Source organism: Clostridioides sp. ES-S-0190-01 (assembly GCF_020658275.1).
In the GTDB taxonomy this organism is placed as follows: domain Bacteria; phylum Bacillota; class Clostridia; order Peptostreptococcales; family Peptostreptococcaceae; genus Clostridioides.
The window spans coordinates 288,357-346,027 of the sequence record NZ_JACVWA010000027.1 but is presented as its reverse complement, the minus strand read 5'-3'; the positions used below and the strand labels follow the sequence as shown (position 1 = coordinate 346,027).

Sequence of the window (57,671 nt, the reverse complement as noted above, 5' to 3'; positions counted from 1 at the left end):
TGAAATAATCTGAATCTACTAATGTGTCATTTTCATCATAGTGAATTTCCTCCCATGGAGAATACTTAACTTTAGTAAATACATTCTTTACTATAGAACATTTTGATGATATACCTTTAGCTTTTTCAATCTTCACAACCCTAAGAATTGAATCATAATAAATAACTTCTGATGCAGTTAATATATTATCTAGATATTTTTGTTGTTCATATTCAGAAGTTGATGAAAAATATGGCTTAAACTGCTTTATAGGTTTTCCCTTATTGTTGTACACTACTCTTCCGGACACTTGCCAACGTTCATCCACATACCCAGTTGATACTTCTCCTAACTTGTTATATATAAGATTTCCTTTGTTATATAAGATTGCTTTTCCTGAATCAACTTTAGTTTTTTGTTCTATATTTCTACCAAAACCATCTGAAAAACCTATATTAATTTGAACCTTATCTTCTTCCTTAGTTTGAATCTCACTTAAATAATTCTCTCTTACAAGTTGAATAAAGCAAGCTGGTTTTTTATTATCACTCCATTCCCACAAATCATAAAAGAAAAATTCAGATGCCATTTGTAAATATTTTTGATTATTTTTTATAACCTCTTTAAACGTAGCATTCTCTAAATATTTATATATATCTAAATCTCCGTTTCCCTGAAAACTTTCGTCAACAATACCATAGTTAGATTTTGCAATTACCATTGCTAATGGATCAAAAATAACTTGATATATATTACCATTTATATCTTTCAATTGTTTTGGTAAAGTAGTTATATAGTCAATTATAAACTCTGATTCATTTGATATTTGCTCAGACAAATATTCTCCTATTTTAATTGGAAATAATCTATATTCATCATACTCAATATATTTTTTACAATATAATTTTGAATCTTTTTCTATAAATAAATTTTCATTTGATATAGGCATAAAAAATCCATTTTCTTCTCTAGTAAAATAACTTTGAACAAGCCCTCTATTCCACCAATAATTTTCTTTTTTGATATAACCACAATCTTGAACTAATATATTATCATTTATCCTATCCGCAAATATATCATTTACTAAAGTTTCTGGCATAACAGCAAATTCCTGATGATGAAGTAACGCTTTATCAGTTATCTTTCCTAAATCCAGTAAATTATCCTGATGCTCATTCCAAAAATATTTTCTATCACAAGAAATACATCTAGCTTGTACTCTTCCTTTTTTGAAACTTTCATTGTAATTTACTACATTACAAAAAGATTCATTTGTTATTGTTTTGATTTCATCATATGAAAAATAGATTTTTCCATTTAATGATACTTCTCCTATCTCAAATAAACTATGTTCATATGCAATTCCAATTAAATTAAAATCTTCAGTTTCATTTATAAATTTTGTACATTCTGCTGTTATATTAAGGTTGTATTGTTTACTATAAACACTATTTTGGTTTATTATTTTAAACCTTCTTGGGTAATATACTTCACAAGATTTTTCTATATTACCAAACTTATCTACATCTAATATAAATTTGTGTGCTATACGTGGGTCTTTTACTAATCTTTCATAATTGTATGTTATACACTCAGTTGGATGAGAATAAAACACACCAAAATTATTTTCTATTTTATCTTGAAGCTTTACTATCTTAAAGTTAGTTTCAGACACAGTATATGGTATATCTGAAATTTCTATATCACTATCTAATCCATAAGTTTCTTCACGCAAAATTTTTCCAGCTAAAGAGATATATGCCTCTCTCAGTTCTTCTGAATCTTTTTTGTTAATAGAACTATCTAATATAATATCTGGTAGTACATAGGCATCCAAATCTTCAGAAAAAAAGTCTTCTTCATTAAGTTTAGATATATTTTCTAATTGATCACAACACCCTGTATGATACCATTTTTTTATATAAGTAGTAGGTACTATGAGTGGATTTTCTAGACTTGAATTAATCTTTTCTGAGTTCCAATTTTCAACAAACCCAAATCCTCTAAACTTTCGTTCCACATAATCATAATAACCAGAATGATATTTGTAATATTCTGTAAATTTAGATTCTGAAATCTCATCAATAAACTCTATCTTTTCCACTACATGTAGTGGAAATGGTAACTTTGTCTGCCATTCTTTACCTAAAGCCCTATCTTCAAGATAAAACTTTACAGAACTAGAATAAGTTATATTTGTCAACATACCTAAAGAATTATCTATATTAGTTAATAAATATGGCTTTGAGTTATTTGTAAAATCATAAACATAGTGCTTTATTATTTCTCCTACCTTTGTAAATATCATACAAGAAGCTCCATTTCCATTTACATCTTCAAAGTTTATTTGGTCAAACTTTGAGTAATTCTCTGGTAATGGTATTGATATTGCATCACTAAATCTATTGCCACTTAAATTTAGATATATATCTACTCTATCTAAATATACATAACACATATCCATAGTTCCCGAACCATCAATATCTGCAAAATGAATTCTTGATATATCCAAATCTTCATCAAACTTTGGTGCATTTCTCAACAATATTTTTTCTCCAAAATTACCATGACCACAATTTGGCCAACATTCAAAACATCCATTTCGGACTCTAATTCTATGATAAAGACCGTCTCCAAGTACATTACCAAATCCAATAAATTCATTTATGTTTTCACTATTCTTATATGGAAATTCTCCTGAACTTATTCTATTTCCAAAATCAATTCTATTTGCTCTACTAAAACCACTTTTTTTAATAGATGAATACACATTTAGGTAATCATCTCCAAATATAGCAATATCTATTAGTCCTCTTCCATTTATATCAACCATTTCTTTTCTACTGCTTCTTGTAAATTCCATAGGAAAATATTCAAAATCCATATATTGTTTCCAATCTCCATTACTTTCACACTCATAAAATCCTGCTCTTTCTGTTTTTGAAACAATAAAGTTCAATTTGCCATTACCTTCAAGACTCATTAAAAAATAATTAGAGGAAGTTAAATCTTTTTCAATAGGAAACTTAATTGGTTTTTCTAAAAATCCATATTTTCCATCTCCTTCTGCTCTCCAAAAAAATGTAGACTCTTCATTGCTCATTAAAATTCCTGGTAAACCATCACCATAAATATCTATAAAATTAAACTCAGTTTTTTGTAAATATCCTTGTAAATTAGAATCATCTTTTGTTTTTAATAAATTGAATTTTTTATTATTTGGATTAAAACTAGAATATCCTAACTTTATTGGAGGCATAGATTTTAAAAAATAACTATTATCTTTATTCCTTCTGTATCCTTTCAGTTGAACTTCTGATAGCATAGACATTTGCAGTGTTTCTTCATATTTTAAGTTAGTTACATTTACAAGGCATGGTATCTCTCCAAGTTCATTTTCAAATTTATGAAACATTAATATATTTCTACAAAGCCTACAAATTCTTATTTCAAATCCACTTCTATATGACGAAAAAGAATCTTTTCTCACTTTCCACATATTTGTATATACATATGGATTCGACTGACTCGTTTTTAATAAAGTATCTTCTAATTCATATTCACCATAATCAAAGACCACTTCAAAGGCCCATTTTTCTTTTTTTTGTTTATCAAAATAGTTCCCATATCTTATTTTATGTATATATTTATATGAATCAAATCTTCTATCTACATAATTAGATTTATCTATTATATTTTCATTATTTTCTTGTTTATAAATATACTCAATTTTATTTCCTTTTGAATCAAAACTTTCTTCAATAAGCCACATAAATATTTGACTGTCATTGTTTGGATTTGCAACTTTTGAATTTAAAGACTTGCCATAGATTGATGTAATGTTATCTTTTGTAGTAATTTTCCAATAAGAACTCTCTTTACTCTTCCAATATTCTATTCTTGAAAAGTCTCCTTCTACTCTAGGTAAATATGAAGTCACTTCCCATGAGGAATTTAAATTTTTTGATTTCTTCATTTGTTTTCTATTATCACATGTTTTTACAAGTTCTGATGAATTAGATAATATAAACTTATCCAAAATATCCTCATATGTAGGCACACCCTTCTCCGTATTTCTAGATATATAAGGCAATGAAATAGAAAAACCTAATCCAAATGGACCATTCCCAGCACCAGAGTTATAATTTAAAGAAATATCTGGTTCAAAACCTCGACCTTTTGAAGTTTTTATTGGTATAGAAAAATTTCCAACTCCTGTAAATGGATTTGAACTAAAAGTCTCACCCATACCTTTTATTGCGCCACCACCTTTAGGCATAGATACTTCACCTATAGAAATTGTTCCATTGTTAAACACACCTTTATTATTACTTTCCATATGATTAACACCGCCTATAATTTCATTAGATTTTCTTTTTATATCCTTTTTTCTAAATTTTCTGATAAATTATACTATAAAGTATATAGATATTTAAAAGAATATTCAACAATTTATGCGTAACTGGTCGTCTAAAATGTACATTTGGTCAAAACAATTATTTTATAAAAAAAAGTTATATAGTTAATACCTGCCACAAAGCTCACGTTAAAAAACATAAGTATTTTTGTCATCAACTACATTATAATGGTGAGTATTATAAAGAAATTATTTATACATATTTTACATACTCAAAATTAAAAATAGCCAATATAAAAATCATATTATATTAATTCAAAATCTTATAACTAAATAATTTAGATTCTAAAGAATATGATTACATTATATTGGCTATTTTAACTACTTTTTCTTAAACATATCTTCTATTTTCTGTCCGAATGTTTTTTTCTTTTCGTGGACGTTCGACCCGCACTCCTTCGCAAATTCTCTTAACAGATCTTTTTGCTTATCATTTAATTTTTTAGGAATCTCGACTACAACTTTGACATATTGGTCTCCTCTTGAATTACCTCTAATTCTAGGAATTCCTTTTTCTTTAAGTCTAAATACAGTTCCAGTTTGTGTTCCTTCTGGCACACTATACTTAACTTTTCCATCCAAAGTAGGTACTTCTATTTCATCACCTAAAGTTGCTTGAACAAATGTAATTGGCATCTCAAAGTAAATATCATTTCCATCTCTAGTAAACAATGGATGAGATTTTACATTAACTACAATGTATAAGTCTCCTCTTGGAGCACCTTTTTCTCCCACTTCACCTTGACCAGCAAGTTTTATCATTTGACCATCATCTATACCTGCAGGTATATCTACTTCTATAGTCTTAACTTTTCTTGTGTTTCCAGTTCCATTACATTTGCTACAAGGAGATTCAATTACTTCTCCAGTTCCATTACAAGTACTACAAGGTCTTGAGCTTGCTATATTTCCAAATGGAGTTCTTTGAACAGTTCTAACTTGGCCAGTTCCATTACAAGTTGAACAAGTTTTCTTTGATGTTCCTGGTTTTGCTCCAGTTCCATCACACTCATCACATTCTTCACTTCTATTTAGCTTTATAGACATTTTTTTACCAAATGCAGCTTCTTCAAAAGATATAGTAACATTTTGTCTTATATCTGCACCACGTTGTGGACCTCTTCTTCTTTGTCTTCCACCTCCGAAGCCCCCTCCAAACATGTCACCAAATATATCTCCAAACATATCTTCAAATCCACCAAAGCCTTGGCCATTAAATCCACCTTGGCCTCCAAAGCCTCCTTGACCATTTAGCCCATCATGTCCAAATTGGTCATAAGTCTTTCTCTTTGTATCATCTGAAAGTACTTCATAAGCTTCATTTATTTCTTTAAACTTTTCTTCAGCCTCTTCATCACCAGGGTTTCTATCTGGATGGTACTTCATTGCTAACTTTCTGTAAGCTTTTTTTATCTCTTGAGCTTCTGCACCTTTACTGATACCTAAGACTTCATAATAATCCCTTTTTGTACTCAAAAATTGACACCACCTTCATTTTACAAAACGATAGCTTGTAGAATAATAAACTACAAGCTATCATTAATTCTTATATTCTACTTTAAGTTATATAATCTATGATATATTATATTCTTTATGATGTATATTGTCCATATATCTTTAATATCTATATGATTTTCATAAATAATCTATTCTTCAATTATCATTTGATGTTATATTATATAGCTTATTTATCTTCATCTACTTCTTTAAAGTCAGCATCTACTACATTGTCATCTTTAGGTCCATTATCTTGAGCTTGCTCTGCACCTTGTGCTGCTTGTTGTTCTTGAGCTGCCTTTTGGTACATTTCTTGAGATACTTTTTGGAACTTAGTCATTACTTCTTCTGTAGCTTTCTTAAGTTCTTCTGCTGTAGCATCTTGATTATCTTTTACAACTTTTAAGTCTGCTATTGCTTTTTCTATATCTTCTTTATCACTTGCACTTATTTTATCTCCAAGTTCATTTAAAGTTTTTTCAGTTTGATATATAGTAGATTCAGCTTGGTTAAATGCTTCTATTTTCTCTTTTTTCTGTTTGTCAGCTTCAGCATTCATCTCAGCTTCTTTTATTTTTTGTTCTATATCTGCTTCTGATAAATTAGTATTTGATGTTATAGTTATTTTTTGTTCTTTTCCTGTACCTAAATCTTTAGCTGAAACATTAACTATACCATTTGCATCTATATCAAATGTAACTTCTATTTGAGGTATTCCCCTTTGTGCTGGTGGTATATCAGTTAATTGGAATCTTCCTAAAGTTGTATTGTCATAAGCCATACTTCTTTCACCTTGAAGTACATGTATATCAACAGCTGTTTGGTTATCAGCAGCAGTTGAGAATACTTGAGATTTCTTAGTTGGTATTGTAGTGTTTCTTTCTATTATCTTAGTCATTACATTACCCATAGTTTCTATACCAAGAGATAATGGAGTAACGTCTAGTAATAATAAGTCTTTAACATCTCCTGCTAAAACTCCTGCTTGTATAGAAGCTCCTGCTGCAACACATTCATCTGGGTTTATACCTTTATGAGGATCTTTTCCTATAAATTTCTTAACAGCATCTTGAACTGCTGGTATTCTTGTAGAACCACCAACTAGTAATACATCATCTATTTCACTTGTAGAAAGTCCTGCATCTTGTAAAGCTCTCTTAGTTGGTTCCATAGTTTTTTCAACTAAACCTCTAGTTAATTCTTCAAATTTAGCTCTTGATAAATCTATATTTAAATGCTTTGGACCTTCTGCTGTAGCAGTTATGAAAGGTAAGTTTATGTTTGAATTCATTGTTGATGATAATTCTTTCTTAGCCTTTTCTGCTGCTTCTTTCAATCTTTGAAGAGCCATTTTATCATTTCTTAAATCTACACCTTCAGCTTTTTTGAATTCATCTGCTAAATAGTCTATTACTATTTGGTCGAAGTCATCTCCACCTAATCTATTGTTACCAGCTGTAGCTAAAACTTCAAAAGTACCATCACCTATTTCAAGTATAGATACGTCAAAAGTTCCTCCACCTAAGTCAAATACTAATATTTTCTTTTCTTGGTCTAATTTATCCATACCATAAGCAAGAGCTGCTGCTGTTGGCTCGTTTATTATTCTCTTAACATCTAGCCCTGCTATTCTACCAGCATCTTTAGTAGCTTGTCTTTGAGCATCTGTAAAGTACGCTGGAACTGTTATAACTGCTTCTGTTACTGTTTGTCCTAAGTAACTTTCTGCATCTGATTTTAATTTTTGTAATATTATTGCTGATATTTCTTGTGGAGTATATGATTTTCCATCTATATTCACTTTGTAATCAGTTCCCATGTGAGTTTTTATTGAAGTTATTGTTTTATCTGCATTTGTAACTGCTTGTCTTTTTGCAGGTTCTCCAACTATTCTTTCACCATCTTTTGTAAATGCCACTACTGATGGAGTAGTTCTCATACCTTCATTATTTGCTATTATTTGTGCTTCTCCACCTTCTAATACTGCAACACATGAATTTGTTGTTCCTAAATCTATTCCTATTATTTTTCCCATGACTAAAAATCCTCCTTGAGTAATTGTATAATTAAATTTTACTTATTTGTGTATTTTATATTAGGCTAAATATTTTAACCTTAATTTATATACTTAGCAAGAAACTTTAACCATTGAAGGTCTTATAACTTTAGTTCCTAGCTTATATCCTTTTTGAAGTACCATCACTATTTGATTTGCTTCTACTCCATCTACACTCTCTTGCATAACTGCTAGATGTAAGTTTGGGTCAAATTCCTTAGATTCTGCTTCTATTTCTTCTACTCCAAATTTTACTAGAGTATCTATTAATTGTTTATGTACAAGGCTTATACCCTTATACATAGTATCTTCCTTATCTTCACATGCATCTAAGGCTCTTTCCATACTATCTATAACTGGTATTAACTCAGTTATTATTTTCTCATTTGCAAACACACCAATTGTTTCTTTTTCTTGTTGAGTTCTTCTTCTATAGTTTGCATATTCGGCTTGAAGTCTTTGATATTTGTCATTTAATTCATCTACTTCATCTTTTAATTTTTTTTCTGCTAATTTAGAATTTATATCTGTTACATTTTCATCATCAGCTTTTTCTTCATCAGTTTTTTCGCTTGACTCTTCACATTCTTCATTAACAACTTCATCTTCTAACTCTACTTGAGTTTCAGATTCTTGGTTAATAGAAGTATCATTTACTTCTTTTACTTCTTGTTGCTCATTTTTTTTATCCAAGACTTTACACCCCTCAATTTAAAATTTCTTTACTTTCTATTAATTAATAAACTCATATAATTTATTATAGAGTAAATTCTAGCGTAATCCATTCTTGTAGGTCCTATGAAGCTTATTCGCCCAACTAAGTCTCTGTCTACATTATAAGTTGCTGTAACTATACTACAATCCTGTGCCAATTTACAATCATTATCACTACCAATTATTATATTTAGATTTTCTTTTTGTATTCCCTTTGATTTAATTATGTCAGCTATTGTTTCCTTTCTTTCTAACATATTTAAAAATGACTTTGCTTTTAACACATCATTGAATTCTGGATAACTAAATATATTAGTGGCTCCATTTAATGATAGAGAAAAATCTTCTTCTTCCATATTTGAGTTTAGGGCATTTAAAAGTTCATCTATAAACCCTGAGTACTCACTTATTTCATATTTAATAAAAGCAATCAGATTATCATCTAAATCTGTTATACTTTTTCCTAAGAGCTTCTTTGTAAGATTATCAGAAATCAAATTTAACTTAGATTGATCTAAATATACATTAGTTGTAAGGTTAGCTTTTTTTAAGTCCCCTTTATCTGTTACAACTATAAGTAAAATATTATTGTCATGCATAGCAACTAACTGTATATGCTTTATGACGCTTTGATTTATTAAACTCTTAGTAACTGCTACAGTTGTGTAGTTAGTTAATTGAGATAATAGCTTAGACGTTTCATGAATTAATTCTTTTATATGATTTATGTTATGATTCATACATTGTTCAATAAGAATCTTATCATTATCATCTAATTCACTTTTACTCATAAGAGAGTTTACATATAACTTATAGCCTTTTTCAGATGGAACTCTACCCGCAGAAGTATGTGGCTGAATTAAATATCCTAATTCTTCAAGGTCAGCCATTTCATTTCTTATGGTGGCAGCACTAACACCTAAATCATGCCTTTTAGATATTGTTCTAGAACCTATAGCTTCAGCTGTTTCTATATAATCTTTAACTATAGCTTTGAGGATATTTAATTTTCTTTCATTTAATTCCATATTATTATACCTCCTAGCTGTTAGCACTCACTAAGTTCGAGTGCTAAAAAGATTATATATATTATATACCATTATAAATTTATTTTGTCAACACCCTAAAAATCATTCCATAAATTCTATAAATATACTATTAGATATTTCTCTTCCCTTTTGAGTTAATTGTATTCCCTCAAAGCTTTGGTTTATAAGGTCTCTAGCTAGTAACATTTCTATCTGCTTACTGTATTTTTTTCTAAAATCTATTCCAAAATTTTTTTCAAAATCTTTAAATTTTATTCCCTTATTCATTCTAAGGCCCATAAATATCTTTTCTTCTATCATATCTTTTATAGAAAGATTTTCACTATCTTGTATTGGCTTCTCTCCTTTAATCAGACTTAAATGATAATCCTCTAAAGATTCTAAATTATTATATCTATTATTATCAATATAACCAGAAGCTCCTGCTCCAAGACCTATATAGTGTTCACATTCCCAATATAAAATATTATGTTTACAATTATAGCCTTCTTGTGAGTAATTTGATATTTCATATTGATTGTATCCTTTTGATTTTAAATAGTTTATTGTATACTCATACATTTCTATATCTATATTTTCATCTATAAGGTCAAATTGATTATTTTCATACATATTATACAGTTCAGTACCTTCTTCTAATATAAGAGAATATGCTGATATATGTGCTGGATTTAAATCTGTAACTTTTTCAAGAGTTTCCTTCCAATCACATAGTGTTTGATTGGGAAGACTATACATTAAGTCTATGTTAATATTTTTAAATCCTACACTCAATGCGTCCATATAGTTTTTCTCAAATTCTTTATAACTATGTATTCTTCCTATAAAGTTCAAATGCTTTTCTTGGACAGCTTGTAACCCTATGCTAAGTCTATTGATACCAACTTCTTTCATAGTTTCTAATTTTTCTAGTGTCAGTGTGCCAGGATTGCATTCTATGGTTATTTCTGCGTTTTTGTCTATATTGAATTTTTCTTTTACACTTACAAATACTTCTCTTATTTCTTCAGATGTCAAAATACTAGGTGTTCCTCCACCTATAAATATACTTGTTATTATATCGTTTTTGTCTATATTGAAATCTTCTTTATTTTTGTATTTATCATCTCTATTTAATTTATTACTGTATAACTCCATTTCTATTTTCAAATCTTCTATATATCTTTTTTTTGAATCTAGGTCCATTTTATAAGAATTAAAATCACAATACTTACATTTTTTCACACAAAATGGGATATGTATATAAAGTCCTAACATTTTATATTCCTCATTTCTTAAAATTATCTTAAAGCATCAGTTATTAAATTATAAATCAAACAAAATAACTCATCAAATAACATATAAAGCATCTTCACTATGTAATATCATAAAAAATTTGGATAAAAGTAGATTTTTACTTTTATCCAAATTTTTCAACTTAAAATAAATGACTATTTTTTCTTCATATAATAATAAACTGGTAATCCAAGTAGGGTTATAAATATACCACCTAAAGATACTGCTGTTGAAGTCAGTATTTGATTTATTATTACAAATAATCCACCTAATATAGCTATAATTGGTATTATTGGATATAAAGGAACTTTATACGGTCTGTGTAAATCTGGTTGTTCTCTTCTAAGCCTTATAACTCCAACAAAAGTCAATACGTAAAATACCCATATTGAAAATATAGTTAAATCTGTCAAAAGATTAAATTGACCAGATAAAGCATATATACATGCTAATACAGTTATGAGCAGTATTGAATTTACAGGAGACCCACCAGAATTTACTTTTAATAAAACCTTAGAAGCAGGCAAAGTTCCTTTTTCAGCTAATGTATATGGTATTCTTGACCCTGTTAATAAATATCCATTTAATGTACCAAACACTGATATTAATATACCCACAGTTATTACTTTTCCACCTAAATTTCCAAATAATTTTTTTGCAACTAATGTTGCTGGTGAAGTAACAGTTGCTAATTCACTTGCTGGCACAACCCAAAGATATGCTACATTTATTATAATATATATTGCCATAACTAATGATAGCCCACCAACTATTGCTCTTGGTAAATCTTTTTCTGGAGATTTCATCTCTCCTGAGATAGCACCGACATTTATCCATCCATCATATGCAAACAACGTTGCTATTAATACTTGTCCAAGTGCGCTTGATACACTAACTCCATCACCTACAAATGGATTTAATATCTCACTACTTTGGCCTTTAATAAATCCAAATATTATTATTAGAGCTAATGGTATCATTTTTCCAATAGTAGCTACTGTCTGAACTTTTCCTCCCAATGATGAACCTATTATATTAAGTAATGATAAAAACAGTATTACTCCAATTGCTATTGGAAGCACAACTGACATATTGTTTGGACTCATATTTAAAAGTTCAGATGCTTGTTGAGCAAATATTACCCCTAATGCTGCTGACGTACCTGGAAAAAATAATACAGTTTGCATCCATCCAGTTAAAAATCCTAATTTTTCTCCATATATTTCTTCAATATAAATCATCATACCACCAGTTTTTGGGATAGCAGCTGATATTTCTGTAGCTGTAAGTCCAGCTGTTATTGTTATAAATCCACCTAAAAGCCATGCTATAATACCTAGTCCTGGAGCTCCATTAGTTGTGGTATATATTGCCTGTGGCTTAAAAAAAACTCCTGAACCTATAACCATACCTACAACAGTAGAAAGAGCTGCTGAAAGACCAATCGTCTTTTGTAGTTGAGTACGCATGATGTCCCTCCTTACTGTTTTATAAGTGCATAAAATATTAATTTTATAAATTTATGGTTTTAGTATTCCCAAAGTTTTTTTTTATATTAACTTACTAACTTTATATTAATTTGCTATACATTTAAAATTATAGAATACCAACCTTCATAATTTCAACCTTATAAAGACTGTCTATTTTTTTAATGTAAATTATATTTACTATCTTAAATTAATTAAATTAAAGTTTAATCTTTTAACTTAAAATGTGTATATATCTAATACTTTTCCTTTTAAAATTTCTTTTTCATTTAGTTCTGGATTATTGATAACAATTTCAAGCATCTTATTTAATAGATACCCTATATCTTTACCTGGTTTAACACCTATAGACATTAAATCGTTTCCATTAATAGCTAAGTCTTTAATATGAAAGCATTCATTTTGACTTATTATATGTTTAAATTCCTTTTCACTCTCAATAAGGTTTAATATTTTCTGTTTTGCATATTTTGGGTTTTTAGCAAGTGTGTCAGCCCAATTAACCTTTATTAAATCTTCAAATAGTTCAACATCTCCAAGTTTATTTAATAACTTTTTAATAATTTTTCTTTTTGGTTCTATTCTATAATCATGATATTGTATTAATATTAAAACTTTATTAATAGTATAATTATCATACTTAAGTCTCTTCAAAATTTGCTTTGCTATTTTGACAGACTCCCTACTGTGACTATAAAAATGGTCAATTCCATTTTTATCTGTCGTTTTAGTAATTTTTTTACCCAAATCATGAAATAACATTGTAAGCTTTAGATATAATTCATCTTCAATTACTTCAGTAGCTATCAATGTATGTTTTCCAACATTATAAATATGATATGGATTATTTTGAATAACATCTTCTAAGTCACATATTTCAGGAATTATAAATTTTAATAATCCTGTTGAAATTAATAAATTTAACTTAGATGAATCAGATATTAGCATTTTATTGAATTCTACTTGAATTCTTTCCATAGACACACATTTTATTAAATCTGCGTTTCTGTAGATACTTTGTTTAGTATCTTCAGCTATTTTAAAATTAAGCTGTGCAGAAAATCTAATCGCTCTAAGCATTCTAAGTGCATCTTCTTCAAATCTATCTACTGGATTTCCAACGCAACGAATACACTTATTTTGTATATCCTCACAACCATTAAATGGGTCAACTAATCCAGTCTTTGAATTGTATGCAATTGCATTAACAGTAAAATCTCTTCTTGACAAATCCTTAACTATATCATTTGTAAATTCTATTGAATCTGGATGTCTACCATCACTATAACTTCCATCTATTCTATATGTTGTCACTTCAAATAGCTCATGTTCAATCATGACTGTTACAGTACCATGTTGTATACCAGTTGGAATAGTCCTTTCAAATATCTCTACCACTTTTTCAGGTCTTGCACTAGTTGTTATATCCCAGTCATTTGGAATTTTTTCTAATAAACAATCCCTCACACATCCTCCAACTACATATGCCTCATAACCATTCTTTTCTAATTCTTTAATTATATAATCCACTTTTTTAGGAATTTCTATATTAGTCATAAATATCACCTTTTTTTATTTTTTCTTTAATATACTCTTACTTATATTCTCTATGTGTTTAATTAAAATATACCACAAAAAAACTAGATTAATTTAGAAATAATTCTAAAATCACTCTAGCTTTTAAGTATATTTATCTAAATTTATAAAAATTTAATAAATTATTCATCCAACTTAAGTACAGACATAAATGCTTTTTGAGGAACTTCAACAGAGCCAATTTGTCTCATACGCTTCTTACCTTCTTTTTGTTTTTCAAGAAGTTTCTTCTTACGAGATATATCTCCACCATAACATTTAGCAAGTACATCTTTTCTTAAAGCACTTATTGTCTCTCTTGCAATAACCTTATTACCAACAGCAGCTTGTATAGGTATAGCAAATTGATGTCTTGGAATTTCTCCTTTTAATTTCTCACACATTGCCTTTCCTCTAGGGAAAGCACGAGTTTCATGTACAATAAAACTAAGTGCATCAACTTGCTCTTTATTAATTAAAACATCAAGTTTTACAAGAGTAGATGCAACATATCCCTTAATCTCATAATCAAGAGAACCATATCCTCTAGTTCTTGATTTTAAGGCATCAAAGAAATCATAAACAACTTCATTAAGAGGAAGGTCGTAATGAAGCATTACTCTTCTCTCATCTATATATTCCATGTTTAACATATTTCCACGTCTTTCCTGGCAAAGTTCCATAACAACACCTACATAATCTTTAGGAACTATTATATCACCTTTTACTATAGGTTCTTCTATCATTCTTATCTCAGCTACTTCTGGCAAATTTGCAGGATTTTGTATCATTACAACTTCTCCATCAGTTTTTGTAACTCTGTATATAACAGATGGTGCTGTAGTTATTATATCAAGATTAAATTCTCTCTCAAGTCTTTCTTGCATTATTTCCATATGTAAAAGACCTAAAAATCCACATCTAAACCCAAACCCTAGTGCTGCTGAAGTTTCAGCCTCATATTCAAGGGCAGCATCATTTACTTGTAATTTTTCAAGAGCATCTCTTACATTTTCATATTTTTCACCTTCTCCTGGATATATACCACAATATACCATTGGAGTAGCTTTTTTATATCCTGGTAAAGGTTCTTCTGTAGGATTATTTGAATCTGTTATTGTATCCCCTACACGACAGCTTCTTATGTCTTTTATACTAGCAGCAATATAACCAACATCACCTGCTGATAATTCACTAAGTTCAGTTTGCCCTGGAGCCATAACACCAACTTCAGTTACTTCAAACTTTTTCTTAGTATTCATCATTTTTATTGTCATACCTTTTTTAACAGTTCCTTCAAACACTCTAACATAGGCTACAACACCTTTATAAGCATCGTAATAAGAGTCAAATATTAACGCCTTTAATGGTGCTTCATTATCTCCTTTAGGTGCAGGGACATTTTTTACAATATCTTCTAAAACATCTTCTATATTTAAACCTGTTTTAGCTGAAATAAGAGGTGCTTCACTTGCATCAAGCCCTATTATATCTTCAATTTCATGTTTTACTTCATCTGGTCTTGCACTTGGTAAATCTATTTTATTTATTATTGGTAATATTTCTAAATCTTGGTCTATTGCAAGATACACATTAGCTAAAGTCTGTGCCTCAACACCTTGTGCTGCATCGACTACCAATAATGCTCCCTCACATGCTACTAAACTTCTTGATACCTCGTAATTGAAGTCTACATGTCCTGGTGTATCTATAAGATTTAAATAATATTCATTTCCATCCTTCGCCTTATACATTAATCTTATATTTTGAAGCTTTATAGTGATTCCTCTTTCTCTTTCAAGATCCATGTTATCAAGTAATTGACTCTTCATGTCTCTTTCACTGACAAGCCCCGTTTGTTGTATTAATCTATCAGCTAAGGTAGACTTTCCATGGTCTATATGTGCAATTATACTAAAATTTCTAGTTCTACTTTGTTTATTGTCCACCTTAAATTCCCTCCTCTTGATTATTCTTATAGTTATCATTTTATATTATATAAAAACTTTTTATATATCAAATTTTAAATTTTTGAATATAAACTAATTGGCATTAAACAAAATTATCCACATTATATGTGGATTATCAAGTCTAACACTAAATATTATATAATATCATAAACTTAAAGTAAATCCTATAAAATATAGTTAATGTGTTTTTATTTTATACAATTAAAAATACATAACTAAAATAAGGCTTATTTTAATCAATAAACCTTATTCACTTATTTCCTACTTATTAAATTTTTCAACGATTTTGTGTATATCAAAATCTGGTATGTCAATCTTTGGTATATCAAACTTTGTAATATCAAATTTAATACTTGAGAAATAATTATGTTGTTTTATTCCCAACATACTTTTAGCATTACTATCAACTATAAATACACAAATGGATGTACCTATAATCATAATAACTAAAAATATAATTCTCATAATATACTTATATTTTCTTTGTTTACTTTTACCTTCTATATTTCTTTCTAATCGGCTCATTCAACATGCTCCTAATTACACTAAACAATCTAATTTTTTTGTTTAAAATATTCATCTAAAATTTCAGCAAGATACTTTGTAGTAGCCTTAGATTCTTCTATACTCGTTGCATTATTTCCAATTTCTATTAACATGTGATTTTTAACTGCAAATTGATTAAATCTAGCATAGTCTTTTTCTACTATTGGAGACACCAAGCCTGGATATTTCTTTTCAGCAAAAGCAGTTATATCATCTGCTAAAGCTCTAAGTTGTGCTTTATTTTCATTTTTTCCTCCTACAACAAAGAAGAATTTAGATACTCTCTCTCCATTTATCATAGTTGTATATTTCAAATGGTCTTTTTCTTTAGTGGCTGGATTAGTTAAATCCCTAGCATCCCTATGTAAATCTATTGCTATGTCCACTGTATTATATTTAGGGAGTATACTTTTTATTGTTTTTAAACTACTTGCATAAGAGTTATTATAAGATGGATAGTCATGGTATTTAGTAGTATGGACTACACCCCATCCCTTACTGTCTAAAGCACTAGTTAATGCATTTCCTACTTCCATTACTGAATTTTTCTTATCTCTTGAATGATAATTTCCATCAGGTGAGTTTGAATAAGTTTCACACCCATGAGTATGATATATCAAAATTCTTGGATTTTCTTTAGTCACTCTTAAGTCATCTTTATACCCTGCACTAGACGCAGTACTAGTTTCAGTTGTATCTGAGTTTTTTGACTCAATATCTGGAACATTTTCTTTACCAACATAAAGTTTTATATATTCTTTTTCGCTTTCTTTCTTATTGTCGGCTTTACTTACATCCTCAGATTTTTTATTTTCATTTTTACTTTCTTTACTTGCTTCTTTATTTTTATCACTCTTTTTATTTTCTGTATTATTTCCTTCGACTTTAGCTTCTGGATAAGATGAATTTACTAAAAACTTTAAAAAGTCATCTTGATTTAAAGCCAATGATTTTCCTGGTAAAATGCATGCTAATATAAAAGTCAAGGTTACTACTTTAATGCATTTTTTAAACATATTTGCTCCTCCTTATTTTACAATCTACCTGGATGTAAAGACCTATTCAGACCTTCACTTATTATTATAGATAGATTTTCAATTGTATCATCTATATCTTTTGGTGTTACGATTAAGTTCTTATCATATGGATCTAACGAATCTTTTATTAGATGATATTTTTCTTCCTCTTTAAGTTTTTTCAACATATTATAAAAACTTTCTGTTTCTTCTGATTGAGATATTAAATTATCTATTGCCATATCCAAAACATCTATAGTAAGAGTTGCTGCGTCAACCACAGTTGGAACTCCTATTGCAATAACATCCACTCCTAAGGTTTCTTTAGTGAGAGATTTTCTTGTATTACCAACACCTCCACCAGGTGATATTCCTGCTGTTGATATTTGTATAGTAGAGTTTACTCTTTCCATTTTTCTTGATGCTAGTGCATCTATTGCTACTACTCTATCTGGCTTAACTTTCTCAACTAGTGACTTCACTACTTCACTAGTTTCTATCCCAGTAACACCCATAACCCCTGGACTTAGAGCTGATACCTCAGTAAAATCATCATCATAATCCTTGTTGTAATTTTTAAAGAGATGTCTAGTTACTAGTGTTTTAGATACACTTTTGGGACCCAATGCATCAGAAGTAATATTTCTATTTCCAAGACCAATTACTAGTGTCTTTTTATTTTTGTCTTGTCCAAATACATCTACTAATTCATCTTTTAGATAATTTATCATCTCTTCTCTTGACTCATCATCATCAAACTTCATAAGATTACTTTCTAGGGTTATATACTTTCCTATATCTTTGTTCATTATCTCTGAACCTTGTTCATCTATTACTTCAACTTTTGTTACAACACAATTTTCTAATTCTTTAGTTTCTATTTCCACCCCAGGAATACTACTTCCTTCTTGAGATTTTTCACACATTTCACTAGCTTCTAAAGCCAAATCTGTTCTTACATTAATCATATAAACCTCCAGTATAAATTAAATGCTAATTATAATTGTTAACAAAATTTAGTATTTTATAACAAAAAACTATAAATTTATTTAAAACAAGTAAAATTAAGGCTTTCAATGTAAGAAAATTGAGTTTGGTCAGTAAATAGTCAGTAAACTTCCTTAACTATCATCTATTTACAAATATAAAAAGGTAGCAACTATTTATATAGGCGCTACCTTTTAATCTATTTATCAATTTCATATTATCAAATTCCTGTCAAATTTTCATTCATTATACATTTCTTTTTTATCAAAATAACTTTATAATTTCTATATCATTTCATTCTGTTGAAAAAATGGTTCAGCAATCTCCAACCACTCATTTGGCAAATAAATAGCTAGATAACCATGATTATATCCCTTAGCTTCATAAATTTTACAAGAAGGTACATAAGACTGAAACATCTTTGCAGAGTTTTTTACACATTTTATTTCCTTTTCACCATACCAATACATCACTTGTGCTGTAGTTTCTCTTAAACTCTCCTTAAGTGTGTACTTCATCATATAAGTACGATACATAGCATAGAGTGTTTCTTTTCTGACATGTGGCATATCTTTCATATAATAGTTCTTAATTTCATCTGGATATTGCATGTTTTTTGGAAATAATTTTGACATTATAGCAATTTGAAATCTACAAGCTTTTTCACTAAATAAAAGTCCTCTAAAAAATCGAATCGACATCATACAAGCTCGTGCCATATTGGGTCTAGGATAGCAAATACTGCCATCAATAATTGCCTTTTCAGTAATATCTGGTTTTCGAGATAAAATCTCTATAACAATCTGTCCACCAAGAGATACTCCACACAGAGAAAAAAGATGACCACCACATTCTTCATCTATATATTTCATCAATTTATCTGCTGTATCCTCTGTAGAAATATATGCAGTCTTGTATTCTTCTCCATGACCATCCAGTGTAGGAAGTATTACATGATAGTATTCAGACAATACTCGTGCTTGTCGTAAATAATTCCACCATGCATTCCCACCTCCATGAATCAGCATGATATGTGGATTGTTTTTATTCCCAAATTCATGAAAGTTCATATATAATACCTCCTTATAAAAACAAAATGTTTGTTATTTCTTCTTCTCATCATTTTTTGCAGGTGGAGAAGATATAATTGAGAGTTTTCGGAGTTTTAAATCTGATTTGGGTTCTTGGTCTATGTATGGCTTCAATAAATCAACTATACTTTGAAGAAGATTTTCATATTCTCTATCAGTTATATATAACAATGCTGAAGTGAAAAATACATTGTCTTTCTTATTGTCTTGATTTTTCAAACTAAAATATTCATTCATTTCTTGCATCAAACCCATATGAAATGCTGTAGAGAGTGAAACAGATGCATCTACTTCCATATCCAAAGCATATTCCTTTAATGAATAAATTTTTTCAATTGTACCACGTACACGATTTTCTTTAACTACTTCAATCATATTGTTATCTTCCAAAATTTTAACATGGTGGTAAACTGTTGCACGAGGAATATCACTTAGATACTTCACAATATCAGATGTACGAACACTACCATGAATTCTGATATACTGTAAAATTCGGAGTCTAGCTGGATTTAAAATTAGTTTTGTTGTATCCACTTTATCAATCCTTTCTTTAATCCATAAAATTATTATAGTCTAATTTTTTAGACTATACAAGAGTATGATATAAAACTATTAAACAGTCAACAGTAATAAAAATAGCGATAGTATAGTTCTGCTTATCTGCGACAATAAAAAAATTACCTTTAATTAATAGAAAACTTTCATATTAACCATATAAATTCATATTTTTATAAAATTTATTACTAAGTCCATAAAAATGAGTAATTTCTTGTATTATCTTATAATTATTGGAAATACTATCAAAATGTATGTTAATAATTTGTATTATTTCAAGATATATGTTACAAAAATAAAATATTAAATTGTATCTATTAAAATATTTAAAGAACAAAATATATCAACATAAAAACAAAATATTTCAAATTATTTATACATAATTTATAGTCTAAAAAATCAAAACAAAAAACATTATTAAAATATATAAATAATAATCCTTGATTTTTAGATTTATTTCTGTTAAAATCTAATATGTTGACGATGAATATGAGAAAAAAATACAGGGAGGTGAACACGGTGGCAAATATAAAATCAGCTAAGAAAAGAATAAGTGTTATCGAAAAGAAAACTGCTTTAAATAGAGTTAGAAAATCTCAAATAAAAACTGCAATAAGAAGATTCGAAGATGCTGTTGCAGCTGGAAACAGAGAGGATGCTGTTGTTAAGTTCCAATACGCTCAAAAAAGAATATACCAAGTAGCTTCTAAAGGAACTATACATAAGAATGCTGCAGCTAGAAAAGTAGCTAAATTAGCTCAAAAGTTAAACGGTATGAACGCTTAATTACCAGTTTATATTTCTTATATATAATAACCCCTATGTAGGGGTTTTTTATTTTGGAAATTTATACAATAAAAAATAAATAGTTAGACATATTATAGTAGATTATATACTCTTAGACTCAATCTAGCCTACTTGTACTTTGAACTATAACATATCTTGCTATTTATTTTTTATTAATGTATAATTTTTTTACACTGCTTGTCTTTTACAGTATCTACTAACCAACATTTCTACTGCTAAGGTATCCCTTATAAGACCTGTTTTTATTTTATAATCACTTTCTAATATATAGTTTAAAATTTCTATGATTATATCATCAGAAAAGTTCTTAGCCTGCTTTAATGCTTTTCCTATTACAAATTGATGAATTTTTAATTTATCTGCTATAAGTTTTGCTGAGTATCCCTCTAATTGTAATTGTCTTACTTGCATAACTATTTTAAACTGTCTAGCTATCATAGAAAATATACCTAAAACAGATTCGCCCTCCTGTATCATATCATTCAATATTTTCATTGCATTAGAAGCACTTTGCTCTCCAATATAATCAATTAACTTAAATATATCATTTTCAACCTTTTTAGGAGATAATTTATCTATTATATCATTAGTTACACTATTTCCCTTTCCAACAAATGAGCTAATTTTATTTATCTCGTTTTCTAAGTCTGATAAAGTCTTTTCACTACTTTTATCTCTATATCCTTCTTGTTCAATAAAATACATTATCTGAGAGTTTTCTATTATAACTTCATTTAGAGCAAAAGATTTTTTTATCCACTTAAATAAGTCCATATCAGAAAGCTTGTCACAGTTAAAAACAATTCCATTATTACTTATCTTTTTAACTAAAGATTTTCTTTTGTCAATATCTCCGTATACAACAAAAACTATGGTAGTAGTGTCTGGAGTATTATCTAAATGCTCTATCAAGTATTTTTCGTCACTATCTGTAAAATTCTTTTTCTTTCCTTTTAGTAACTCAAAGTCTTTTACTATTACTATTTTTCTATCATCCATAAAAGGAAGTGTCTCTATAGAGCTTATAAGCTGATTTAAGACTATTTCCTTTCCATCTATTATATCTAAGTTAAAATCGAGCATTCCTTCGTTTAAATTCTCTTTAAAGACTTTTATTGCATTTTCTATTAAATAATACTCTCTGCCATAAAAAAGATACATTTTCTCAAGTTTTTTATCTTTTATATTCCTTATAATATCCTTGTAATCCATTTTCTTGCTCCTTTATCTCTTTTCCTTCTATGTAAAATATGTAAAAAAATACTCCTATGTAATAAATCACTACAATATAAAGTTTAGGGTTATCTATATCAATATATGTAAAATTTAAATTGCTGAGTTTCTCTAGTAAAAAAAATATGATTTCTATCAATGTACTGTTAAATAAAGCTATTATTTTAGCTATTACTACACTTATTTTAAATATTATTAAACTTGCAATACTCAAATACATTATTATACCTATAAATGGTACTATGATTAAATTTCCTATGATTGAAACCAATGGTATACCTTTAAATGTATAATATATTATAGGCAAGGTTAATATATTTGACGATATTGTCAATGATACCATACTTAATTTTATAATACTATTTATTTTATTGTAAAATATTAGTATAGAGAATGTAGCTAAAAAAGATAATTGAAAACTTACATTATATATAACATAGGGGTTATTTATAATTAAAACTATCCCTATTAGAGACAGTGTTGATATTCCATCCTTTTTTCTATTAATAAAGACTGATAAATAGAAAACCATAACAAATGTTATAGACCTAATTATAGATGGAGACGCACCTACCATTATACAATATAAAGATATAAAAATCGACAATATTAATAATTTATACAATTTATTTATACCTCTTAATAAAAAAGCAATTACAACACATAGTATGCCTGTATGAAGACCAGATATAGATATTACATGGCTAGTTCCTGTTCTGGTGAACATTTCTTTTTGCTCATCTGTCAGATTTTCAACTTCTGCTAACAATATAGAATTTATAAAATCCGAATTTTTCTTATATAAATATCTATACGTTTTATTTATGTAAAACTTTACTTTACCTATTAAGTCATATATTTTATTCTTACCAATAATTTTATAGCTATTTATATATATTATACCTTTATATCCAGTGCTTTTTATATACCTTCCATAATCAAAATCTTCATATTTCATTTTAGCTAAACTTTTAAATTTGCCTGTAATATTAACTTTCTGACCAATTTTCAAATTTTTAGTTCTTGTGTAATCATTTATTAAGAAAGCTCCTACTTTATACTGATTATATCTAGGCTTTTCAAGTCTTCCTTTAACTGTTCCTTGTATAGTTATTATCTTATCATTAAATTTTTCATCCTCTTTCTTCTTATTTGTGATAATAAAAGATACAGCTATCACAAATATTAATATAATTAGTAAAGGTCTTCTTATTTGAATCATAATCACTCCTCTAGAAAACATATTATTTAGATTATTTTCAAATAAATATTTTTTAAACAAAAGAAATTATTCTATAAACAAAAGAATACGTCAAAAGATTTATTAAAATCTTTTGACGTATTTTCACTTCTATATATATTCATTTATATAATTATCTTTTTTAGAAAAAATGCAATTAAGTATTTCTATTGTTTTTTTTGAAATACCCTTTATATTATTTAATAAAAGTGCTTCTTCAATGTCTATATAAGAAAATGCCAATTGTGTTAAAGCATTTATATCTAATTTAATATCAAAACACTCTTGAAGCTCATCTGTACATTCTTTATTTAATTTTTCTAACATTACTTTTTTATTTTGTATAGATATTTTGAATAGTCCATTATTCTCTTCTATATATTTATCTTCTATATATAATTTTATAGAGCCATTAATATCCTTATCAATATCTATATCTTCAATAAATTGCTTTACATTTATAACTCTTCCCATCATAAAAGGTTTTATTTTTATCTCACAGTCTTTAGGATTGTCTAATATAAACCTTATCTTATCTATCATAGGAGTAGCTATAGTAACTATCTTACATTGAGTATTGTGATTATATATAAATTTAAGCATTGATTTAAGAGCATCTATGTTTTTATAAAATAGCTCTCTGACAAACATTTTATCTCCTTGAAGAAAATAAATTACATATCCATCTTTTTCACTATCTTCATGGATATATAAATGTCCATCTTCACTTTGGATTTCTTTAAATAAGTTTTCATAATAATGTTCATCTTTTAACACATTACCATTAACCTCATTTAAAAATACTTTATCTATTTTAATTAAATCATCAATTTGTGATAAATTAGCTTTTATCATTTTTCCATTTGCCTTGAAAGTTTTTAAATCATCTGTTTTGATAGTATATTCAATTTGGTCATAACAATGCTCATATCCAAACCTTCTATAAAGTCTATAATCAATTGGCATTAATATAGATACTAGTTGTCCTTTCTTATACAACTCATTTAAAGTAAATTTAATAACTTTACTCATATAGCCAGTTCCTCTCCCCTCAGGAAGTGTGGAAACCCCTACTACATACGATGTATTGTATACCTTACTATTTAAACTTAATTTATACTGGTTTAGCTGAAGAGAGGAAACAATTTTTCCTTCATCTAAAGCTATTACAGTATTTTCATATTTATATTTATCATTAAAATAGTATTTCATAAAACTTTCACTATCATTAAAGCAATAACTCCATATTTCTTTTATACTTTCTATTTCTTCTTCTTTAGCATACCTAATCTCCATATAGTTTATTAAGCCTCCCTAACACTGTACTTTTCAACAAATCTACAAGGGTGGTAAGAAAGTTTAGCTTTTCTCAGACCTTCAATACCTAAGTCTTCTTCTCTATTTACAAACTCAACATCTTTAAATTCACTTACTAAAAATTGTTGGTTTATAAATGGATATAAACCTCTTATATCTGGATTGGCTTTTTCTATATGAATTAATGCCATGTTTTTATTTAAAAGCTCTCCGATACTAAATGCTTCTAATTTTCCATCCACATATACACCAAATACTTTTACTTTATCTTTTAAAATATCATAATTGTTAAATATCTTTTTGATACCAACTAATTCATCATCCATACTTTCATCAAATTCGTTATTTTCTTCTTTGTTACTTTCCCATTCTTTCATTAATACTAAACATTCATTGAAGTTTTCTTTATCTAATAATCTTGCTTCATATCTACCTGCATATTCTTTTAAGAAATAATTTATATGATTTCTCTTCTTTTGATTCTTTTTACCTGCTAGCGTTCTTAAACTTTCTGCATCATAGATATAATCAAATAAATCTCTTTCTTCTATATACTCAAATCTATTTGGGTATTTTTCTTTTAAAAATTCTACCACTTCAGTAGTAATACCTCTTAAGTATATTTTTTTGTTGTTATGTGAAAAATACTCAAGTACAAAATCTACAACTTCTGGAAGTTTGTCTTTTTTAGCAAGTGGTAATATTGAGAAACTATCTCCTTCATATTCACCAACTAAAACAGCAAAATCTTCACCTATATAGTATCCTGTCTTATAAACATGTTGCCACATATATAAAGTACTAAAACAGTACTCACAAGCTTCATAATCTACTAAATCAAAATAAGGGTCTAGCTCCTTTTTTGAATTTAGTTCAATATCTTTGAAAAACATAAAATCCTCCTACCTTTTTATTGCTTAATTTTTTAAAATTTTATTTTGTATCTATAAAAACTCCAATTTAGTTATGGTATTAATTTCACTTATATTGTCTAAAATATAAAATAGGATAGTTCCCATATATCTTATATTACCCATCATAAAATTATATAAACATGTAATGACTGGAGTGATTTTTTATTGAGAAATAAAATTTTTTTATTAATACTTATTATAATATCACTTTTAAGTGCTTGTGACAAAAAATCTCTACTATCTATACATATGATAGATGTTGGACAAGGTGATAGTCTTTTAGTTCAAACACCTACAAAGAAAAATATATTAATTGATGGAGGTGATGAAGATAGTGGAAATATAGTTACTAGTTACTTGAAACAAAAAAGAATAAAAACCATTGATATAATAATAGCTACGCATCCAGATTCAGACCATATAGGAAGTCTTGATAATGTCATAAAAAAATTTAATGTAAACTCCATCTATATGCCTGAACAATCAACAGAAAGTGAAGCTTATCAAAATCTAATAAGTTCTTGTAATGATAAAAACCTATCTATACAGTATCTATACAGAGATGATGTTTTAAATATCGATAACAATATAAATATATATGTATTAAGTCCTTCATATATACAGGAAGAACCTAATTTAAACTCAATAGTTTTTAAATTAAATTTTAATGACACCTCATTTTTATTTATGGGCGATGCTGAAGAAGCAATTGAAAAAGAAATTTTACATTATTTTAAATTAGATAACATCAATTTTATAAAAATCGGTCATCATGGAAGCAATTCATCAACTACTTTAGAATTTATTGAAAAAATTCATCCAGATATAGCCGCAATATCGTGTGGATATAAAAATCAATATGGACATCCTCATAAGGAAGTTATCAATAATTTAAAACAAAACAATATATCAATTTATAGGACAGATAAAATAGGTGATATTGTTTTTTATAGTGATGGTAAAATGATATTTACAAAACACAAATATAAAATAGACACTTAACATAAGAAATAAAACTGTAACTACATAACAGAACTAGGCTAAAAGTATCAACATAAAATGGTTTTATATTGATGCTTTTAGCCTTTAAAATATGTCCATAAAATTTATAGATAAAATATTTAGTATTATTACCCTAATAATTCATTAACTATTACAGATGCAATTACTAGACCTCCAACAGATGGCACAAATGATACACTACCTGGTGTTACCTTTTTACCATTCATGACTTTCTTTTTAAGTTCTATTGGTTGTTCAGTTGAATATACCACCTTTAATTTTTTAATTCCTCTATCTCTAAGCTCTTTTCTCATGACTTTAGCTAAAGGACAAGTACTTGTTTTGTGTATATCAGTAACAACTATTTTAGTTGGGTCCAATTTATTTCCCATACCCATAGAACTTATTATTTTTAAACCTCTTTTTTCACATGTTTCAATTAAATGTATCTTCGAGCTTACCATATCTATTGCATCCACAACATAATCATATCTTTCTGTTAGTATTTCACTACTAGTATCTTTATTATAAAGATTTCTTATTTTTTTTATATTAATATTAGGATTTATATCTAAAATTCTTTCTTCCATAACATCGACTTTATATTTTCCCACAGTTGAATGTAATGCTGGTATTTGTCTATTTATATTTGTTATATCTACATCATCAAAATCAACAATAGTGAGATTACCCACTCCAGCTCTTGCTAAAGCTTCAACAGTAAAACTACCTACTCCTCCAACTCCAAATACTATTACATTTGAATTTTTAAGTTTTTCTATACCATCATCTCCAACTAGAAAACTAGTTCTCGTTGTAAAGTTATTTTCCATTTTTCCACTCTCCTAGACTTTTATATACCTAATATTAGTATTAGAAAATTTACATTATATAATACTAGATATTATATATTACTAAAACTAAATTATCTCAAAATAATTTTTAAATTTAAAAAGGTATCTTTTAATATTAAAAGATACCTTTTATACTGGCGGGAATGCGTGGGAATCGAACCCACCTAAGAGGCTCTTAACCCCTCATACTAGTTTTGAAGACTAGAGGGCACACCGGCACCCATCCACTCCCATAACGAAACGTTTCTCAACGAAATCTATAATATCATATATTTTGACTCTTTGCAACAATTTTTATAGATTAATTTGATAGCAAATCATATTTTAAATAGTTTTTATCTATAGCAATTAATATTTATATATCTTCTTATTATATTTATAACTATATTTATAAACTTAAAAACTGGAAACCATATTTTAATTATCTATAAAGAATTTTTCCTCTATTTAATCAAAATACAATTTCCAGTATAAATATAAATTATTTAATTATTTTAATATACGTATATCTATAGTTTTTCTTCCCCAATTATAAACTGTCTTTGAGTCATTCATAAATATATCAATTTTATTTCCTTTTATCGCACCACCACAGTCTTCAGCAGTAAATACCATATCAAATTGAGGTATATATACTTTCGTTCCATATGGTATAACCTTAGGGTCTACAGCTATTGTTCCCCACTTAGGCTTTGTTCCTGTTGCAGTTATACTATGACCAGAATATGCAGTTGCTACAACTCTCATACTTCTACCATTGTTACTACTGCTACTACTTGAAGAAGATGAAGCCATCCTTCTTGAACTTTCTCCCCTTGATGAAGCTACTTGCATTTCTACTTTTGTTCCTTTATTTACAACTTTATTAACTGGCTCAGATGTAACAACTTTTTTCACAAATTCCTTTTCTACTTTCTTGCCATTGTGATAAGTTTCTTTATATACTAATTCACTTTTACCAGATTTTCCTTCTTCTTTAACTTTAGAATCTCCTTTTGACAAAGAGTTATCTTCAACAACTGTAACTTCAAACGGAATGTCTTTAGTCTCTACAACTGTTTTTTCCTTAACATCAATTACTTCTATTTTATCTCCATTAGATAACTTTGAATTTACATCCAAACTAACTATATCATTTCCATCATAGCTAATGTTTTGGGCTTCCAAAAGGTCTCCTACATTAGAACTAAATGTAGATACAGTTCTTTCTTCTCCTTTTACTACTAATGTTACTTGTTTATTAAGTGCAGAGTATCCAGATAAAATTCCAACTGATAAAACAACCGCCATTGCCGAGACTTTAACATTACTCAATTTCTTTAAATTCATATAAAATTTCCTCCCTCAAATTTTTTACACTATATATTTTGCTTCGTAATCTTCTGCTTCGTAAATTTCTTTTTTGTTTTTTGTGTAACTAAATTGTAACTATTTTTTCAAGAGTTGTCAACTTGACAAAAAAATAGAAATATGCATACATAGTATTTTCAACTATTGAAGCATATTTCTATTAGTTACAACAATGTCATTGTTTATTGTTGTTTTGTTATCATTTTGTTACCTTTTATCTTTATATATTTTCTATCTGCCAATTGATAGGTTCTTTTCCTAGCTTTTCGAGAATTTCATTTATCTTAGAGAAGTGCTTACATCCAAAAAAACCTTTACTTGCTGATAATGGACTTGGATGAGGTGCTTCCAAAATATAATGCTTACTTGTATCAATCAATTCTACTTTTTTACGCGCATTACTTCCCCACAGTACAAAAATTACTGGGTCTTCACGATCACTTAAAATAGAAATCACTCTATCTGTGAAAATTTCCCACCCTTTATTTTTATGAGAATTGGCTTCATGTGCTCTAACAGTAAGTGCTGTATTTAAAAGTAACACACCTTGGTCTGCCCAAGGCATTAAGTATCCATTATTAGGTATAAAGCATCCTAAATCTTCTTTCAACTCTTTGTACATATTTAATAGAGATGGTGGAGTTTTCACTTGTGGTTGAACTGAAAAAGCTAAACCATGAGCTTGATTATCTCCATGATAGGGGTCTTGTCCTAGTATTAAAACTTTTGTATCTTTATATGAAGTGTGTTTTAAAGCTTCATATATGTTATGCATATTAGGAAAAATTTGACGTGTCTTATATTCATCTATAAGGAATTTTCTTAAATTTAAATAATATTCTTTTTCAAATTCTTCCTTTAATAATTCATTCCAATCGTTTCCTAAATTAACCATAGTTATCACCAATTCCTTTCAGCTATTTTTATTTATTGTTTTATTTAGAAATTATGTCCTCTTGATTGTCATTTTTTTCATTAGTATTTATTTTTATGCTCACTCTGTTAGGTATACAAACTATACTTTGACTTGGTTTGTTTATAAAACCTGTATGTACACACACCTTATCAGGACATGAAGCATCTATTATCTCCACACCTTTGTCATGAATTTTAACTATATTGTACCCTCCTCTATTTTCTATTTTAAATTCTTCTTTGGCATTTATTGAAACAGTCTTATACAATTTATTATCTACATAAATTTCAATACTTCCAGCATTTTTAGAATTTATAACATTTATTATTCCATAACATGCTGTGATAACAATCAAAACACCTAAAATAAGAAGAATGTCTTTTTTCTTCATTTTTTGTCCTCCTATGAAATTATGCTATAATAAGATAATAACACAATTTCATAGGAGGAATATACCATGAATAAGAAAAAAATCACATTTATTTTTGTGATATTGATTTTAGCATTAATTTTATTTTCATTTTTTAGGAGTTCAAGTCAAAATACTAAATATAGTAAGACAAGCTATTACCTTGGTACAGTAAATGAAGTTACTATATTTAATATAAAAGAATCAAAAAGTGATAAAATTTTAAATGAATGTGATTCAATTTTAAGATATATTGATAACAAGATGAGTACCCATATACCAGGAAGCGATGTTTCTAAAATAAATGATAATGCTGGTAAAGATTTTGTCAAAGTTTCTGATGATACATTTTTTGTTGTACAAGAGGCTATAGAATACTCTAAGTTGTCAAATGGATACTTTGACATAACAGTTGGTCCACTATCCAATCTATGGGCAATTGGAACAGACAAGGCTAAAGTCCCAAATGACTCTGAGATAAACGAACTTCTGCCGCTCATTGATTACAAAAATATTATATTAGATGAAAAAAATAAATCTATAAAGTTAGCTAAAGAAAATATGAAAATTGATTTAGGGGCAATAGCTAAAGGATATGCTGCTGATAAAATCGTAGGCTATTTGAAATCAGAAGGTATAAAAAAAGCTTTAGTAAACTTGGGAGGTAATATATTTACTCTAGAAGATAGCAAAAATAACAAACCTTTTAAAATTGGTATTCAAGACCCAACTAGCAAAAATGGAGAATCTATAGGGAATATAGAAACTACAAATAAATCTGTTGTTACATCTGGAATTTATGAGAGATTTATAGAAAAAGATGGTAAAATATATCACCATATGTTAAATCCATTTACAGGATACCCTTTTGAAAACAACTTAAGCAGTGTTACAATAATCTCTGATAAATCTATTAATTGTGATGCTTTATCCACTTCTACATTTGGACTTGGACTTGAAAAAGGTATGGATTTGATTAATAGTATTGATAATGTAGATGCTATATTTATAACCAAAGATAAAAAAGTATATTTAACTAATGGCATACAAAATAATTTTAAACTTACAGACAAAGCTTTTTCTATTAAAAAGTTCAATAAATAATGAGTTTAAATAATAACTATATCTATTATGCATACAAATTTAAATAACTCTAATATAACTAATGTAAATTTAAGTTTTATATAAAATATGGTATATACTAAGTAGTCTAAAACAAATTGTACTTATGTATATACCATATTTATAGCTTGATTTATATAAAACACTACCCATTACTCTTTAACTTTCGATAATAAATAACTCCTACAACATATAAAACAATCCACAAAACAAATAAATATATGATTATTACCAATGAGTTGTATATATCTAATGCATTTAGTACAGAGAAAACAAAAGCAGATATAGGAATTATTATCATACATACGATGTAAGCATATCTTCCTGCTTTATCTCTATACATAACATTTCTTTCATCATGAAGATTAATGTTTTCTATTTCGAGCTTTTCTTTGTATTCTTCTTTATGCTTATTCCAGTAAAAGTAACGATAAATGGCAGAAATTCCACCAAATCCAAAGCCTCCTGCTAGTCCAGCAAACAAAGAACCTAACTTATCACCATTCATTAAACAAAGAAACAAGAAAATAACACCTAAAACTACAAATACAATTCCTATTCTTAAATTTTTCTTTTCCATGAACTATTTCTCCTTCCATAAAAATATTTCTTCAATCGACATTTCAAAAAAATCAGATATTTGAAATGCAAGTTCTAAAGATGGATTATATTTTCCATTTTCAATAGAACTAATCGTCTGCCTTGAAACCTTAAGAATTTTTGCAAAATCTTCTTGATTAAGACCTTTTTTCTTTCTTAAATCCTCTACACGATTTTTCAAAAAGATTGCCTCCTTTTTGTAAAGTTTCCTTTACATTTATAATATACCACTTGCTTTTATTTTTGTAAAGGAAACTTTACAAAATATATATAAAAATAGACATTTCATTAGAAATGCCTATCATTAAACATATTTAATTTTATAATTGAATTACATCTTGATGTCTATAAACCTTATTTTTTAATCTTTTTTAGTACATCTTTGAAACAACCTACATTTTTTTATTTTTAATAAATAACTCAACTAACTTTTTATAACGACTTTACAAACAAATCCATTCTATTTAATGCCTCAATTACATTTTCTTTTTGAGTTCCTAAATTTATCCTAACATACTTTTCTCCATCTTTTACAAAGTGACTTCCATCTTCTATTAGCACTCCTGTATTGACAGCTAACCTATCTGTAAATTCACTTGCACTTAGTCCTAGATTGCTTATGTCCATCCAAGCCAAATAAGACGATTCCATCTTCATTAGTTTAATCTTCTCATATTTATTTACCCAATTCTCTAAAAGTTCATAATTTGATTTTATATACTCATTTACGTTCCTTAACCACTCTCTACATTCATCATAAGCTGTTATTAATCCTATTATTCCAAATACATTTGGAGAAGTTATAGAATTTTGTTTTAGTTTCTTTCTAAAAGTATCTCTTATATCCTTATTTATAACTATTGAATAAGAGGTCTTTAATCCTCCAAGATTAAACCCTTTATTTGGTGATGTCAATAGGATAATATTTTCTAAAAGTTCTCTTTCAAGCTTAAGAATAGAATTAAATTCGCCATAATGAATATGCTCTGCATGTACTTCATCTGCAACTAAAATAACATTGTTTTCTTTACATATAGTTGCTACTTTCGTCATTTCTTCAATTGACCAAATTCTTCCTGATGGATTATGTGGTGTACAAAACATCATTAACTTAGGTTTATTTTCTTTAATTTGAGATTCTAATCTATCAAAATTTATATAATATCTATCATTTATCACATCTAATGTATTACAAACTACATTTACACCCTGCTTTTTAGCTGATGATTCAAATGGGTCATAAACTGGTGTATTTAATATTATACTATCTCCTTTTTTACAAAAAGCTTGTACTACATAGTGAAGTGTTGACACAGTTCCATAAGTCAATGTAATCCATTCTCTTTCTACATTTACTTTATGCATATCATTTTGCCACCCAATAACTGAATCATAAAATTCATCATAACAGTATGTATATCCAAATACACCTCTTTTTACAGCTTCAATAAATTTACTTTCTATTTCTGTTGGTATTTTAAAATCCATATCAGCAATCCACATTGGTACAAAATCTTCTTTAATATCTCCAAATTTATCTCTTATAATATTTAAATCCCACTTTCTACACTTTTCACTTACTCTATCTGGCCTATCATCAAAATTATACATTTAAATTTACCTCGTCTTTTCTTATTATTATAAAAATACTTAGTTACAATTTATTTTTAATTTACAACTATTAAATCTTTGGTAGATATAGTCAATCTCATACACCCATCTTGAGTTATAAGTACATCATCTTCAATTCTTACTCCTCCAAGTTCTGGCACATATATACCAGGCTCTATAGTTACAACCATGCCTTCTTTTAATACTTCATTTGATTCTGAAGTTAATGCTGGATACTCATGAACCATAATACCTACACCATGACCCAGATTGTGTCCAAAATTATCACCATATCCATATGAACTAATTATATCTCTTGCAACCTTATCTATTTCACCAGCAGTCATGCCTGGCTTTAAAACCTTTATACACTCTTCATTAGCTTTCTTTACTATATTATATATTTTTTCTAGTTCTTTATTTGTAGTTCCCATACAAATAGTTCTAGTAATGTCTGAACAATAATTATTATACTTTGCTCCAAAATCGAATGTAACAAAATCTCCATATTCTATAATTTTTTCACTAGCTTTTCCATGAGGTAAGGCTCCTCTCAAACCAGATGCAACTATAGTGTCGAATGATTCTTTTTGTCCGCCTAATTCTTTTATGAATCTTACAATTTCATTTTCTACTTGTCTTTCAGTCATACCAACTTTTATAAAGTCAATTATATGATAAAACGTAGCATCTACTATTTCACAAGCTTTTTTTATATATTTTATTTCATCTTCATCTTTCTCTTTTCTTAAAGTAGATAAATCAATTGATTTTAAAGTTACATTTAATTTGTTATTCATACTTTTATATGAGTCAAAAGATACTTCACTTCCTTCAAAGCCAATTTCTTTTATATTTTGATTTCTGCAAATATCATTAATTATATCAAAATACGTTCTATTTTTATCCATTAATATAACATCAAATAAATCTGATTTTCTTTTAACTTCTTCAAAGTATCTAAAATCTACTATTATATATTGTTTATCTTTCGTTATAAAAACATAGCCTGATGAACTAAATAGATTTCCAATATAAAACTTATTGGTAGAACTATTAATAAGAATTCCATCTACATTATACTCTTTAAGATACTTTCTTATTTTTTCTATTTTATTCATAATTTTATCTTCACCACCCTTAATTAGTCATATAGGTAAGGCTGGTAATATTGTTTCAATCAATATTACCAGCCAAGGTTATTATAGATAGTAAAATTTATAAATTAATCAATATAATCTACAACAAGTTTACCATCCTTTATTAATTTATTTCTGTAAAATACATTTCCTACAGCTATGAATATAGCACCAACTGCTATACCTATTACATATCCAAATAAGTTATCTACTAGAGGCCATGCCCATATAGCTGACTCTGGGAACCACTGAATTGCCCCTAAAACTATACCTGTAATAGCTCCTATTATACTTCCTACGATATTTAAAGGTATAACAAAACCTGGTCTCTCAAGTGCAAATGGTATTGCTCCCTCTGATATACCCATAAATGATAGGAATATAGAAGTTTTTCCTGCTTGATAGAATTGTCTATCATATACTCTTCTTCCCACTAATCTTTTATCTAATAAAGTTGTAAGTCCTAATCCAATTGGAGGAACAACTATAGCTATTGTTCTTGCTGTTATTGGTAGTACATTTTCTGTAGTCAAACCAAGTGCAACGAATCCTGCTGCTTTATTTATTGGCCCACCTAAGTCAAATGCTGTAGCTGCTGCTAAAGCTGTTGCATATACATATTCTCCCGCTGCTCCTGCTGCTGTTAAGAAGTTTTTCATACTTTCATTAATTAATCCACCAAATGGAGTTATTATAAATATCATCAATACCATACAAGTTAATGATGCTATTAGTGGTATTAAAAATGTTGTTTTAAAAGCTAACCAGTTATGAGAAACTTTTATAGATTTATTTAACCATTTTACAAAATATCCTATTATAAATGCGATTAATATGGCACCTAAGAATCCTGATGCAACTGGTACAACTTCTGTCCATTGTCCATCTACGAATTGTGGTACACCTACAGGTTTATTAGCTATATATCCACCTATAAATCCTGCGATTAGGGCTGTTTTTCCACCTATAGAATTTGCACAGAATGCTGCAAATAGTGGTATTGCAAATCCAAACAGAGTAAATCCGAAGTTTGACATTAATTGTGCCATGTTTAAAAGGCTAAGTTTAAATCCTGTAAATTCACCTGAGTTCATAGCATCAACTATACCTACAGATGGGTCAAGCCCTAATATTGCATATGGTATTAATTGAGATAAAGCTCCTATAAGTCCACCCATTACTAAGACTGGTATCATATATGATATACCTGTCATTATATGTTTACTAATTTCTTTCCATTTTCCATTTCCCTTTGATTGAGTTGGATTAGATGGAGTAGTTTTTCCTGCGTTATTGCCTCCTGTTGTAGAAGCACCTGAACTGTTTATAACTTTTTTCTTGATTGCCATTCTATTTCCTCCACAGTAAATTTATTATATTCCTAAATCCTCTTCTATTTCCTTTATAACACCTTCTGCATTCTTTATAGCCTCTTGTAATTCAACCTCATAAACTTCACAACCATCAAATCTTTCCATACCTTCTGGTGTTATTGCTACTGCATGTATTATCATAGTTGCTCCTAATATGTCTTCTCTTGTTAATTCATTTTGCACACCATCTGCACCTTGAGTTTCAACTTTTGCTTCATAACCTAATGCCTTTGCAGCTTGCTCTATTGCTTCTGCTGCCATAAAAGTGTGAGCTAGTCCCATTGGACAAGCACATAATGCTACTAATTTTTTATTCATTTTAAATTCCTCCTATTTACTTTAATTAATTATTTTTATTTTAACTTTAGTATTTATCTATAAACCTAAAGCTTCATTTATTAAATTAGCGATTTCTTCCACATTATCACTCTTTAAAAGAGAATCTTTAAAATCTTTATTTATTAATTTTCTTGAAAGAGACGATAATAATTTAAGGTGTATGTTTTCTTTACTTTTTCCTGGCATAAGCAAACTTATTGCCAACTTGACATTGTCCTCACCTTCATTCCAAACAACATTATCATTAAACTTTAGTACCACTACTGCTGGATTTTCAATTGCATCATTTTTAGTATGAGGTATTGCTATAGATTCTCCCAAATTTGTAGTAAATTGCTCTTCTCTAGCTACTAAGCCTTCGTATACTAGATTTTCATCTTCTGTTAAATTTAATTCTTTAGCTTTCTTAGCTATAAATTTTAAAACCTCAACCTTAGACTTAGCCTCAGTATTTAAAAATACATATTCTTTGTTAAATATGTTTGTTCCCATTGTTAATTTCCTCCTTAATTACCTATCAGTGCCATTAATTTATTAAAGTCACATATTTTAATAATTCCTCTTACTCCACCTTCATCTTTTATAAAATTGTAAAGGTATTTAAATATTGAAAAATTATGTTTTTCTTTAGTATTAAAAAATACCATAAATACTAGTTGAACTTCTTGCTTATCCCAAATTATTGGATTTTCAAGTATTCCAACTCCGATTATAGATTTTTTATCTCCCTTCACTATTGTGTGAGGTATAGCTACTAGATTTCCTATTTCAGTTGATGAAATATTTTCTCTATCTATTATACTTTTTATTGAGCTTTCTTCTATAAAGTCTCTTTCTTTTAACTTGTTTGAAAGCGAAAGTATAACTTCTTCTTTTGTATTTGCTTTTATACTGAAAAAAGCTCTTTCATCAAACATATTACTTATTATTTTTCTTCTTTCTTCCTTTTCATAAAAGGCTTTGTTTACGTTTTCAATTAGGCTATCATCAAATATATTTTCTATATATAAGACTGGCTTTTCATATCCTTTTAATTCAACTGTTGATACTACCAAATCAACATCTTGACCTATTGCCATATCAAGATATCTAAATGGATAAACACCTACAACATTTAAGTCACTTATATTCTGCTTTAATTTTTCAGAAAGAAGCTGACCTGTGCCTATACCATAATGACAAACTATACAAATTTTCTTACTTGTATTTTTTTTCATTCTTTCATTTGAAGCAGCAAAGTGAATAGCTATATATCCAAGTTCATCTTCATCTAATTTTAAATTAAATTCAGTTTCTAGCTTATTTGATAAAAACACAGCTAAGTTAAAAGCTATTGGAAATTTCTCTTTTATTTGATGAAGCAGAGGATTATTAGATTTTATATTAGCTTTTGCTCTATTTAAAAACCTCTTTATATGGTCAGATATCGCTATCATAAACTCTTCATCTTTTGTATAGTCACTTCCTGAAATAAGCAGTATATCTTGAAGAGCACTACTTATAACGCTACTTATTCTTTCTTCAATTTCACTTGCATTTTTTATTCCTTGTGCACCTCTATATGCTATTACACCAGAATAATTGGAAATATAAATTACTTCATCTTCAATAAGTTTAAATCCAACTTTATCAGATATTTCTTTCATAAGCTTTTCTATAAAACTGTAATTATGAAATCTATATCCTGTATCTATTAAATTTATATTTTTGCTATGACCTCTCTTACTTCTAAACACAGAAACTATTATTTTTGAAAGTAAAAGATTAAAGTCTTTATCTGAAATTATTGTTTCTTTTTCTCTTAAATGCTTTTCTAAAATACTTTCTATGCAATTTATATCGTTTTCACTGATATCATCCAAAAATACTTTGATTTTACTCTTCTCATCCAACTTTATTGCATAATCAGTAATCAACTGTCTTATATTAATTTCTTCACCATATATATAGCTTCCATAATAAGGTTTAGATTTTATAACTAAGTCATACTTTTCAAGTTTTCTTTTAAGCTTACTAGATAATTTATTTATGGCTGCTATACTTAGATTTAATTCTTCTGCCATTACTTCTATACTCATATAATTTCTGTTAATCAGCATACATATTATATTTGACATCCTTGCTTCTTCAGAATCATCCAAGAAACCATTTATATATTTATTTGCTTCTTTTACAGCTTTTGATATGTTGGTTTTAGAGCCACTTAGCTTATATCCTATACCTCTTGAAGAATCTATTTCTAAATCATACTTACTCAAAATACCATTTAAATCTGCTATATATCTTTTAATAGTTTTAGTAGATACATCTAATTTAATAGCTAGTTCATTTGATGTCATATATCCATCTTTATTGCTTAAACTTTTTACTATTACTGCATGTTTCTTAGTTATCATTGTATCACCTTCTCTTTGATTTCAATTATATATCAAATAAAATTTTAGTTGTATATATAATATGTCTATATAAGGGACATTTTGTATTTATATATTATTGCATAATGTAACTATTGCCTCCGCATAGATACCTATCGCAGTTATAAACCTATCTAAACTGGCAAATTCATTTGCACTATGAACATTTCCAAAACTACCATCAGGAAATTCACACCCAAATATTACTGAATTCTTCATTTCAGCTGCATAGCTTCCTGCACTGGTTACTCTAACAACACTTTTTGAGTCTCCAGAATACTTTACATATATCTCATGTAAACGTCTTACAAGTTTAGAATTCTCATCTATATAATTTGCTTGCTTTAAACTTTCCCCAATAAACTTAAATTTATTAATATTATTTATTTTTATATACAAATCAAATTTTTCTATTATTTCTTCAACTGTCAATACTTCAGGATACCTAACACTTAAAATTACTTCAAGCTTTCCTTCTTTTATATTTATTATTGTTGGAACTATTGAAAGAATTCCACATTTTCCTTCAACATTTAAGCCAAACAGTTTTCCATCTATATTATCTTTATTTATTAGCCTGTACAAATCTTTTGCCCAATCTTCATCAAGATTTTCTGCTAAAATTTTAATTGTATCTAATATGGGATTTATTGCTTTTTCAGGTTTAGATGAGTGTCCACCTTTCCCATTCACAATATACTTACCATCATTAAAACTTATTGAAACATTATTAAAATCAGAATTTATATAATCATTACTTAAATTTTCAATATTTTTGATATACACTTTATCTGGAATTGTATTAAACTCTATTCCACCACTTATATCTAGATATTTATCATCTATATCCAGCATTAGCTTTATTATCGCTCCGCCCTTTTCTCCATTTAATACAGGAAATTTAGCATCTGGAGTAAATCCATATACACCATGTGGCTCTTTGCTATAATAGTGCTTTATGCACTTAAATCCACTTTCTTCATTTCCTCCAGCAATTAATCTAACTTTTCTCTTTAAATCTATATTTAGACTTTTTATCATTTTTAATGCCAAAAAATTTGCTATCATAGGGCCCTTATTATCGGAAACACCTCTAGCAACTAATTTGTCACCCATAATATCTAGCTTAAATGGCTCACTATCCCATCCTTCTCCTGGATTTACAACATCACAATGCCCAAATATGTCTATATAATCTTTACCATCTCCATATTCAATATAAACAGCATGATTATCTATATTTTTAACAGTAAAATTATTTTCTCTACCTAAATTTTCAAACCACTTTAATGCATCATATACACCTTTTCCAAAAGGCATATCTTTAGATACAGTATTTTTATCATAAAAGGAAGGTATACTTACCCATTCCTCCAACAATTTCAAGAATTCTTTTTTATATTTTTGATTTTCTTCTTTAAATCTCTCCATGATTATCACTCCAATTTAAACCTTTATATTATATATCATAGTTTATCTTGTTTCATAAATCCTTATACTTTATGTCATTTCAAGGGACAAAACTTTTTTGCTATTGATTTTATAATCTATTTATATATAATTATTTGTAGGATAAATTTAATATCATAGGAGGAACAAGATTATGGAACCATTATTTTTAAAGCCTATTTTTATGGATAGAATATGGGGTGGTACTGCACTTAAAGATAAATTTAACTATGAGATAAAATCACCTACAACAGGTGAATGTTGGGCTATAAGTTCTCATAAAAATGGAGATTGTCTGATAGAAAATGGAGAATATAAAAATAAAAAGCTATCTGAATTATGGGAGAAAAATAGAGAATTGTTTGGTAATACACCTGGAGATAAATTCCCTTTGCTTACAAAAATACTCGATGCCAATGACAATTTATCGGTTCAAGTTCATCCAAATGATGAATATGCTCAAAAAAACGAAAATGGAGAATTGGGTAAAACAGAATGCTGGTATGTAATAGACTGTTCTGATGATGCAGAAATTATAATAGGTCACAATGCAAAATCTCGTGAAGAATTTATAGAAATGATAAATAATAACGAATGGGACAAACTGCTTAGAAAAGTTAATATAAAAAAAGGTGACTTTTTCTATGTTCCAAGCGGAACTATACATGCTATATGTAAGGGAACATTAATTTTAGAAACTCAACAAAACTCAGATACTACTTATAGAGTTTATGATTATGATAGAACTGATAACTTAGGAAATAAACGTGAACTTCATGTTCAAAAATCAATAGAAGTTACAAATGTTCCTCATACAGATTTTGATACTGATTATAAAATTGTATCAACACCAAACTTTAAATGTACAACATTTGTATCAAATGAATTTTTTAGTGTCTATAAATTAGATATTTTTGGAAAATGTGATTTTACTCACAATACACCTTTTTCTTTGTACAGTATCCTAGATGGAGTTGGTAAATTGATACACAATTCTATAGAGTATGATTTAAAGAAAGGTATGCATTTTATATTACCAAATAACTTTGGAAGTTTTGGATTTGAAGGTAATCTAGAAATCATATGTTCTCACATATAGATACAAAATACAATTAACATCAAAAAAAGCTAGACTATCATAAAAACTTATTTTTATGATAGCCTAGCTTTTTATAATGTACTCTATTAAATATAGAATATTTTATTTTACTTTTACAATTTAATAACTTTCTAATAATATATATCAGAAAATTCTATTTTTATTTTTTCTTGAAGATTGTATATTCTCTTATCTTCTGTATAATACTCATTACTAAAGCTTTTCATTGGCAGTGAGATTAAAAATTCTGTACCCTTATTAACTTCACTTATTACTTCTATATCTCCACCATGAAGACTTACTAGGTTCTTAACTATAGCAAGTCCTATTCCACTTCCTTCAGTATTTCTAGATAAAGTCTTGTCAACTTGTGAAAACTCTTCAAAAATCAACTCCAATTTATCTTGAGGTATACCAACACCAGTGTCTTTAACACTTATTATTACTTTATCAATTTTATAGTAGATGTTTACATATATCCATCCTCCATTATCAGTAAATTTAATACAGTTTGATAATAGATTTAGTATAATTCTCTCAATTTCAGCCTTGTCTACATAGACATTGATTTCTTCAAGCTCTGTATCAAATAGAATTCTTATATCTTTTCTGCTTGCATACTCTTCTATATTCATAAACAAATCTTCTATTACAGATACAATATTGTATTTTGCAAGTTTAAGTGTGTAAAATCCTGACTCCATCTTTGTCAAATCTATAATATTATTTATCAATCTTTGAAGTCTATAGGAACTTTGTCTAACTAAATCAACATGAGATTTAATATTATTATTATAGTCTTTTATTTTTTCACTTCTATAGAAAGAATCTACCAATTGATTTGAACTCGATATAACATTTAATGGTGTTTTTAACTCATGAGACATATTTGCAAAAAACTCAGTTTTTATTTTATCTGTTTTAAATCTTTCAAGTAATTCTTTTTCAGCTTGTTCAGAGTATTTTTTATGTGCTAAATCTTTTATAATAAGCATTATATATCTAGTGTTATATATCGAAAAAGGCAAGGCGCTTAATTCTACTTCTACTATATCATCATAATTATTTATTAATTCATATTCTAGTAAAAGTATACTCTTATTTTCATTTAAAACTTTAGTCATATTTTCAGTAAATTTCATTTTTTCTTCAGTATTTGCATTCATTAATATCTTAATATTAGAATCTTTTACATCATCTATACTTGTAAAAGATAGCATATCCAAAAATGATTTATTTGCATAATTTACACTTAAGTCTTCTCTTAACAAGCATATACCATCAGGTAGTATATCTATAAATCTTGAATAAGAGGATTGACTTTCTTCAAGTTTTATTTGAGATATCTTTCGAGAAGTTGTATCACGTATTACAATAATAGTTTTATAAGTTCCTTCATTATTATAATGAGAAAAACTCATCTCTACATATTTTACTTCACCCTCTATTACATACCTTTTTTCTATATTTTCTTCACTTTTACATATTGAGGAAAAATCGATGTTTTCTAATGTCTCTTTAAATATTTGTCTACATGCATTATTTACATATATTTTATTACTACCTTCAAGTACTACTATACCATCTCCAACACTTTCCAAAAAGTCTTCACTTCTCTTATTTGCTTCAATAACTTTTCGTTCGTATTCCTTTTTCTTAGTTTTGTCCTTTAATACACATAAGACTCCTTCTATTTGTGTAGCTATAATTAAAGGAGCAAATATAGCTTGGTAAACCTTATTGTCACTTGTATCAATAAATTTTTCTATATTTTTTTTATTGATAAATACATAATTAATGCTTTCTATTAAATCACTAAAATTTTTAACTTTATAACTTAATTTATCTTGTTCTTTATAATCTCCAAAAATATTTCTAAAACTTTTATTTGCATATGTAATTTCTCCATCCTTACTAAACACAACTATACTATTTACAGCAACATCTAAAGTAGATTGTAGTCGTAATTCTCTTTTTATAAGTATTTCTTTAAGTTCTTCTATTTTTTCTGTTTCATATATTAATTTTTTATTTTTTTCTTTCAAACTTTCCGTTTTTATTGTTAATTCTTCATTTGTATCATGTAATTCCAATGCTGTTTTCTTAATATTCTTAGATACTATATAATTATATAAATAATATAATGCTACATTTATTGTTATTTGTGATAACATACCTTCTATATGTATATTACCAATTACTATATGTAGTAAATTTGGAGCTCTTGATAAGATTGTTATTATTATTATTCTATTAAAAAACTTTTTCTCACTATATTCCCATTTATTTGCGTTTGAACTTGAGTTTAGTTCAATTCCACTCATAATAGAGACAATTATCATAAATATAGATGTAACAACCCCTAAAGTATAGTGTAATGTCCCTCTATCTAAAGAGTTACAAATTTCAGATATTATGAATAAAGATGATATTGTTAAAACTACAGTTACTACAAATAAAATTATGCTCGAATGAATTTGTTTATTATCCTTAACAAATTTAAAACTTAAATACACACCTAATATAGGAAATAAATCTGTCATTGCTGATATTGTAATGTTAATTCCAATTACAGCTTCTCCTCTAGTACCTAAACAATTAAATAAATATATACACTCCAATACTCCAGTTGCTGCAAATACTAATCCTAAAAATGTAGAAAATGAATCTACTTTAAATTTTGTAGTATTAAATATAATCATTCCTGTAGCTATTAAGAATGTAGCATATACAGCATGCAGTAAAATTTCATATTTATTTGTATCTTTTATAATAAATAACAAAAGCACTGAGCCCATTATTATAAATAAAAGGCTCATGTCTTCTCTTTCTTTTATATCTGGTTTCACAGCAGGTATTATATTCTTCAATACTTTACACTTCCTCTTAATTAATATTTTATACTAATTAATTTATACGATACTCGACATTATAATTCCTTCTTTATACCTCAAAGCAAAAACAGACATTTTCCGCTAAAACAAAATTCTTTTGTTTTCTACTCTTTTAGTTATTTTGTTTCTATCAAAGTTTTCTAATATAATCATACAGTTTTTTCTACTAGAATCTATCAAATCTCTGTATTCTCCTAATGTTATTTCCTTATTTTCTTTTATATAATTTATTAAAGTATTCTTTGCATCTTCATAAATATCTTTATCCATTATATACAAATCATCCAATTTTTCTACCTTGTTACCTATCATTGACTCTAATACTTCAGCATAGTTATGATTTCCTTCAGAAACTTCATCTATTGTCAATATTGAAGAAACTCCACATGATTTTAGCTTTTTTTCTATTTTTTTTGCTATTTCTCTTTGTTTGTCATTTAAGATAACTTCAAAATCAAATAATGATATTATATTATTTTCTATTTTTATAATATTTTCTGTAGATAATTTTTCTAATAAGATATCCATTTCTCTAGTCTTAAAATTACTTTCTACCTTAGACCTTACTTCTTCTTTTAACATACCTTTTCTCAATCTATACTTCTTATGGTACTCACTTAAAAGATTTATTGTACTTTCCTTCAGTTTATTGTATTGATTTATATGCATGTACATGTTTCCAATAAGCAATACTTTATTTTCTGATATAAGTATCTCAATAGCTTTTTTTACATGCTCTTCATGAGCACCACTATAACTCATTATTTCTTTTAGATTTGGATAATTTTTTAGATTTCTCTTTAAGTATTCTTCTATTATATCTTTAAGTTCACCTTTTTCTTTTATTTTTAATCCCTCTATAACTTTTTCATCAAATCTCTTATGCTTTTTAGGAGATGGGTCAATTATCACACCTCCACCTATAGTTTCCATTGGAGAATAACGTCTGACAACAAAAGTATCACCCTTCTTAGATACTATACTTTCTTCAAGTCTTAATTGAACATATCCATTCTCTCCGTTTTCAATTAAATCTTTATCTAGTGGAACTGCTCTACAAAGTATTTCTCTAGTCCCATGATACAATCTCAATCTATCCCAATGCTTTATCCCTTTTTCTAGATGATTTACCAATGATAATTTCACATCTAACATCATTGATTCTTCTAATGAATTTGGAGCAGCCAAAACATCTCCTCTTTTTATATCATCTACCTTTACATTTGATATGTTGATTGCTGTTCTTTGTCCTGCATAAGCTGTATCTTTACTTTCCCCATGAACTTGTATACTTCTTATCTTTGTTTTTAATACTTGTGGATATATAACCAAGTCATCCTCTATACTTATCTTTCCTTCTATTAATGTACCTGTTATTACAGTACCAAATCCCTTTATAGAAAATACTCTATCTATATTAAGTCTTGCTGGAGAATTTTCGTTTTTATCTTCTATTGCCTCACTCATCTTATCTATTTTTTCAATAAGAGTATTTATTCCTTTTTTAGATACAGAATCAACTTCAATTATTTCTGCACTTTCAAGAAAAGTACCTTTTATTTTTTCACAAACATCCTCTTTTACTAGTTCTCTAAATTCTTCGTCTACAGTATCAGATTTAGTCAAAACTACTATTCCATTTTTTATATTTAAAAAACTTAAGATGTCTAAATGCTCAACTGTCTGTGGCATAACACCCTCATCTGCTGCTACAACAAGTAAAACTATATCAAGTCCTGATGCTCCAGCTAGCATGTTTTTTATAAATTTTTCATGTCCTGGTACATCTACGATACCAGCCCTTCTATTGTTTGGTAAATCAAAATAAGTAAACCCTAAATTTATTGATATACCTCTCTTTTTTTCTTCATCCAATGTATCAGTTTCTCTTCCAGTCAATGCTTTTATAAGAGTTGTTTTTCCATGGTCTATATGACCTGCTGTTCCAATTACTACGTTTTTCATTTTTTGCCCCCTATCAAAGCTTCTATGCTTTTAATTTTCAATTAAAATTAATAGTATTACTATATCAAATTTAGTTAATTAAAGGCTTTTCTTAATTCCTCAACTACTACATCAAATTCATCATCAAATATAGTTCTTACATCTAAAACATATTTATTATCATATACTCTAGCTATTATATGAGCTTCACTGAGTCTTAATTTTTTTTCTAAAGATGATACATTCATATGCTCAGGAGTTATTGTTATTACCTTTGTGGCTATTGTTTCAAGAGGCATAGACCCTCCTCCTACCTGAGAGAATCCATCTTCTATGTTTATCTTAGCATTTAGATTTAAGGCAGTTATTTTTTCAAATAATTTATTTGCCTTTGCTTCTAATTCTCCAATGCTATATGTCAACATTTTTAAAGTAGGTATGTTTTCTACAGCCTTTGTTTCATCTAGGTACATCCTTAAAGTTGCTTCAAGTGCACATATTGTAAGCTTATCGACTCTAAGAGCTCTAGTAAGTTGATTTTTCTTCATTTTTTCTATATACTCTTTTTTCCCAACTATAATACCTGCTTGTGGCCCACCAAGCATTTTATCTCCACTAAAAGTAACTACATCCGCACCTTGTCTTATAGAATCTAATACAGTTGGTTCATAAGATAATCCATATTTTGATAAATCTATAAATACTCCACTTCCTAGGTCTTCTATTACAGGTAACTTATATTTTTTACCCAAACTAACTAGTTCTTCGATAGATACACTCTCTGTAAATCCCATAATTCTATAGTTACTTGTATGAACTTTCATCAATACATTAGTTTCTTCTGTAATAGCTTCTTTATAATCTTTTAAGTGTGTCTTATTAGTTGAGCCTATTTCCACTAATTCTGCACCACTAAGAGCCATTATACTTGGAATTCGGAAAGAACCTCCTACTTCCACTAACTCTCCACGTGATACAATTGCTTCTCCTCCTTTTGCCATTGTACTAAGTACAAGAAGCACTGCTGCTGCATTATTATTTACAACTAGTACATCTTCTGCACCAGTAAGTCTTTTTATTGTATTAGTTAAATGAGAATATCTTGAGCCTCTTTCTCCATTATCCAAATCATATTCTAAGTTTGAATATCTTGAAGCAGCACACCATAATTCATCTTTTATATCTTCACTAAGTAAAGACCTCCCCAAATTTGTATGAATAACTGTACCAGTTGCATTTATAACTTTTTTTAATGATAATGAGTAATTTAATTTAACTCTCTCTATTGAAGATTCTATTATCTCATCAAATTCTATTGTTACAGAATTAGATGCATCCTCTTTTAATCTTAAAATAAATTGTCTCTTAAAATCTATCACTTCTCTTACAGATTCTAAAACTAAACTTCTAGGATATTCCTCTATTATTTCTACTATTCTATTATCACTTAATACTTCATCAACTGAAGGTAACATTGCAAATAATTCTCTTTTGCTCAAAATAATCACTCTTTCTCTACATATAATATTTTATAAAACTTTAATATATTTTTCCCCTTTTTTCACTACAGAACCTATGATTTTTGCTTCTATTGCTCCATTTAACTTCATATCTCTTACAAGTTCTTCTGCTAATTCTTCTTTTACAGAAATCAATAACCCTCCAGAAGTTTGTGGGTCATATAAAATATCTTGAACTGCAACTTCTACATCTCCTACAATTTCTACATCTTTTGATACATAATGCATGTTTTTATACATCCCAGCAGGTATGATTCCCATTTCTGCCATTTCTACAGCACCCTCGATAATTGGAACATGCTTTGAATCAATTTCAATACTCACTTCAGAAGCTTTAGCCATTTCTAAAGCATGCCCAAGTAAACCAAATCCAGTGATATCTGTAACTGAATTTACATCAATTTTATCAAAACTCATTGCTGCATATTTATTTAAATGTATCATTATTTCTACTACTTTGTCACATACATGTTGTTCTACCATACCTTCTTTCATGGCTGTATTTAATACACCCACACCAATTGGCTTTGTTATAACTAACTTGTCGCCAGGCTTTGCAGTAGCATTTGATAAAACTTTATTTGGATTTACAATTCCAGAAACTGAAAGACCATATTTAGGTTCTTGGTCATCTACAGTATGCCCTCCGACTAATAGTGCACCACTTTCTTTTACTTTATCAAATCCACCTTTTAATATTTCTGCAAGTACATCCATATCATGACATGATGGAAAACAAACAATATTCATTGCAACTAAAGGCTTTCCTCCCATAGCATATACATCTGATAGTGAATTTGATGCAGCAATTTGACCAAATACAAATGGGTCATCTACCATTGGTGTAAAGAAATCCAGTGTTTGAATAAGTGCCATATCATCATTTAACTTATACACAGCAGCATCATCTGCTGTATCTAATCCTACTAATAAATTTTCTATATTATCATTTTTAGGCAGTTGAGATAAAACTGATGCCAGAACCTCTGGCCCTATTTTAGCTGCTCATCCACCTGCTGTTGTCATCTCTGTAAGTTTTTTTTGTTCCTTCTTCATAAAAGTACCTCCTTTACTAAATTTCCGCATATACACACATATACATACATATTTATAATACCATATCTATAAGTGAGTTTTGTATTATATTTTTAGTCTATACAAATTAAATCTTTTAGATTTTCGTATTTTTTATCTCCTATCCCATTCACATTTTTTATATCTTCAATTGAATCAAATTGTCCATTTTCTTCTCTATGTTGTAAAATTTTATTAGCTGTAGCTTCTCCAACTCCAGGTAAAGCATCCAGTTCTTCTAATTTTGCTGTGTTTATATTTATTTTTGATTTATCAGATAGATTTTTATTATTTTTACTTTCAGATTCATTTTTAGGTTCATTTTCTAGACTTGGCTTATTAGAATCGCTGTTGCTTGTAACAGATATTGTTTCTCCTATTTTAGGTATTATGTAATGTTGTTCATCTTCTAACTTTAGTGATAAATTAATTCCATTTAAATCAGCTTCTTTTGTTGTTCCACCTAATAATTCTACAGCATCATAAAGTCTCTTATCTGATTCTATAGTTACAATCCCTGGTCTATTCACTGCTCCACTTATGTATATAGTTATTTTATTAATTTGAATATTTTTATCTATTTTCCCCTCATATTTATTATGCTTATTTACTTCATTTTTAACTATTTTGTCTACCTTATCTGTTTTTTTATTATGTGAATTATTTTTACTTACAACATAAATATCTTCTTTGAAGACATCTAACCGATTAATGATTATTGCTGACAATGTTAAAAAACATACCATAGAAAACAAAATAATTTTTACCTTTTTTTTCATATATTAATCACTCCTTCATTTTAATTATTGACAAAAATATGCTATACTAAAAGATGAATTTAAATTTTGGAGGCTCACAATGAAAAGAAATTTATCACTTTTATTAATCTGTTTCTTGATATTTGCTTCATTTTTAGGAAGTTCTAATATATCTTTTGCAGATGATGAACCAGCTATAGTTGCCAAACATGCCGTTTTAATGGACTATGAAACTGGAAAAATATTGTATAATAAATCTGGAGATTCTAAGCTTTATCCAGCTTCAACAACTAAGGCATGGACAGCTTGTTTAGTTCTGAAAAAGGTTAAGAATTTAAATCAAGTAATAGAAATTAAAAACCTACCTCAGATAGAGGGTTCTAGTATGTACTTGAAAGAAGGCGAAGCTTTCACTGTAAGACAATTATTAAACGCTCTTTTGATTCATTCTTCTAATGATGCTGCCTTTGTATTAGCTAGATATGTTGGTGAAGGAGATGTACAAAAATTTGTTGACCTTATGAATTCTGAGGCAAAAGATATTGGAGCTACTGGCACTCATTTTAACAATCCTCATGGATTACCAGACCCAAATCATTACACTACAGCTCATGATATGGCTCTTATGGCCAGAGAAGCTATGAATAATGATGTTTTTAGACAGATTGTAAAAACTAAGTCACTTAAGTTTGATGCTACAAAAGCATACCCTTATGAAAGATATTTTGTAAATACTAATAAATTTTTAACATCACATGATAAGATTACATATAAAGGTCAATCTATAGATATAAAATACGATATAGTTGATGGTATAAAAACAGGATATACTGATGCTGCTGGTAAATGTCTTTTATCTAGTGCAGTAAAAGATGGAAGAAGAGTCATTGCTGCTGTATTTAATTCAACTAATTACGATTTATATTTAGATTCACGCATCTTAATTGATTATGGATTTGATAACTTTAAATGCGCTACTATTGTTGATAAAGAAAAATATACTGATACTAAAAAAGTATTATTTACAAAACAACATGAATTAATTTATGAACCAAAATATAGTTATAAGATAACTTTAGGACAAAATGAGTCTCAAGGTGACTACAATACTAAAACTGAACTAGATAAAATTGATTTACCTGTAAAAAAAGGTACTAAGGTTGGTACTTTAAATATATATAATAGTGGTAAGCTAGAAAAGAGTATAGATTTAGTTGCAAAAAATAACCTTGATAGTAGTCTTCCATTTATAACTGAAAATAAAACTTTGATGCTTTCTATTAAAATTATTATGGCTATTTTAGTACTTCTAGTTATATTTATAATAGCTTCAAATATTAAAAAGAATAATAAAAGAAAGTCTAGAGGAAAAAGAAATATGAGAAAATAGCAATACCACTTATTTATAACACCCTTATCTGCTATAATTATAATGTTTTTTTAAAGAACAATTATCACATAGAAAAGGAGTTCTTAGGAATCCCTTTTCTTTTTTATACAAAAAAGGAGATACCCAAATTTTTATTTTGAGACCTCCCATATAATTACAATTAATCATAATCTTAAGCAAATCTAATTTTTAAATTTTTCTTTTTATAAAATATCATTTTTTTAATTATCTATACTGTATAAAACAACAACCTATATATCAAATTGAAATGTAAAGTTATCAATTAATCTAGTTTTTCCTATGAAAACAGCACTTGCTACAAGTACAGAATTTTCTATATGTTCAACAGGTTGTAATGTCTCACTATCTACAATTTCAACATAATCTATTTTTGTTGAATCTTCAGAATTTATTTTAGATGTTATTAATTCTTTTATTTTTTTTACATCTAGATTTCCTTTTGCCAGTTCTTCTTTTGCCAAGCTTAGGCTTTCATTTAAAACTAAAGCAGTTTTTCTTTCTTCTTTTGAAAGATATGTATTTCTTGAGCTTTTTGCTAAACCATCTTTTTCACGAATTATAGGGCATCCTATTATTTTTGTGTCTATATTCAAATCTTTGACCATCCTTTTAATTACTGCTAATTGTTGAGCATCTTTCTCTCCAAAATAAGCTTTATCAGGAGTTACTATATTCAGAAGTTTTGAAACAACTAGGCATACACCACCAAAATGAACAGGCCTTTTAGAACCACAAAGAAAATCTGTAAGTCCAGACACATCTATGGTAGTACAATTGCCTTTCAAATACATTTCTTCTGATGATGGGTTAAAGACTACTGATGCACCACTATCTATACAGTATTTAAAATCTTTTTCTATATCTCTCGGATAACTGTTAAAATCTTCATTTGGTCCAAACTGAGTTGGATTTACAAATACACTTACTACTACCTTATCATTTTCTTTTACAGCTTTTTTAATAAGGCTTTGATGTCCTTCATGTAAAAATCCCATAGTAGGAACAAGTCCTATAGAATAGCCAGTTTTTTTCCAATCTTTAATTATATTTCTTAGTGATTTTATTTCTTTTACAAGCATTTTGTACCATCCTTAATCTTAGTATAATTTTTCTAATTCAGATTCATTTATTGAAAAGCTATGTTTTTCTTGTGGAAATACGCCAGTTTCAACTTCTAGTATGTAATTTTTAATTGAATCTTTCATTATATCTCCTATATTTGCGTATTGCTTTACAAATTTAGGTACAAAATCTCCAAACATCCCCAACATATCTTGATAAACTAAAATTTGACCATCACAATTAATTCCTGCTCCTATCCCTATTGTGGGAATTGAAATAGAATTAGTCACCTTCTCAGCTATTTTAGCAGGAACTCCTTCAAGGACAATAGAAAATGCTCCTGCTTTTTCTATTAATTTAGCATCTTCAATAAGTTGTTTTGCTGTTTCACTAGTATTTCCTTGAACCTTAAATCCACCAAATGAATTTACAGATTGAGGTGTTAGTCCTAAATGGCCCATTACAGGTATTTGAGCATTTACAATGTTTTTTATTTGTTCTATAACGTTTGAGCCACCTTCTAATTTTACAGCATGTGCCCCACCTTCTTTTACAAGTCTGCCAGCATTTTTAACAGCCTCTTCTGTAGAAACATGGTAAGATAGAAATGGCATATCACTTACAATTAAGGCATTTTTGGCACCATTTTTTACAGCTTTTGTATGATATATAATTTCATCTATAGTAACAGATAGAGTGTTTTCTTCACCTTTTACGACCATTCCTAATGAATCTCCTATTAAAATACCATTTATATTACATTCATCCATTATTTTTGCTATTGAGTAATCATAAGCAGTAAGCATAGATAGCTTCCTTCCATCACTTTTAGCATTTTTAAAAGTCAGTATAGTATTTTTCATTGTTTTTTCCTCCTAAAATTTTGTAAATCTCTTTATATTTTTCAGATTTACTCATTAAATCTTCGACTGCATTTTCTATAGAAATATTTTTTGTACATTTTAATGAATCTTCATTTTCCAAGGCTATTATTTTTAGTAGATTTAAGGAGAGTATTTTGTAAATATCTTCATCTTTTTTATCTAATGCTGATAAATGTTTTTTTATTGGTGTTATATCACCACGAACAACAGGTCCAGTAAGGGATTTAGTAAATCCATTATCAAGTATATTTTCTATATTTATTTTGACCAAAGGATTTATAGCTTTTAAAGCTTCTTCTTCAGATAGACCCAATTTAATAAAGTAACTTACTCCTACATATAGTAAAGATAACACTAAATTTGAAACTAAAACATTGGCCACATGATAAGTGGATGAAGTATTTTTATCTCTTATGAAAAATCGATTTCCTAAGCTATTTATAAAATTTTGAATAAATAAATCATCTTTTTCATTATCACCTTCTATGGAAAAACAAATGTCTTTCATTTTTTTAATATCAGTATTTTTATTGGAAAATGCAAATATAGGATGGACAGAATAAATTAATGCACCTGCTTTTTTTGAACAGAACAATATACTAGATTTTAAAGAACCACTTGTGTGGCAAATGTATTTATGTTTTAAATTAAATTTGGAAAGTTTTTTGTCTATGATTTCAATAGAATCATCTGATGTTGTAATAAATAATATATCATTTTCATAAATAATGTCTTTCAAATTACTATAAATCTTTGTTTTTGTTAAATCTGTTGATTCTAATAAAGATAATTGATTTCTTCCATAAAAGCCCGTTACACAATAATCTTTTGACAAAAAATAATTTGCTAAAGATGTCCCAACTTTTCCAGAACCAATAAATCCTATTTTAATAGTATCACCTCCAACTTGTGATACAACATCTTAATTTCCAATCTCATTCATGAAGATATGAGTTATATAAGACAAAATAATTAAAAACATTTAAAGTATAGTTCTTATAACAAGATACCATCCATGAATATTCTACCATTTAAATAAAAAATTGACAATTAATTCTACAAAAATTAAGTTAATATGTTTTTATTTATGTTTTCTTATTTTACTAAAAATGCACTTAACTTAAAAATAATTAAAATAATATTTTTCAATAATCTCTTTAACATTTTATTTTTGTTAAAAAATAAAAATGTGCTCCTTCCTTGTATATTGTGATATCTTTACTATCACAACTTTTTGGAAGAATGCACACTTTATTTCACACACTCAACACATATTGAATATGTATTCTCAAACTTATTAAATTATATATTTATGTATTTTTCTGTTTTTGCTTATCGTTAAGTTTACATTTTGAACAGTTTCCTAGACATTCATCAACCATATCTAGACATTCATTAAATGCTACCTTACTACTATTTTTATGTCTTACAATTAGTATATCCTGTTTTTTAGCCTGAGACTCAACTGTTCTAGACATCTTATGTGAAACTGTTGATGTAAGTATAACAACAGCATCAGGTTTTCCTATAGAGTTATTTAATTTAGATGACATAGTAGTATATACTTTTGTTTTATAACCTTTTTTCTTGGCCATAACCATATAATCTTTTTCCATTCTTTCATGGCCACCAATCACTAATAAGTTCATTAGACTGCCTCCCGCCTTATTTGATATTGATTTTCATTATTATTTATACTATATATAATAATATCTAAAAATAATTTTGTCAATACTTATTGATATTAATTATCATTTTAATAATAGAAGGTTTTATTTTTAGTAACTTTTTAGTGTTAATAAATTTAAATTTATTGGCTCTAAAAGTTATTGATATTGCATTATAAATAATGTTTTATATAATAAAAAGCTGTAAGTTTTAATGATACCACTCATTAAAATTCACAGCTTTTAAAACTTAATATCCTATATTATTTTAAATTCTTTTTTATTCCTTTGTTTAATATACTTTCATAGTTAATAAAGTCATAAATATCTTCCTTAAATTCATCTGAAAACTTATGTAATTCTTCTAGTGTCAAATCTTCTATTGCTTTTTTATTATCTTCACAATATATTACAATACTTCCAACAATTCCATGTGCATCTCTAAAGGCAACATTATTTTTAACTAGATAGTCAGCAACTTCTGTAGCATTTAAAAACCCATTTTTAACTGCTTGTTTCATTTTATCTTCATTTACCTTTAATGTAGCTATCATTCTCTCCATTATTTGTATACACATTTCAAGAGTGTGTACACTATCAAAGAAGCCTTCCTTATCTTCTTGCATATCTTTATTGTAAGCTAGTGGTATACCTTTCATCACTGTAAAAAGACCAAATAAATTTCCATATACTCTACCAGTCTTACCTCTTATAAGTTCTGCACCATCAGGATTTTTCTTTTGAGGCATTATACTACTTCCAGTAGTATATAAATCATCTATTTCAACAAACCCAAATTCTTGAGAACTCCAAAGTATCAATTCTTCACTAAGTCTACTTAAATGCATCATTATAATTGAAAAATCACTCATTAGTTCTAATAAATAGTCTCTATCACTTACACCATCCATAAAATTATCTACAACTTTTTTAAATCCTAATTGCTCACAAGTTATATTTCTATCTATATCATGTGTAGTTCCTGCCAAAGCTCCACAACCTAAAGGTGATTCATCTAATATTTCTATAGCATTTTTTATTCTTTTCTCATCTCTATCAAACATACTATAATATGCCATCAAATGATGTTTAAAAGTTACCACTTGCGCTCTTTGAAGATGAGTATATCCTGGCATCATTACTGAATTTTTATCAGCAACATCTTTTATAGTTTCTTTAAATCCAGATATTAACCCCACTAAATCACTTGCCTTTTCTTTGGCATATAATCTCATATCAACTGCAACTTGGTCATTTCTACTACGAGCTGTATGAAGTTTCTTCCCAACATCACCTATTCTTTGAATCAAGTTTATCTCAGTAAAACTATGTATATCTTCATAATCTCCATCTAATGCCAATTTTCCATTTTCAATATCTTCAAGTATTCCATTTAGACCTTCTGTTATAGCTTTTCCCTCTTCATCTGTTAAAAGCCCACATTTTACTTGCATATAGACATGTGCTATACTTCCTTCGATATCTTTTTTGTATAGTATACAGTCATACCCAAAAGATTTATTAAATTCTTCCATAAGTTGATTTTCAGCTTTTCTAAAGCGTCCACCCCATAATTTCATATTTTTCACCTCATATTTTAATTTTTTATATTTTAATTATAATATTTTTACTTTAGCTAAAAATAAAAAATCTCTTGGTCAAAAAGACCAAGAGACGAAATATTCCGTGTTACCACTCTAGTTGATAAACTATGTTTACCCACTCTATTCTCTTAAGGCGAGATTACCTATTACCATACTGAATTTCAAGTAATATTCTCCAAAGCTCTATTCAATATAAAGTATTATCATTAGGCTTACACCATCCCTAACTCGCTGAGACCTGCTTTATATCTACTCTCTTCTTCACTGAATCTAAATTTTTATATTTTACCTATTTGTATTATAATTACTATCTATAAAATAGTCAACCTATTTTTTCCTTTAAATGCCTTTTTTAAGAACTAAGTGACTCTTTTAACTCAAAAAACTTATAAATTGCTTTTGCAACTCCACTCTCTTGATTGCTATCTGTCACATAATCAGCCTCTTGTTTAATCAATTCTTCTGCATTTCCCATAGCTACACCAAGACCAGCAAATTGTATCATTTCTATATCATTGTAATTATCTCCAAATGCAATTATATCTTCTCTATCTATATTCATTTTTTCAGCTAAAATTTTAACCGCATTGCCTTTATCAACACCAGTATTCATAACTTCAATATTATTTGGCCAAGAAGAAGTTATTTTTATGCCTTGAACTTTTTTTAATTCTTTTCTTATTTCGTCTAAAATAGCTGGATTTTTTTCTTCTATTATTACAAACTTTAATATGTCATTTTTAGAAATCTCTTCTCTTAAATCATCCCTTATAATTACTTCTGTTTCAGAGCCCAAAAACACACTTATTCTATCTTCACGCCCTTCTATTTTTTTTGAAAGCATGGAATCTATACTATTACATTGATAGTAAATATTATATTTGTCTAACACATCTAAAATATCTAGACATGTTTTTGTATCAATTTTATTTGAATATATTATATTTCCATTTTGCTCCCTTATCAATGAGCCATTACAAGCTATTATTGGCATATCTTCTTTAAGAAAATCTACATTGCATTTAGCTGAATCGAAAGTTCTTCCTGTTGCTAAAGTTACATTAATACCACTTTTAATAACTTTTTGCAGTGCAATTTTATTTTCATCAGTAACTTTATGGTTATTTCCTAATAAAGTTCCATCCATATCTGTTACAATCAATTTATATCCCATCATCCAACTCCATAACATTTTATTGTATACTTATATTTCCTTAATCTAATTTAAAGAATTACCCTTATTAAATTATATCATAACTTTACACTTAAACTATTCCAATTTATAAAATTAATAACATTCCTATACTTCCATATCAAGGCAAAATAAATCGTTTCTTGTAGTATTTTTCTGAATATTTTCAATTTATAGTCTTATAATGCTAGAAATTTTACAATATATGATATATAATCATATTAAATAAAGTGAGCTATTATAATATTTATATTTGTTT

47 protein-coding genes, 1 tRNA gene and 1 other annotated feature (1 of these 49 only partly in view) are annotated in these 57,671 nt (G+C 27.9%); of the genes, 5 read left to right on the top strand and 43 right to left on the bottom strand.

The window, feature by feature from the left end:
• From IC214_RS11570 to IC214_RS11505, 14 genes are all read right to left on the bottom strand, one after another.
• Positions 1-4,318, bottom strand: the 5' portion of a protein-coding gene (locus IC214_RS11570; protein ID WP_227866678.1) for a SpvB/TcaC N-terminal domain-containing protein. The gene continues 3,116 nt to the left of window position 1, outside the view; 4,318 of the gene's 7,434 nt are visible here — the first part of the coding sequence; the start codon lies at positions 4,316-4,318; the stop codon falls past the left edge of the window.
• Between the two features lie 399 nt (positions 4,319-4,717).
• Entirely contained in the window at positions 4,718-5,872 is a 1,155-nt protein-coding gene (dnaJ, locus tag IC214_RS11565) for a molecular chaperone DnaJ (RefSeq protein ID WP_227824183.1), read from the bottom strand.
• A 208-nt stretch (positions 5,873-6,080) separates the two neighbouring features.
• Positions 6,081-7,928 carry a molecular chaperone DnaK gene (gene dnaK, locus IC214_RS11560; RefSeq protein ID WP_227432573.1) on the bottom strand — a complete coding sequence of 616 codons (1,848 nt, stop codon included), beginning with the start codon at positions 7,926-7,928 and terminating at the stop codon, positions 6,081-6,083.
• Between the two features lie 93 nt (positions 7,929-8,021).
• Positions 8,022-8,642, bottom strand: coding sequence for a nucleotide exchange factor GrpE (gene grpE, locus IC214_RS11555; RefSeq protein ID WP_227866677.1), 621 nt, complete (start codon positions 8,640-8,642; stop codon positions 8,022-8,024).
• Positions 8,643-8,671: 29 nt separating this feature from the next.
• Positions 8,672-9,691, bottom strand: coding sequence for a heat-inducible transcriptional repressor HrcA (gene hrcA, locus IC214_RS11550; protein ID WP_227432571.1), 1,020 nt, complete (start codon positions 9,689-9,691; stop codon positions 8,672-8,674).
• 102 nt (positions 9,692-9,793) lie between these two features.
• Positions 9,794-10,969, bottom strand: a complete 1,176-nt coding sequence (gene hemW, locus IC214_RS11545; protein WP_227432570.1) for a radical SAM family heme chaperone HemW — start codon at positions 10,967-10,969, stop codon at positions 9,794-9,796.
• A gap of 173 nt (positions 10,970-11,142) precedes the next feature.
• Positions 11,143-12,456: an APC family permease gene (locus IC214_RS11540; protein WP_227432569.1), complete on the bottom strand. Its 1,314-nt coding sequence runs from the start codon at positions 12,454-12,456 to the stop codon at positions 11,143-11,145.
• 237 nt (positions 12,457-12,693) lie between these two features.
• Entirely contained in the window at positions 12,694-14,031 is a 1,338-nt protein-coding gene (locus IC214_RS11535; RefSeq protein ID WP_227866676.1) for a CCA tRNA nucleotidyltransferase, read from the bottom strand.
• A 161-nt stretch (positions 14,032-14,192) separates the two neighbouring features.
• On the bottom strand, positions 14,193-15,998 hold the full coding sequence (lepA, locus tag IC214_RS11530; protein ID WP_227482848.1) for a translation elongation factor 4: 1,806 nt from the start codon (positions 15,996-15,998) through the stop codon (positions 14,193-14,195).
• 282 nt (positions 15,999-16,280) lie between these two features.
• Positions 16,281-16,544 carry a hypothetical protein gene (locus IC214_RS11525; protein WP_227830755.1) on the bottom strand — a complete coding sequence of 88 codons (264 nt, stop codon included), beginning with the start codon at positions 16,542-16,544 and terminating at the stop codon, positions 16,281-16,283.
• 29 nt (positions 16,545-16,573) lie between these two features.
• Entirely contained in the window at positions 16,574-17,581 is a 1,008-nt protein-coding gene (gene spoIIP, locus IC214_RS11520) for a stage II sporulation protein P (RefSeq protein WP_227866675.1), read from the bottom strand.
• A gap of 17 nt (positions 17,582-17,598) precedes the next feature.
• Positions 17,599-18,549 carry a GPR endopeptidase gene (gpr, locus tag IC214_RS11515; RefSeq protein WP_227432564.1) on the bottom strand — a complete coding sequence of 317 codons (951 nt, stop codon included), beginning with the start codon at positions 18,547-18,549 and terminating at the stop codon, positions 17,599-17,601.
• 303 nt (positions 18,550-18,852) lie between these two features.
• Complete coding sequence (locus IC214_RS11510) at positions 18,853-19,638, bottom strand: alpha/beta fold hydrolase (RefSeq protein WP_227866674.1); 786 nt, start codon at positions 19,636-19,638, stop codon at positions 18,853-18,855.
• 33 nt (positions 19,639-19,671) lie between these two features.
• A complete protein-coding gene (locus IC214_RS11505; protein WP_227432562.1) occupies positions 19,672-20,193 on the bottom strand; it encodes a helix-turn-helix domain-containing protein in 522 nt (173 codons plus the stop codon).
• Positions 20,194-20,733: 540 nt separating this feature from the next.
• On the opposite strand from IC214_RS11505, the gene rpsT reads away from it, so the two are divergent.
• Positions 20,734-21,000 (top strand): 30S ribosomal protein S20, encoded by a 267-nt coding sequence (gene rpsT / locus IC214_RS11500; protein ID WP_227432754.1) that lies wholly within the window; start codon positions 20,734-20,736, stop codon positions 20,998-21,000.
• Between the two features lie 189 nt (positions 21,001-21,189).
• On the opposite strand, the gene holA is transcribed toward rpsT, so the two are convergent.
• The 4 genes from holA to IC214_RS11480 all read right to left on the bottom strand — a co-directional run bounded on the left by holA (position 21,190) and on the right by IC214_RS11480 (position 25,704).
• Positions 21,190-22,233 (bottom strand): DNA polymerase III subunit delta, encoded by a 1,044-nt coding sequence (gene holA, locus IC214_RS11495; protein WP_227432561.1) that lies wholly within the window; start codon positions 22,231-22,233, stop codon positions 21,190-21,192.
• Entirely contained in the window at positions 22,196-23,476 is a 1,281-nt protein-coding gene (locus IC214_RS11490; RefSeq protein WP_227432560.1) for a ComEC/Rec2 family competence protein, read from the bottom strand. The genes holA and IC214_RS11490 overlap by 38 nt, the downstream gene beginning before the upstream one ends.
• A 129-nt stretch (positions 23,477-23,605) precedes the next feature.
• Entirely contained in the window at positions 23,606-24,790 is a 1,185-nt protein-coding gene (eis, locus tag IC214_RS11485) for an enhanced intracellular survival protein Eis (RefSeq protein ID WP_227482854.1), read from the bottom strand.
• Positions 24,791-24,798: 8 nt separating this feature from the next.
• The gene (locus IC214_RS11480; protein WP_227432558.1) at positions 24,799-25,704 is read right to left on the bottom strand and encodes a DUF2156 domain-containing protein; all 906 of its coding nucleotides are present in this window, start codon (positions 25,702-25,704) and stop codon (positions 24,799-24,801) included.
• A 186-nt stretch (positions 25,705-25,890) separates the two neighbouring features.
• Between IC214_RS11480 and IC214_RS11475 the strand changes: the two genes are divergently transcribed.
• Entirely contained in the window at positions 25,891-26,727 is an 837-nt protein-coding gene (locus IC214_RS11475; RefSeq protein WP_227432557.1) for a ComEC/Rec2 family competence protein, read from the top strand.
• Between the two features lie 128 nt (positions 26,728-26,855).
• On the opposite strand, the gene IC214_RS11470 is transcribed toward IC214_RS11475, so the two are convergent.
• The 5 genes from IC214_RS11470 to IC214_RS11450 all read right to left on the bottom strand — a co-directional run bounded on the left by IC214_RS11470 (position 26,856) and on the right by IC214_RS11450 (position 30,238).
• On the bottom strand, positions 26,856-27,560 hold the full coding sequence (locus IC214_RS11470; RefSeq protein WP_227432556.1) for a ThiF family adenylyltransferase: 705 nt from the start codon (positions 27,558-27,560) through the stop codon (positions 26,856-26,858).
• Positions 27,561-27,716: 156 nt separating this feature from the next.
• Positions 27,717-27,813, bottom strand: a tRNA-Sec gene (locus tag IC214_RS11465).
• A gap of 257 nt (positions 27,814-28,070) precedes the next feature.
• The gene (locus IC214_RS11460; RefSeq protein ID WP_227432555.1) at positions 28,071-28,910 is read right to left on the bottom strand and encodes a G5 domain-containing protein; all 840 of its coding nucleotides are present in this window, start codon (positions 28,908-28,910) and stop codon (positions 28,071-28,073) included.
• Between the two features lie 241 nt (positions 28,911-29,151).
• Positions 29,152-29,826 carry a uracil-DNA glycosylase gene (locus IC214_RS11455; protein WP_227432554.1) on the bottom strand — a complete coding sequence of 225 codons (675 nt, stop codon included), beginning with the start codon at positions 29,824-29,826 and terminating at the stop codon, positions 29,152-29,154.
• Positions 29,827-29,866: 40 nt separating this feature from the next.
• Entirely contained in the window at positions 29,867-30,238 is a 372-nt protein-coding gene (locus tag IC214_RS11450; protein ID WP_227432553.1) for a NusG domain II-containing protein, read from the bottom strand.
• Positions 30,239-30,304: 66 nt separating this feature from the next.
• Here IC214_RS11450 and IC214_RS11445 point away from each other — a divergent pair, with 66 nt between their 5' ends.
• Positions 30,305-31,360: an FAD:protein FMN transferase gene (locus IC214_RS11445; RefSeq protein ID WP_227866673.1), complete on the top strand. Its 1,056-nt coding sequence runs from the start codon at positions 30,305-30,307 to the stop codon at positions 31,358-31,360.
• 163 nt (positions 31,361-31,523) lie between these two features.
• On the opposite strand, the gene IC214_RS11440 is transcribed toward IC214_RS11445, so the two are convergent.
• From IC214_RS11440 to IC214_RS11400, 9 genes are all read right to left on the bottom strand, one after another.
• Entirely contained in the window at positions 31,524-31,958 is a 435-nt protein-coding gene (locus IC214_RS11440) for a tellurium resistance protein TerC (protein ID WP_227866672.1), read from the bottom strand.
• Positions 31,959-31,961: 3 nt separating this feature from the next.
• Positions 31,962-32,159 (bottom strand): helix-turn-helix transcriptional regulator, encoded by a 198-nt coding sequence (locus IC214_RS11435; protein WP_227432550.1) that lies wholly within the window; start codon positions 32,157-32,159, stop codon positions 31,962-31,964.
• 251 nt (positions 32,160-32,410) lie between these two features.
• A complete protein-coding gene (locus tag IC214_RS11430; protein WP_227432549.1) occupies positions 32,411-33,589 on the bottom strand; it encodes a MalY/PatB family protein in 1,179 nt (392 codons plus the stop codon).
• A 56-nt stretch (positions 33,590-33,645) separates the two neighbouring features.
• Positions 33,646-34,710 carry an aminopeptidase P family protein gene (locus tag IC214_RS11425; RefSeq protein WP_227432548.1) on the bottom strand — a complete coding sequence of 355 codons (1,065 nt, stop codon included), beginning with the start codon at positions 34,708-34,710 and terminating at the stop codon, positions 33,646-33,648.
• 104 nt (positions 34,711-34,814) lie between these two features.
• Positions 34,815-36,077: a PTS fructose transporter subunit IIC gene (locus IC214_RS11420; protein ID WP_227432547.1), complete on the bottom strand. Its 1,263-nt coding sequence runs from the start codon at positions 36,075-36,077 to the stop codon at positions 34,815-34,817.
• A gap of 24 nt (positions 36,078-36,101) precedes the next feature.
• Positions 36,102-36,419: a PTS fructose transporter subunit IIB gene (locus IC214_RS11415; protein ID WP_227432546.1), complete on the bottom strand. Its 318-nt coding sequence runs from the start codon at positions 36,417-36,419 to the stop codon at positions 36,102-36,104.
• 57 nt (positions 36,420-36,476) lie between these two features.
• Positions 36,477-36,932 (bottom strand): PTS sugar transporter subunit IIA, encoded by a 456-nt coding sequence (locus tag IC214_RS11410; protein ID WP_227432545.1) that lies wholly within the window; start codon positions 36,930-36,932, stop codon positions 36,477-36,479.
• 14 nt (positions 36,933-36,946) lie between these two features.
• Positions 36,947-38,836 (bottom strand): BglG family transcription antiterminator, encoded by a 1,890-nt coding sequence (locus IC214_RS11405; RefSeq protein WP_227432544.1) that lies wholly within the window; start codon positions 38,834-38,836, stop codon positions 36,947-36,949.
• Between the two features lie 87 nt (positions 38,837-38,923).
• The gene (locus IC214_RS11400) at positions 38,924-40,285 is read right to left on the bottom strand and encodes a Sapep family Mn(2+)-dependent dipeptidase (protein ID WP_227866671.1); all 1,362 of its coding nucleotides are present in this window, start codon (positions 40,283-40,285) and stop codon (positions 38,924-38,926) included.
• A 172-nt stretch (positions 40,286-40,457) separates the two neighbouring features.
• On the opposite strand from IC214_RS11400, the gene manA reads away from it, so the two are divergent.
• Positions 40,458-41,402 carry a mannose-6-phosphate isomerase, class I gene (manA, locus tag IC214_RS11395; protein WP_227482861.1) on the top strand — a complete coding sequence of 315 codons (945 nt, stop codon included), beginning with the start codon at positions 40,458-40,460 and terminating at the stop codon, positions 41,400-41,402.
• 131 nt (positions 41,403-41,533) lie between these two features.
• On the opposite strand, the gene IC214_RS11390 is transcribed toward manA, so the two are convergent.
• The 5 genes from IC214_RS11390 to IC214_RS11370 form a co-directional block, all read right to left on the bottom strand.
• Positions 41,534-44,272, bottom strand: a complete 2,739-nt coding sequence (locus IC214_RS11390; RefSeq protein WP_227866670.1) for a PAS domain-containing sensor histidine kinase — start codon at positions 44,270-44,272, stop codon at positions 41,534-41,536.
• 105 nt (positions 44,273-44,377) lie between these two features.
• Entirely contained in the window at positions 44,378-46,261 is a 1,884-nt protein-coding gene (selB, locus tag IC214_RS11385) for a selenocysteine-specific translation elongation factor (RefSeq protein ID WP_227432540.1), read from the bottom strand.
• Positions 46,262-46,335: 74 nt separating this feature from the next.
• Entirely contained in the window at positions 46,336-47,715 is a 1,380-nt protein-coding gene (gene selA, locus IC214_RS11380) for an L-seryl-tRNA(Sec) selenium transferase (protein WP_227866699.1), read from the bottom strand.
• 54 nt (positions 47,716-47,769) lie between these two features.
• Positions 47,770-48,816, bottom strand: coding sequence for a selenide, water dikinase SelD (gene selD, locus IC214_RS11375; protein WP_227432539.1), 1,047 nt, complete (start codon positions 48,814-48,816; stop codon positions 47,770-47,772).
• Positions 48,817-48,908: 92 nt separating this feature from the next.
• Positions 48,909-49,613: a DUF655 domain-containing protein gene (locus IC214_RS11370; RefSeq protein ID WP_227432538.1), complete on the bottom strand. Its 705-nt coding sequence runs from the start codon at positions 49,611-49,613 to the stop codon at positions 48,909-48,911.
• 79 nt (positions 49,614-49,692) lie between these two features.
• Here IC214_RS11370 and IC214_RS11365 point away from each other — a divergent pair, with 79 nt between their 5' ends.
• On the top strand, positions 49,693-50,982 hold the full coding sequence (locus IC214_RS11365) for a D-alanyl-D-alanine carboxypeptidase family protein (protein WP_227432537.1): 1,290 nt from the start codon (positions 49,693-49,695) through the stop codon (positions 50,980-50,982).
• Between the two features lie 251 nt (positions 50,983-51,233).
• Here the strand turns inward: IC214_RS11365 and panC are convergent, their stop codons facing one another.
• The 6 genes from panC to IC214_RS11335 form a co-directional block, all read right to left on the bottom strand.
• Positions 51,234-52,082: a pantoate--beta-alanine ligase gene (panC, locus tag IC214_RS11360; protein WP_227482862.1), complete on the bottom strand. Its 849-nt coding sequence runs from the start codon at positions 52,080-52,082 to the stop codon at positions 51,234-51,236.
• An 18-nt stretch (positions 52,083-52,100) separates the two neighbouring features.
• A complete protein-coding gene (panB, locus tag IC214_RS11355) occupies positions 52,101-52,928 on the bottom strand; it encodes a 3-methyl-2-oxobutanoate hydroxymethyltransferase (protein WP_227432535.1) in 828 nt (275 codons plus the stop codon).
• The gene (locus IC214_RS11350; RefSeq protein WP_227482912.1) at positions 52,903-53,841 is read right to left on the bottom strand and encodes a DUF2520 domain-containing protein; all 939 of its coding nucleotides are present in this window, start codon (positions 53,839-53,841) and stop codon (positions 52,903-52,905) included. Before IC214_RS11350 ends, panB begins: the two co-directional genes overlap by 26 nt.
• Before the next feature lie 418 nt (positions 53,842-54,259).
• A complete protein-coding gene (locus IC214_RS11345; protein ID WP_021385441.1) occupies positions 54,260-54,598 on the bottom strand; it encodes a DUF2325 domain-containing protein in 339 nt (112 codons plus the stop codon).
• Positions 54,599-54,879: 281 nt separating this feature from the next.
• Entirely contained in the window at positions 54,880-56,196 is a 1,317-nt protein-coding gene (gene argH, locus IC214_RS11340) for an argininosuccinate lyase (protein WP_227432534.1), read from the bottom strand.
• A gap of 87 nt (positions 56,197-56,283) precedes the next feature.
• Positions 56,284-56,494, bottom strand: a binding site (T-box leader).
• A 78-nt stretch (positions 56,495-56,572) separates the two neighbouring features.
• Entirely contained in the window at positions 56,573-57,394 is an 822-nt protein-coding gene (locus IC214_RS11335) for a Cof-type HAD-IIB family hydrolase (protein WP_227432533.1), read from the bottom strand.
• Positions 57,395-57,671: the final 277 nt, after the last annotated feature.

Bases quoted from the DNA above. Each gene is read 5' to 3' on its own strand.
- dnaK (WP_227432573.1), bottom strand. From the start codon at position 7,928: ATGGGAAAAATAATAGGAATAGATTTAGGAACAACAAATTCATGTGTT.
- hrcA (WP_227432571.1), bottom strand. From the start codon at position 9,691: ATGGAATTAAATGAAAGAAAATTAAATATCCTCAAAGCTATAGTTAAA.
- hemW (WP_227432570.1), bottom strand. From the start codon at position 10,969: ATGTTAGGACTTTATATACATATCCCATTTTGTGTGAAAAAATGTAAG.
- IC214_RS11540 (WP_227432569.1), bottom strand. From the start codon at position 12,456: ATGCGTACTCAACTACAAAAGACGATTGGTCTTTCAGCAGCTCTTTCT.
- IC214_RS11535 (WP_227866676.1), bottom strand. From the start codon at position 14,031: ATGACTAATATAGAAATTCCTAAAAAAGTGGATTATATAATTAAAGAA.
- IC214_RS11525 (WP_227830755.1), bottom strand. From the start codon at position 16,544: ATGAGCCGATTAGAAAGAAATATAGAAGGTAAAAGTAAACAAAGAAAA.
- spoIIP (WP_227866675.1), bottom strand. From the start codon at position 17,581: ATGTTTAAAAAATGCATTAAAGTAGTAACCTTGACTTTTATATTAGCA.
- gpr (WP_227432564.1), bottom strand. From the start codon at position 18,549: ATGATTAATGTAAGAACAGATTTGGCTTTAGAAGCTAGTGAAATGTGT.
- IC214_RS11510 (WP_227866674.1), bottom strand. From the start codon at position 19,638: ATGAACTTTCATGAATTTGGGAATAAAAACAATCCACATATCATGCTG.
- holA (WP_227432561.1), bottom strand. From the start codon at position 22,233: ATGGATTACAAGGATATTATAAGGAATATAAAAGATAAAAAACTTGAG.
- IC214_RS11490 (WP_227432560.1), bottom strand. From the start codon at position 23,476: ATGATTCAAATAAGAAGACCTTTACTAATTATATTAATATTTGTGATA.
- eis (WP_227482854.1), bottom strand. From the start codon at position 24,790: ATGGAGATTAGGTATGCTAAAGAAGAAGAAATAGAAAGTATAAAAGAA.
- IC214_RS11480 (WP_227432558.1), bottom strand. From the start codon at position 25,704: ATGTTTTTCAAAGATATTGAACTAAATTCAAAAAAGGAGCTAGACCCT.
- IC214_RS11470 (WP_227432556.1), bottom strand. From the start codon at position 27,560: ATGGAAAATAACTTTACAACGAGAACTAGTTTTCTAGTTGGAGATGAT.
- IC214_RS11460 (WP_227432555.1), bottom strand. From the start codon at position 28,910: ATGAATTTAAAGAAATTGAGTAATGTTAAAGTCTCGGCAATGGCGGTT.
- IC214_RS11455 (WP_227432554.1), bottom strand. From the start codon at position 29,826: ATGGTTAATTTAGGAAACGATTGGAATGAATTATTAAAGGAAGAATTT.
- IC214_RS11450 (WP_227432553.1), bottom strand. From the start codon at position 30,238: ATGAAGAAAAAAGACATTCTTCTTATTTTAGGTGTTTTGATTGTTATC.
- IC214_RS11445 (WP_227866673.1), top strand. From the start codon at position 30,305: ATGAATAAGAAAAAAATCACATTTATTTTTGTGATATTGATTTTAGCA.
- IC214_RS11440 (WP_227866672.1), bottom strand. From the start codon at position 31,958: ATGGAAAAGAAAAATTTAAGAATAGGAATTGTATTTGTAGTTTTAGGT.
- IC214_RS11430 (WP_227432549.1), bottom strand. From the start codon at position 33,589: ATGTATAATTTTGATGATAGGCCAGATAGAGTAAGTGAAAAGTGTAGA.
- IC214_RS11425 (WP_227432548.1), bottom strand. From the start codon at position 34,710: ATGAATAAAATAGAAAAAATAAGAAAGTATCTTAAAGAGTATAATGTA.
- IC214_RS11420 (WP_227432547.1), bottom strand. From the start codon at position 36,077: ATGGCAATCAAGAAAAAAGTTATAAACAGTTCAGGTGCTTCTACAACA.
- IC214_RS11415 (WP_227432546.1), bottom strand. From the start codon at position 36,419: ATGAATAAAAAATTAGTAGCATTATGTGCTTGTCCAATGGGACTAGCT.
- IC214_RS11410 (WP_227432545.1), bottom strand. From the start codon at position 36,932: ATGGGAACAAACATATTTAACAAAGAATATGTATTTTTAAATACTGAG.
- IC214_RS11405 (WP_227432544.1), bottom strand. From the start codon at position 38,836: ATGATAACTAAGAAACATGCAGTAATAGTAAAAAGTTTAAGCAATAAA.
- IC214_RS11400 (WP_227866671.1), bottom strand. From the start codon at position 40,285: ATGGAGAGATTTAAAGAAGAAAATCAAAAATATAAAAAAGAATTCTTG.
- manA (WP_227482861.1), top strand. From the start codon at position 40,458: ATGGAACCATTATTTTTAAAGCCTATTTTTATGGATAGAATATGGGGT.
- selB (WP_227432540.1), bottom strand. From the start codon at position 46,261: ATGAAAAACGTAGTAATTGGAACAGCAGGTCATATAGACCATGGAAAA.
- selA (WP_227866699.1), bottom strand. From the start codon at position 47,715: ATGTTACCTTCAGTTGATGAAGTATTAAGTGATAATAGAATAGTAGAA.
- IC214_RS11370 (WP_227432538.1), bottom strand. From the start codon at position 49,613: ATGAAAAAAAAGGTAAAAATTATTTTGTTTTCTATGGTATGTTTTTTA.
- IC214_RS11365 (WP_227432537.1), top strand. From the start codon at position 49,693: ATGAAAAGAAATTTATCACTTTTATTAATCTGTTTCTTGATATTTGCT.
- panC (WP_227482862.1), bottom strand. From the start codon at position 52,082: ATGCTTGTAAAAGAAATAAAATCACTAAGAAATATAATTAAAGATTGG.
- panB (WP_227432535.1), bottom strand. From the start codon at position 52,928: ATGAAAAATACTATACTGACTTTTAAAAATGCTAAAAGTGATGGAAGG.
- IC214_RS11345 (WP_021385441.1), bottom strand. From the start codon at position 54,598: ATGAACTTATTAGTGATTGGTGGCCATGAAAGAATGGAAAAAGATTAT.
- argH (WP_227432534.1), bottom strand. From the start codon at position 56,196: ATGAAATTATGGGGTGGACGCTTTAGAAAAGCTGAAAATCAACTTATG.
- IC214_RS11335 (WP_227432533.1), bottom strand. From the start codon at position 57,394: ATGGGATATAAATTGATTGTAACAGATATGGATGGAACTTTATTAGGA.